The sequence below is a fragment of the Candidatus Bathyarchaeota archaeon genome (assembly GCA_029882535.1).
Classification (GTDB): domain Archaea; phylum Thermoproteota; class Bathyarchaeia; order Bathyarchaeales; family SOJC01; genus JAOUKM01.
This window is the reverse complement of the sequence record JAOUKM010000003.1, coordinates 1-57,671: the sequence shown is the minus strand read 5'-3', so window position 1 is coordinate 57,671 and position 57,671 is coordinate 1. Positions and strand designations below refer to the sequence as shown.

60 protein-coding genes and 5 tRNA genes are annotated in these 57,671 nt (G+C 42.0%); 35 read left to right on the top strand and 30 right to left on the bottom strand.

Annotated features, from left to right (window positions below; all coding sequences use genetic code 11):
* Positions 1-432: 432 nt before the first annotated feature.
* Complete coding sequence (locus OEX01_01910) at positions 433-1,041, bottom strand: DUF998 domain-containing protein (GenBank protein MDH5447745.1); 609 nt, start codon at positions 1,039-1,041, stop codon at positions 433-435.
* A 205-nt stretch (positions 1,042-1,246) separates the two neighbouring features.
* Between OEX01_01910 and OEX01_01905 the strand changes: the two genes are divergently transcribed.
* Positions 1,247-2,416, top strand: a complete 1,170-nt coding sequence (locus OEX01_01905; GenBank protein MDH5447744.1) for a GNAT family N-acetyltransferase — start codon at positions 1,247-1,249, stop codon at positions 2,414-2,416.
* A gap of 138 nt (positions 2,417-2,554) precedes the next feature.
* Positions 2,555-2,836, top strand: coding sequence for a hypothetical protein (locus OEX01_01900; protein ID MDH5447743.1), 282 nt, complete (start codon positions 2,555-2,557; stop codon positions 2,834-2,836).
* A gap of 331 nt (positions 2,837-3,167) precedes the next feature.
* Here OEX01_01900 and OEX01_01895 read toward each other — a convergent pair whose 3' ends face one another.
* Entirely contained in the window at positions 3,168-3,356 is a 189-nt protein-coding gene (locus OEX01_01895; protein MDH5447742.1) for a hypothetical protein, read from the bottom strand.
* A gap of 173 nt (positions 3,357-3,529) precedes the next feature.
* Between OEX01_01895 and OEX01_01890 the strand changes: the two genes are divergently transcribed.
* Complete coding sequence (locus OEX01_01890) at positions 3,530-3,805, top strand: hypothetical protein (protein ID MDH5447741.1); 276 nt, start codon at positions 3,530-3,532, stop codon at positions 3,803-3,805.
* 189 nt (positions 3,806-3,994) lie between these two features.
* Here the strand turns inward: OEX01_01890 and OEX01_01885 are convergent, their stop codons facing one another.
* Complete coding sequence (locus OEX01_01885; protein MDH5447740.1) at positions 3,995-5,374, bottom strand: MBL fold metallo-hydrolase; 1,380 nt, start codon at positions 5,372-5,374, stop codon at positions 3,995-3,997.
* Positions 5,375-5,729: 355 nt separating this feature from the next.
* Between OEX01_01885 and OEX01_01880 the strand changes: the two genes are divergently transcribed.
* From OEX01_01880 to OEX01_01850, 7 genes are all read left to right on the top strand, one after another.
* Positions 5,730-6,209, top strand: coding sequence for a PadR family transcriptional regulator (locus OEX01_01880; protein ID MDH5447739.1), 480 nt, complete (start codon positions 5,730-5,732; stop codon positions 6,207-6,209).
* 16 nt (positions 6,210-6,225) lie between these two features.
* The gene (locus tag OEX01_01875; GenBank protein ID MDH5447738.1) at positions 6,226-6,900 is read left to right on the top strand and encodes an ABC transporter ATP-binding protein; all 675 of its coding nucleotides are present in this window, start codon (positions 6,226-6,228) and stop codon (positions 6,898-6,900) included.
* A 1-nt stretch (position 6,901) separates the two neighbouring features.
* A complete protein-coding gene (locus tag OEX01_01870) occupies positions 6,902-8,185 on the top strand; it encodes an ABC transporter permease (protein ID MDH5447737.1) in 1,284 nt (427 codons plus the stop codon).
* Positions 8,186-8,357: 172 nt separating this feature from the next.
* Entirely contained in the window at positions 8,358-9,374 is a 1,017-nt protein-coding gene (locus OEX01_01865) for an ATP-binding cassette domain-containing protein (protein ID MDH5447736.1), read from the top strand.
* A 7-nt stretch (positions 9,375-9,381) separates the two neighbouring features.
* Positions 9,382-10,563 (top strand): ABC transporter permease, encoded by a 1,182-nt coding sequence (locus OEX01_01860; protein ID MDH5447735.1) that lies wholly within the window; start codon positions 9,382-9,384, stop codon positions 10,561-10,563.
* Positions 10,564-11,329: 766 nt separating this feature from the next.
* Positions 11,330-11,602 carry an OB-fold nucleic acid binding domain-containing protein gene (locus tag OEX01_01855; GenBank protein MDH5447734.1) on the top strand — a complete coding sequence of 91 codons (273 nt, stop codon included), beginning with the start codon at positions 11,330-11,332 and terminating at the stop codon, positions 11,600-11,602.
* 46 nt (positions 11,603-11,648) lie between these two features.
* Positions 11,649-11,975, top strand: coding sequence for a TRAM domain-containing protein (locus OEX01_01850; GenBank protein MDH5447733.1), 327 nt, complete (start codon positions 11,649-11,651; stop codon positions 11,973-11,975).
* Positions 11,976-12,223: 248 nt separating this feature from the next.
* Here the strand turns inward: OEX01_01850 and OEX01_01845 are convergent, their stop codons facing one another.
* Complete coding sequence (locus tag OEX01_01845; protein MDH5447732.1) at positions 12,224-12,526, bottom strand: hypothetical protein; 303 nt, start codon at positions 12,524-12,526, stop codon at positions 12,224-12,226.
* Positions 12,527-12,658: 132 nt separating this feature from the next.
* A complete protein-coding gene (gene fen / locus OEX01_01840; protein MDH5447731.1) occupies positions 12,659-13,696 on the bottom strand; it encodes a flap endonuclease-1 in 1,038 nt (345 codons plus the stop codon).
* A gap of 77 nt (positions 13,697-13,773) precedes the next feature.
* Between fen and OEX01_01835 the strand changes: the two genes are divergently transcribed.
* Positions 13,774-13,849, top strand: a tRNA-Gln gene (locus tag OEX01_01835).
* 91 nt (positions 13,850-13,940) lie between these two features.
* On the opposite strand, the gene OEX01_01830 is transcribed toward OEX01_01835, so the two are convergent.
* A complete protein-coding gene (locus tag OEX01_01830; GenBank protein MDH5447730.1) occupies positions 13,941-14,930 on the bottom strand; it encodes an NAD(P)-dependent oxidoreductase in 990 nt (329 codons plus the stop codon).
* 335 nt (positions 14,931-15,265) lie between these two features.
* Between OEX01_01830 and OEX01_01825 the strand changes: the two genes are divergently transcribed.
* The 3 genes from OEX01_01825 to OEX01_01815 all read left to right on the top strand — a co-directional run bounded on the left by OEX01_01825 (position 15,266) and on the right by OEX01_01815 (position 17,264).
* The gene (locus OEX01_01825; GenBank protein ID MDH5447729.1) at positions 15,266-15,553 is read left to right on the top strand and encodes a MoaD/ThiS family protein; all 288 of its coding nucleotides are present in this window, start codon (positions 15,266-15,268) and stop codon (positions 15,551-15,553) included.
* A gap of 66 nt (positions 15,554-15,619) precedes the next feature.
* On the top strand, positions 15,620-16,702 hold the full coding sequence (locus OEX01_01820) for a Xaa-Pro peptidase family protein (GenBank protein MDH5447728.1): 1,083 nt from the start codon (positions 15,620-15,622) through the stop codon (positions 16,700-16,702).
* 91 nt (positions 16,703-16,793) lie between these two features.
* A complete protein-coding gene (locus OEX01_01815; protein MDH5447727.1) occupies positions 16,794-17,264 on the top strand; it encodes an Lrp/AsnC family transcriptional regulator in 471 nt (156 codons plus the stop codon).
* A gap of 224 nt (positions 17,265-17,488) precedes the next feature.
* Here OEX01_01815 and OEX01_01810 read toward each other — a convergent pair whose 3' ends face one another.
* Positions 17,489-18,427, bottom strand: a complete 939-nt coding sequence (locus OEX01_01810; GenBank protein MDH5447726.1) for a pyridoxal-phosphate dependent enzyme — start codon at positions 18,425-18,427, stop codon at positions 17,489-17,491.
* 244 nt (positions 18,428-18,671) lie between these two features.
* On the opposite strand from OEX01_01810, the gene OEX01_01805 reads away from it, so the two are divergent.
* Genes OEX01_01805 through OEX01_01795 form a run of 3 tightly spaced genes read left to right on the top strand, consistent with a single transcriptional unit; the run spans position 18,672 to position 20,098 of the window.
* Positions 18,672-19,127, top strand: coding sequence for a hypothetical protein (locus tag OEX01_01805; protein ID MDH5447725.1), 456 nt, complete (start codon positions 18,672-18,674; stop codon positions 19,125-19,127).
* A 3-nt stretch (positions 19,128-19,130) separates the two neighbouring features.
* Positions 19,131-19,604 (top strand): hypothetical protein, encoded by a 474-nt coding sequence (locus OEX01_01800; protein ID MDH5447724.1) that lies wholly within the window; start codon positions 19,131-19,133, stop codon positions 19,602-19,604.
* A gap of 2 nt (positions 19,605-19,606) precedes the next feature.
* On the top strand, positions 19,607-20,098 hold the full coding sequence (locus tag OEX01_01795; GenBank protein ID MDH5447723.1) for a hypothetical protein: 492 nt from the start codon (positions 19,607-19,609) through the stop codon (positions 20,096-20,098).
* Between the two features lie 192 nt (positions 20,099-20,290).
* Here the strand turns inward: OEX01_01795 and OEX01_01790 are convergent, their stop codons facing one another.
* Both OEX01_01790 and OEX01_01785 read right to left on the bottom strand, forming a co-directional pair.
* Positions 20,291-20,602 carry a hypothetical protein gene (locus OEX01_01790; GenBank protein ID MDH5447722.1) on the bottom strand — a complete coding sequence of 104 codons (312 nt, stop codon included), beginning with the start codon at positions 20,600-20,602 and terminating at the stop codon, positions 20,291-20,293.
* Between the two features lie 124 nt (positions 20,603-20,726).
* Positions 20,727-21,983, bottom strand: coding sequence for an MFS transporter (locus OEX01_01785; protein ID MDH5447721.1), 1,257 nt, complete (start codon positions 21,981-21,983; stop codon positions 20,727-20,729).
* A gap of 242 nt (positions 21,984-22,225) precedes the next feature.
* Between OEX01_01785 and OEX01_01780 the strand changes: the two genes are divergently transcribed.
* Positions 22,226-23,017, top strand: coding sequence for a methyltransferase domain-containing protein (locus OEX01_01780; protein ID MDH5447720.1), 792 nt, complete (start codon positions 22,226-22,228; stop codon positions 23,015-23,017).
* An 18-nt stretch (positions 23,018-23,035) separates the two neighbouring features.
* Here the strand turns inward: OEX01_01780 and OEX01_01775 are convergent, their stop codons facing one another.
* Entirely contained in the window at positions 23,036-23,248 is a 213-nt protein-coding gene (locus OEX01_01775; GenBank protein MDH5447719.1) for a hypothetical protein, read from the bottom strand.
* A gap of 185 nt (positions 23,249-23,433) precedes the next feature.
* On the opposite strand from OEX01_01775, the gene OEX01_01770 reads away from it, so the two are divergent.
* A complete protein-coding gene (locus OEX01_01770) occupies positions 23,434-24,837 on the top strand; it encodes an MFS transporter (GenBank protein MDH5447718.1) in 1,404 nt (467 codons plus the stop codon).
* Positions 24,838-25,058: 221 nt separating this feature from the next.
* Positions 25,059-25,529: a hypothetical protein gene (locus OEX01_01765; protein MDH5447717.1), complete on the top strand. Its 471-nt coding sequence runs from the start codon at positions 25,059-25,061 to the stop codon at positions 25,527-25,529.
* A gap of 117 nt (positions 25,530-25,646) precedes the next feature.
* Here the strand turns inward: OEX01_01765 and OEX01_01760 are convergent.
* Positions 25,647-25,750 (bottom strand) — tRNA-Asn (locus OEX01_01760).
* Between the two features lie 75 nt (positions 25,751-25,825).
* Between OEX01_01760 and OEX01_01755 the strand changes: the two genes are divergently transcribed.
* The 3 genes from OEX01_01755 to OEX01_01745 all read left to right on the top strand — a co-directional run bounded on the left by OEX01_01755 (position 25,826) and on the right by OEX01_01745 (position 26,653).
* Positions 25,826-26,017 carry a hypothetical protein gene (locus tag OEX01_01755; protein ID MDH5447716.1) on the top strand — a complete coding sequence of 64 codons (192 nt, stop codon included), beginning with the start codon at positions 25,826-25,828 and terminating at the stop codon, positions 26,015-26,017.
* A 31-nt stretch (positions 26,018-26,048) separates the two neighbouring features.
* Positions 26,049-26,140 (top strand) — tRNA-Ile (locus tag OEX01_01750).
* Between the two features lie 69 nt (positions 26,141-26,209).
* Positions 26,210-26,653, top strand: coding sequence for an NUDIX hydrolase (locus OEX01_01745; GenBank protein MDH5447715.1), 444 nt, complete (start codon positions 26,210-26,212; stop codon positions 26,651-26,653).
* Positions 26,654-26,886: 233 nt separating this feature from the next.
* Here the strand turns inward: OEX01_01745 and OEX01_01740 are convergent, their stop codons facing one another.
* The 5 genes from OEX01_01740 to OEX01_01720 form a co-directional block, all read right to left on the bottom strand.
* Positions 26,887-29,250, bottom strand: coding sequence for a glycyl radical protein (locus tag OEX01_01740; GenBank protein ID MDH5447714.1), 2,364 nt, complete (start codon positions 29,248-29,250; stop codon positions 26,887-26,889).
* A gap of 7 nt (positions 29,251-29,257) precedes the next feature.
* A complete protein-coding gene (locus tag OEX01_01735; GenBank protein MDH5447713.1) occupies positions 29,258-30,154 on the bottom strand; it encodes a glycyl-radical enzyme activating protein in 897 nt (298 codons plus the stop codon).
* Positions 30,155-30,440: 286 nt separating this feature from the next.
* On the bottom strand, positions 30,441-30,749 hold the full coding sequence (locus OEX01_01730; protein ID MDH5447712.1) for a TIGR04076 family protein: 309 nt from the start codon (positions 30,747-30,749) through the stop codon (positions 30,441-30,443).
* Between the two features lie 121 nt (positions 30,750-30,870).
* The gene (locus tag OEX01_01725) at positions 30,871-31,500 is read right to left on the bottom strand and encodes a LysE family translocator (GenBank protein MDH5447711.1); all 630 of its coding nucleotides are present in this window, start codon (positions 31,498-31,500) and stop codon (positions 30,871-30,873) included.
* An 84-nt stretch (positions 31,501-31,584) separates the two neighbouring features.
* A complete protein-coding gene (locus OEX01_01720) occupies positions 31,585-31,902 on the bottom strand; it encodes a TIGR04076 family protein (GenBank protein ID MDH5447710.1) in 318 nt (105 codons plus the stop codon).
* A gap of 193 nt (positions 31,903-32,095) precedes the next feature.
* Here OEX01_01720 and OEX01_01715 point away from each other — a divergent pair, with 193 nt between their 5' ends.
* Both OEX01_01715 and OEX01_01710 read left to right on the top strand, forming a co-directional pair.
* Entirely contained in the window at positions 32,096-32,257 is a 162-nt protein-coding gene (locus OEX01_01715) for a hypothetical protein (GenBank protein ID MDH5447709.1), read from the top strand.
* A gap of 503 nt (positions 32,258-32,760) precedes the next feature.
* Positions 32,761-33,045 (top strand): hypothetical protein, encoded by a 285-nt coding sequence (locus OEX01_01710; protein MDH5447708.1) that lies wholly within the window; start codon positions 32,761-32,763, stop codon positions 33,043-33,045.
* A 109-nt stretch (positions 33,046-33,154) separates the two neighbouring features.
* Here OEX01_01710 and OEX01_01705 read toward each other — a convergent pair whose 3' ends face one another.
* Positions 33,155-33,586, bottom strand: a complete 432-nt coding sequence (locus OEX01_01705; protein ID MDH5447707.1) for an HIT family protein — start codon at positions 33,584-33,586, stop codon at positions 33,155-33,157.
* A gap of 214 nt (positions 33,587-33,800) precedes the next feature.
* Between OEX01_01705 and OEX01_01700 the strand changes: the two genes are divergently transcribed.
* Entirely contained in the window at positions 33,801-34,181 is a 381-nt protein-coding gene (locus tag OEX01_01700) for an MscL family protein (protein MDH5447706.1), read from the top strand.
* A 409-nt stretch (positions 34,182-34,590) separates the two neighbouring features.
* Here the strand turns inward: OEX01_01700 and OEX01_01695 are convergent, their stop codons facing one another.
* A complete protein-coding gene (locus tag OEX01_01695; GenBank protein ID MDH5447705.1) occupies positions 34,591-36,552 on the bottom strand; it encodes an acetoacetate--CoA ligase in 1,962 nt (653 codons plus the stop codon).
* Positions 36,553-36,901: 349 nt separating this feature from the next.
* Between OEX01_01695 and OEX01_01690 the strand changes: the two genes are divergently transcribed.
* On the top strand, positions 36,902-37,432 hold the full coding sequence (locus OEX01_01690) for a GrpB family protein (GenBank protein MDH5447704.1): 531 nt from the start codon (positions 36,902-36,904) through the stop codon (positions 37,430-37,432).
* A 38-nt stretch (positions 37,433-37,470) separates the two neighbouring features.
* Here the strand turns inward: OEX01_01690 and OEX01_01685 are convergent, their stop codons facing one another.
* Positions 37,471-38,271: a methyltransferase domain-containing protein gene (locus OEX01_01685; protein ID MDH5447703.1), complete on the bottom strand. Its 801-nt coding sequence runs from the start codon at positions 38,269-38,271 to the stop codon at positions 37,471-37,473.
* 121 nt (positions 38,272-38,392) lie between these two features.
* Positions 38,393-38,932, bottom strand: a complete 540-nt coding sequence (locus tag OEX01_01680; protein MDH5447702.1) for a class I SAM-dependent methyltransferase — start codon at positions 38,930-38,932, stop codon at positions 38,393-38,395.
* A gap of 123 nt (positions 38,933-39,055) precedes the next feature.
* Here OEX01_01680 and OEX01_01675 point away from each other — a divergent pair, with 123 nt between their 5' ends.
* Complete coding sequence (locus OEX01_01675) at positions 39,056-39,655, top strand: uracil-DNA glycosylase family protein (protein ID MDH5447701.1); 600 nt, start codon at positions 39,056-39,058, stop codon at positions 39,653-39,655.
* 158 nt (positions 39,656-39,813) lie between these two features.
* Positions 39,814-41,082 carry a pectinesterase family protein gene (locus OEX01_01670; protein ID MDH5447700.1) on the top strand — a complete coding sequence of 423 codons (1,269 nt, stop codon included), beginning with the start codon at positions 39,814-39,816 and terminating at the stop codon, positions 41,080-41,082.
* A gap of 232 nt (positions 41,083-41,314) precedes the next feature.
* Here the strand turns inward: OEX01_01670 and OEX01_01665 are convergent.
* Positions 41,315-41,390, bottom strand: a tRNA-Gln gene (locus tag OEX01_01665).
* Positions 41,391-41,728: 338 nt separating this feature from the next.
* Between OEX01_01665 and OEX01_01660 the strand changes: the two genes are divergently transcribed.
* Entirely contained in the window at positions 41,729-42,649 is a 921-nt protein-coding gene (locus OEX01_01660; protein ID MDH5447699.1) for a transcription initiation factor IIB, read from the top strand.
* Between the two features lie 188 nt (positions 42,650-42,837).
* On the opposite strand, the gene OEX01_01655 is transcribed toward OEX01_01660, so the two are convergent.
* The 6 genes from OEX01_01655 to OEX01_01630 form a co-directional block, all read right to left on the bottom strand.
* Positions 42,838-43,560 (bottom strand): ZIP family metal transporter, encoded by a 723-nt coding sequence (locus OEX01_01655; protein MDH5447698.1) that lies wholly within the window; start codon positions 43,558-43,560, stop codon positions 42,838-42,840.
* Between the two features lie 299 nt (positions 43,561-43,859).
* A complete protein-coding gene (gene dnaJ / locus OEX01_01650) occupies positions 43,860-44,981 on the bottom strand; it encodes a molecular chaperone DnaJ (GenBank protein ID MDH5447697.1) in 1,122 nt (373 codons plus the stop codon).
* Between the two features lie 35 nt (positions 44,982-45,016).
* Positions 45,017-46,894 carry a molecular chaperone DnaK gene (gene dnaK / locus OEX01_01645; GenBank protein MDH5447696.1) on the bottom strand — a complete coding sequence of 626 codons (1,878 nt, stop codon included), beginning with the start codon at positions 46,892-46,894 and terminating at the stop codon, positions 45,017-45,019.
* Positions 46,884-47,480, bottom strand: a complete 597-nt coding sequence (grpE, locus tag OEX01_01640) for a nucleotide exchange factor GrpE (GenBank protein MDH5447695.1) — start codon at positions 47,478-47,480, stop codon at positions 46,884-46,886. The genes dnaK and grpE overlap by 11 nt, the downstream gene beginning before the upstream one ends.
* A gap of 160 nt (positions 47,481-47,640) precedes the next feature.
* A tRNA-Arg gene (locus OEX01_01635) sits at positions 47,641-47,718 on the bottom strand.
* A 197-nt stretch (positions 47,719-47,915) separates the two neighbouring features.
* The gene (locus OEX01_01630) at positions 47,916-48,434 is read right to left on the bottom strand and encodes a hypothetical protein (protein ID MDH5447694.1); all 519 of its coding nucleotides are present in this window, start codon (positions 48,432-48,434) and stop codon (positions 47,916-47,918) included.
* A 206-nt stretch (positions 48,435-48,640) separates the two neighbouring features.
* On the opposite strand from OEX01_01630, the gene OEX01_01625 reads away from it, so the two are divergent.
* Together OEX01_01625 and OEX01_01620 are read left to right on the top strand one after the other, a co-directional pair.
* Entirely contained in the window at positions 48,641-49,666 is a 1,026-nt protein-coding gene (locus tag OEX01_01625) for an AAA family ATPase (protein ID MDH5447693.1), read from the top strand.
* Between the two features lie 32 nt (positions 49,667-49,698).
* Positions 49,699-51,411: a hypothetical protein gene (locus OEX01_01620; protein ID MDH5447692.1), complete on the top strand. Its 1,713-nt coding sequence runs from the start codon at positions 49,699-49,701 to the stop codon at positions 51,409-51,411.
* Between the two features lie 147 nt (positions 51,412-51,558).
* On the opposite strand, the gene OEX01_01615 is transcribed toward OEX01_01620, so the two are convergent.
* The 3 genes from OEX01_01615 to OEX01_01605 form a co-directional block, all read right to left on the bottom strand.
* A complete protein-coding gene (locus tag OEX01_01615; protein ID MDH5447691.1) occupies positions 51,559-52,200 on the bottom strand; it encodes a hypothetical protein in 642 nt (213 codons plus the stop codon).
* Between the two features lie 239 nt (positions 52,201-52,439).
* Complete coding sequence (locus OEX01_01610) at positions 52,440-52,982, bottom strand: hypothetical protein (protein ID MDH5447690.1); 543 nt, start codon at positions 52,980-52,982, stop codon at positions 52,440-52,442.
* A gap of 178 nt (positions 52,983-53,160) precedes the next feature.
* A complete protein-coding gene (locus tag OEX01_01605) occupies positions 53,161-55,380 on the bottom strand; it encodes an AAA family ATPase (protein MDH5447689.1) in 2,220 nt (739 codons plus the stop codon).
* Between the two features lie 225 nt (positions 55,381-55,605).
* Here OEX01_01605 and OEX01_01600 point away from each other — a divergent pair, with 225 nt between their 5' ends.
* The 3 genes from OEX01_01600 to OEX01_01590 form a co-directional block, all read left to right on the top strand.
* Positions 55,606-56,538, top strand: coding sequence for a helix-turn-helix domain-containing protein (locus OEX01_01600; GenBank protein ID MDH5447688.1), 933 nt, complete (start codon positions 55,606-55,608; stop codon positions 56,536-56,538).
* 136 nt (positions 56,539-56,674) lie between these two features.
* Positions 56,675-57,193 carry a hypothetical protein gene (locus tag OEX01_01595; GenBank protein ID MDH5447687.1) on the top strand — a complete coding sequence of 173 codons (519 nt, stop codon included), beginning with the start codon at positions 56,675-56,677 and terminating at the stop codon, positions 57,191-57,193.
* Between the two features lie 182 nt (positions 57,194-57,375).
* A partial coding sequence (locus tag OEX01_01590; protein MDH5447686.1) for a hypothetical protein occupies positions 57,376-57,671 on the top strand: 296 nt, incomplete at its 3' end.

The window sequence follows — 57,671 nt, the reverse complement described above, 5'->3', positions numbered from 1 at the left end:
TAAAGTTGTTTCCAGAGGGACGGATAATGAGGACGGAAAGGGACGGTAGTACTACTATATCTGGTCTAAAGGTACAATCTGGTAACGGTACTGATAATAAGAATAATAGAGAACTCCCTAAGATATACTAGAAGAATCTTCCATGTCTATTTATTAGCTAACTGCACTTATCATGTAGTGGAGATATCAGACATTATAAGTCCCACATCGGGAGATATCTCCTTTTGTCCGGGGTTCAAATCCGACCCCCCGCACTTCAACAAACCCGCGCGCGCATGAATATAAGACTTATTTATGTACTCCTGTGTACGATGAATACACTCAATCTGGGATTACGAACAAATGATGCTATCTTGTATGGAGAAAGCAAACTACACAGTTGACATGCGCGCGCGTAAAACTAAACGGTTATCATTTATTTTGATTGAATAATTAATTATTCAGAAAAACCATCAGACTAAGTACAAAGTAGTAGAGTTGATAGGGATAGACTCCTAATCTTTCAAGCAGACCCCTATATTTGCTTCTGATGAATATCCCTGAGATAATTACAAGAATTAGTGAAACTATCGCGGAAATGAGTGAATAGGTTGCAAAAGTATTCCATACTTCTACCAACTGTAATCGAAACCACAGTGCCACCATCCCACCAATTGTTAATAATCCCGACCCAACCACAAGAATTAGGTGCATCTTCCCTCTGAGAGTGATTATTTCACCCCCAGCATCAAGAGGGAAGAAGAGAGCAACGAGTATTCCCAAAACTGAACTAGTTAAAAATAAAACAGGTCCTACAATTGAACCTCCACCATTGTTTATCCCATCATGTACTCCAATGTAAAATACAAACAGCAAAACACTAGAAGCAATAATGAAAGACTGCATTAGTCCTTTGTTTGGAGCGCCAACTGCAAATAGTGAACTAATATCATCTTGAATATGACTATAGTCTGGCTGCAAAATGCCCCCAAGAATCCACATAACGGTATATACGATTGGACTAAGCATTCCACAAATTGCTAAAATCTGAAAGATGTTCATAATTTCCCCGTTTTGATGTTTAGATCACACCTTCACTTAAATCCTACGCGTGTATTAAACAAAAAAGGGGAGTTTGCGGGGGAAGGGATATTGGGAGATATCTCCACTGTGGGTGGGGTTCGAATCCCACCCTGCCCACTGCAAGCTTGAGCTTGGCAGTTAAGTTCATATAATTGGCTGTAGTCCCTTTGTGGGACAAAATAGGATGATACACGAGCTCAGAAAGAGGGACTACCAGAAGGTTCAACCACTATTCGAGGAATTAGAGTGGAACCTAATCACGAGTGCTGTCATCGAGGGAACCAGCCCCGGAAGAGTCTATGCAGATCGTGTCGAGGATCCGAGAACAGCATTCATGTGCACCGTTGAAGGATACTACCTGGCAGGATATGACAACAACGATGAGTTCAACACCTCTCTGAACAAACTCATATTTGCGAGGATTTTCGCCGGAGACACTGTCAGGAAGGATGAAACCGACGTTGCAATAGGCTTCCATCCAGATTCATGGAAGGAAAAGATGCCCATCATATTCCAAGGGAGGACTCCGCTGACAACGGCGCGCAGGCACTACGTCTGCACTGAGTTGAAAGTAGACCACTGGATGGATCATGTTCCAAAGGGATTTCAGATCCAACGCATAGATGAAAAACTCCTGCGAACGCCCCACTTGGAGATTCCAGAACACGTAACGGGTTGGATGAAGACAAACTGGGGCTCCATCTCCGACTTCATGAAGAAAGGCTTCGGCTTCTGCACATTACTTGACAAGCGGATTGTCAGTTGGAGCATTGCTGACTGCGTAAGCGGCAACGCCTGCGAAATCGGTATACACACGCGTGAAGACTACAGAAAACAGGGACTGGCCACTCTCACAGCTGCAGCAGCCGTCGACCACTCTCTGTCAAGCGGCTTCAGACAAGTCGGTTGGCACTGTGACGAATACAACCTAGGCTCGATCGGGGTCGCCGAGAAAGTAGGATTCAAACTGGAGAGAAAGTACATCCAATACTACGCATGCGCTAACGAGGCCCATCACCTTGAAGAAACAGCTCAAGCCCACTTCAGGGCAAAACGATACAAAGAAGCCATCGAAAGCTACGAGAAATTCTTTGCGACACCACCAGAAGAACTGCCGAAATGGCTCCGTGAAATACTGCCTCAAGAGCTCGGCACACACTACTTCCGCGTAGCCTATGCAAAAGCCGCAATTGGAGAAGACAATGGTGTCCTCAAATATCTTGAAAAAGCAGTAGACAACGGATGGCTCTACATAGACTTTTTGATGAGCTGTAAAGAATTCGAGAGCAAACATGGAACATCTGCTTGGAATAGCATTCTGAAAAAAATCCGGAAAAAACTGAATGCGCATTAAGACGCAAGTCTCTAATTTAAATGCGCGCGCAAATCAATGTCAGATTAAAACCTTTCAAACAATTCGAATCAGATAAGTCGAATAAAGGTATTTGCTAGACGCGATAAATTTTTATTTTCTATTAAGTTAGTAAGAACTATGAACAAGAAACATTTTTCAACTGAGGAAGCTAAGAAAATAGGTGAAGCACTTAATATAAACTGGAGCAAGTTTGATGTTGAACAATTTAGAATGGGGCTGGATGTAGAGCTCGAACATGGCAAGATAGATACCGACACTAATGTAACTAATGATGATCCGATAATGACCGGCAAAATTGCTCTGGCACACTTGAATGAATTTTCAGATTACTACACGAGACTCGATAAAATGGAAGAAGAAGCAAAGAAATTTCACAAAAAACAAAAAACATTGAAATAAAGAAAATCATTCCCAAAAGAACTCTATTCTTCTAAATTCTACAATCTGCCAAAATGCGCGCGAAATCTCGAATTTCGAGACTTCCAAACGAGACTTATCACACTATCCCGGCCCACTATATCATTTCTCCAGCTACACTGGAAAAAAATATTTAGTGGTCACTTGCGTTTGCGGAAAAACATGACTTCGTCGGGTGTGGTGCAGATGTATTCGAATTCAGCTTCAACAGTCCAAGTCTTATCCGAAAAATTCCCTTCTCCTCTGTTCAATTGTCTTTGCCCCAATTTTTTTTCTGGACAAGGACAATTGAGCTACCTTTACGCATGGTTAGTCACCTTTCGCTGCGCAATCCTACTGCGCCGCTGCCATGTTTATTCCTCCTGCCAAGCGAAGATGTGAACCATTGTATGCAAAGGATTATTTCTATCTCCTCAACGTTTAAGGTTTCAAACCCAAAAAAGGGGTCATTTAGCAACGCAGTATCTGCTTCAAAGGGAATCGAAAGTTTACGATTCCTCACCGTCATGTTTGGCTGGAAACATCTACGGTTCAAAAATCCCATTAAGAGAAAACTGAAAGAAATGTACTGTACTAAAAAAAATTTGGTACAAGTACATTTAGAGCGCGATTTCTAATGTCTCATTGGGGCAATGAAGAGGAGAAACAGCTTATTGAACAGCTACAAAGCAACGCATGAGCATTAAGGCTTTGGCTGGAAAATTTGACCGAAAGCCGAAAACGATTGAAAATAAGCTTCGCCATCTCGGGTTGAACGTTGCAGCCTCTAAGTTGGAACTCTCAGGTGAATTATATATTCCGCAAGAGCTTCACAGTTTGGAAGAAATTCTGAAGATTCTTGCCGGCGCAATTAAGAAGGCTTGCAAAGCGAGTTTAGGTCGAAATAAGCTTCAGCGACCACGTACCGCTTCTCGCCGATATCACAATCTAGCGCGTGCGAAATATGTATAGTAAGTGAAATTTGTAAAACACACGCACGTAGATCCTTGAAAAAATAGGGGATTGCAGAGGATACCTCCATGATGGCTGACAAAAATGCGGAATCATCAGGGACTATGTTCCACATGCGCCGAATCCTGGGAATCAGAAATAGATTAAGAAGATATGGAAGCAGAAGAAGCGTAACGTCTACTCATCCCATCATAATGTGTATTCTCTCCCATATTCTATCGTCTGAACGTTACTGCATTTTTTCTTGAATAAATGCTGGTTTTCCGTGTGTACTGGAAATATTCTCTTCGGCTTGATACAGTTGATTAGATCTGTCAATTGGTGTCTATTCATGTGCCCGGAAGCATGCAGCTGATGAAACTGCATTTCAAAATGGTTCAGCCAGTTATGCATTACCTGATCTTCAATATCTTCTTCACTGTAAGGTTCGCTCATGCTGTGGATGAAATGGCTGCCTGGACTCGGCTTAACGTCGATTAGTTCTGCAAACTGATAGAAATCCAAGTCCATAACCAGCTTACCCTGATTCTCGTGCACAGACTCATACGTAGCCATTTTATCCATGAAATCTCGCTCCCAAACATAATAGTCCTTCTCCTCGAACTTCCCAGACTTTTTCCGCTTATAGTAAACCAGAATATTCTCGTCCTTCAACGGGTCAGGAAGATCAAGGCGTCTGTCTTCCACAAGTCTGCTCAGCAAATGAGCCGTTTTTGGAGAAATAACAATCTTTCTACCTGTGTTCTTAGCCACGTTATAGAAACTTCTGAACCGGTCCATGTCCCTACTGTAACGAGTGACAAACACAATCTTACCGGTTGAAGCAACAACTTTGCCGCTTAGCGTTTCAACCTGCTGCTCAGAATAGTTCTTTCTCCGCTCCTCTTCAACCATTCTGGTGCCTTCGCATATCATGGCGGCAGGCTCAGATGTATGCGCCTTTTCAGCAAACTCTTCAGTCATATCCTTCTTGGGACCATGACTCCTAAGATCCCCGGTATACACAATCGTGCCTTCAGACGTGTGGACTAAGAAGCCGTAAGCAGCAGGAATCGAATGATCGACATGAACAGGCTCCACCACAAGGTCGCCAACCTTGATTCTGTCTCCAGTTCTAAACCTCTGAAACCGATGCTCCCCATAATCACAGAAGCTGCTGGTTTTCTCCATCGCTTCCAAAAACAGCTTAGTGCCCTCACCAAGATGCACCGGTATCTCTGGATCTAAAAACTGGACATGTTCTATGTGATCAAAGTGCGCGTGAGACAAAAACACAGCGTCAAACCTTGACTTCACATAAGGAACATCCGTGAACTGCAGCTGCTCCTCCGCATACAAACCCCTCAACTTCGGCAGCAAACCAAACTCAAAATAATCCCCTAATCCATTGATGCCTCTAGGAGAAAGCCAACCCGTAAAAAATCCACAACCCAAAGTGAAAGATTGACCGAAATCCAAGAAAACCCTGACATCGCCATCTTCCAACAAAACCTTGTTTCCACCAATCTCATCCACTCCACCGTAAAACGTTAAACTCACCATTTCAACCACGCCACCATTAACTCTCACTCAACCACATCTTTCACATAATCGGCAGAATAGCTTAACGGTTCTGAACCCAAAATCTCAATTCAAAAACAATCGACCTGCATGCATACGCATGTATGTCTTCTGCTTCAGTTTTTATGACTTTTAGAATAGACTTCGATTGCATGCGGGGGATATCTCCAGTTGGAGAGGCTTCAAATCTCTCCCAGCTACCCATTATTCTCCTCTTACAGTTACTGACTAAACGAAAAGGTTATATATCGCATGTGATATCTTTAGCAATATCTCTGGTGATATAGTGTTCGAGCATCCACCACACGAATTTGACCGCAGGATGAAGCGCACAGCAGGTGTACCAAGAGGTCTCCTTAGATTCTTGGTACTTAAGCTGCTGAAAGAAAAGCCGATGTCAGGAGCAGAGATCGTGGATGAAATTGAGAAAGAAACTGGCGGACGATGGAAGCCAAGTCCTGGATCAATCTATCCACTTCTAGCGCAGCTTCAAAACAAAGGCTACACAAAAGAGCTTCCAAAAGATGAAGTTGGAATGAAACATTACAAGCTTACAAAGGAAGGAGAAAAATTCTTTGAAGAACAAGCAAAGTTTGGAGAAAGACTTAGGAAAAAGTTGGAGTTTTTGGCACCTATATTAGTAGGAGGTTTCCAGATGGGCATCAATGGAGAGAAGCTGCGAGAGATCAGAGAACCTGCCAGACGACTTGTTACTGCACTCCTCGATCTGCGACTAACCCTAAAGGAAAATCTGACTACGCAAACTGCAAGAGAAGTAGCGCAAATTCTGAATGATAGCGCTGAAAAACTCGAGCAAATAATCGAGAGAATCAAGAAGGGATGACGGGTTGACAACACCAATCATTCAGACAGCTAATCTTCGAAAGACCTACATGCTTGGAAAGGTCCCGGTTGAAGCCCTAGTGGGTGTGGATTTGAGAATTGAAAAGGGTGATTTTCTCGCAATTCTCGGCCCTTCTGGAAGTGGAAAATCCACTTTGCTTAATATAATTGGTGCCTTGGACAAGTCAACAGACGGAAAAGTCTTCATAGAAGGCGTTGACATTTCCACATTGCATGACAACGGATTAGCTGATTTGCGGCGTAAAATAGGCTTCGTATTTCAATTCTTCAACCTAATTCCACGGCTAACTGCAAGAGGAAATGTTGAATTGACCATGGCAATACTCGGCTTGAGCAAGAAAGAGAGAAAGAAACGCGCCACAGAACTCCTCGAATCAGTGGGCTTGAAGGAAAGAATTAACCATAAACCGGCTGAACTCAGTGGTGGTGAACGTCAACGTGTGGCAATTGCCAGAGCCCTTGCAAACAATCCGAAATTTCTCCTAATGGATGAACCCACCGGAAACATAGATTCCAAAACTGCACACGAAATAATGGAGCTTGTTAATAGATTGAACAAAAAGAGAGGCATGACAACGGTAGTGATCACCCATGACAAGAACATAGCATCACAAGCTGGAAGAATAGTGCACATGGCTGACGGCTTGATAGTTCAGGAAGAGGTGAACTAGGATGAATATAAGTGATGTTTTCTCATACGCTTTCGGTGCAATAAAACTAAGGAAACTCCGTGCAGGCTTAACAACTCTGGGAGTAATCATTGGCATTGCAGCTATCGTTGCCTTGCTGTCAATTAGCCAAGGTCTCCAAATTACCATAACTGACCAACTTCAAACAGGATTCGCAACCGACACATTGATTGTTTCTACTGGGGGAGGCCTCGGTATGAATCCTGGCGCAATGACCGCAGTTGAATCAGATTTCGAATTGCTAGTTAATTATACAAAAATAATCGATGAAATAGAAAATGTTGAAATGTCAACGGCTGTAATTCAGAAGCTGTGTAACCTTAATTCTACAGAAGGAGAGCTCACGGTTACTATTGTAGGTGTAGATTTCGCCAAATATGCTAATATTTACAGTAGCACTTTTGTCGCTGAACGTGGTGAAACACCTTTAGATCCAGACAATGAAACAGTTGTAGTTGGGAAGTTGGTCAGTGACCCCGGGGATAATGGGACATTATTATTCGATGTAAATGATGCAATTGAGATCATTTGGACTCCCTCGCTGTACCAAGTTAAGACTTATACTGGCCATGTTACGGCTGTTCTTAAGGAGATTGGAGGCTTCGGCATTGGGCCTTCAGATTTTAGTGTTTACATTCCGATTTCGCAAGCTCAAAGTTTCTTTGGAACCGATGAATGTGATCAAATAATTGTGCAGTTGGAAAACGATGATAAAACAACGATTGAGAGTGTTTCTGAAGCCATAGATGAAGCCTTTAGCGATCAAGTCTCTGTCGTTTCTTCAATAGCTGTGCTTGATATTATGTCAAGTGTTTTCTCCACCGTAGAACTTTTCTTAGCTGGAATTGCTGCCATCTCACTTTTGGTGGCTGGCATAGGCATAATGAATATTATGATTGTTTCTTTGATGGAGCGTACAAGAGAGATAGGTATACTGAAGGCGTTAGGCATGAAAAGTCGAACGGTGCTTTCCATTTTCTTAAGCGAAGCAGTGATAGTTGGGTTGATGGGTGCAATATTTGGCATAGCTTCAGGTTGGGTTTTAGCAAACGTAGTTGCAAGAGTTTTTAGTGGAGGAGGCCCTTTCGGCATGTCAGGGGGAAATCAAGCAGCTACAGTCGGTGGAATGACGATAACCCCAGTTCTAACTCCAACAGTGCTTATAGGATCCCTTGCATTCGGCGTAGTAATTAGTGTAGTATTTGCAATCTATCCAGCTTGGCAAGCTTCAAGACGTAAACCAGTAGATGCTCTCAGATATGAGTGAGATGATGATGCATGCATTTAGAAAAAGAAGATGATGTAAGAGATATCTCCACTGTGGATGGGATTCGAATCCTACCAGCGGCGCCACTAAAGGTTATTGAACTACCCTGTCAAGAAAGATTATATCTTACTCTGAGATTCTTCCCACCACATAAACCCAGTTGGTGTCTAACTTGGTAAGTACCATGATGATCGAAACCAAAAACCTCACGAAGAAATTCAATGAACTCGCAGCAGTAGATCACATTTCATTTGACGTGAAAAGAGGCGAGGTTTTCGGTTTGCTTGGTCCTAATGGAGCTGGTAAAACCACGACAATAAGGATGCTCTCCACACTAACTAGGCCCACGGAGGGCACAGCCACAGTCGGCAACTACGACGTAGTAAAGGATGACCATGAGGTCAGGAAACTCATTGGCCTAGTTTCTGAAAAAATAATAATGTACGACCGCTTAACAGCCAAAGAAAATCTGTGGTTTTTCGGAAAACTCTACAATATCCCAAAAGAAATTCTCAACAAAAGGATAGACGAACTCCTAAAACTGGTTCAACTAAGTAATTGGAAAGATTCTCAGGTGGGCACCTTCTCATCAGGTATGAGGCAGAGGATGAATGTAATAAGGGCATTGCTTAACATGCCAGAAGTACTATTCCTAGATGAACCCACACTAGGTCTAGATCCTCAATCCTCAGTCGAAGTTAGAGAGTTCGTAAGGAAAATCAATAGAGAAAAGAAGACGACAATCATCATCACAACACACATGATGATTGAAGCTGACATGCTCTGCGACCGCATAGGCATCATAGACCATGGAAAAATCGTCGCCCTTGATACATCAACAAATCTGAAAAAGCTTGTTTCAGGAGCTGACGAAACTATCTTGGAACTAGAGATAGCAAATCTCACCACAAACATGGTCGCGTCGATACAGTCTCTAAAATGCGTCAACTCCGTCTCTCAGGACAACGCCACGCACATCAAGATTCATGCTAATGGTGACGAAACATTCGACGCTATTATCGATGCCATAAGAGCCGAGAAGGCCAAGATAACCTCAGTAAAAAACCTTGAACCCACACTTGAAGATGTGTTCCTACACGTCACTGGTCGCGAAGTTAGAGACAATGCAGATCGAAAAATACCATTGAGAGAGCACAGGCATTTTATGCCACGGCGGAGGGTGAGGTGAGGCCCGAATGAGCGTCAAAAGTATGATCTCCCACAGCCTCATGGTTGCTTGGAAGGACCTAATGGAGTTGTTTAGGAACAAATTAGGGCTGATTATGCTCGTGTTAATGCCAATATTCATGATGAGCATGGTTGGCTTCATATATCCCTCTGACACATCCATAAGCAAAATATCCATCGCCCTAGTGAACGAGGACAAGGGAGACGGCAGCGCAATGCTCATCATGGCCTTGGAGACGTTGAACAATAACACGAGTATGATGACCATTACTGATGCTTCAAGTTTCGATGAAGTAAGAGACATGATCCAGAGGGGAGACGTTGAAGGAGGCATAGTAATCGCCAGCAACTTCACTTCAAGCCTCATAAGTGGAAAACAGGGAACAATTACAATCGTAACCGACCAGTCTAATCCCCAAATGTCGACGCTGCTGCAGATCGCTTTGAAGGAAGTGTTTGAACAGATAGGCACATGGCTGGCACAACAAAAAGTTCAGGAGCTAAACTCAACGGTTAATGAAAGCAACTCACTTGCGATCGTGAAGCCCTACAGTGTCCAGACAGAAGGATCCATCCCAGGACACTTCAGTTATTTCGATTTCATAGCTCCTGGGATTATGGCCATGACGGTGATGATGAGCGTTATGACAGGGCTCCCTGCAGCTATCTCCCACGAGAAGGAGGTTGGCACGTTGGACGGAATGATGGTGGCTCCTATCAACAGGCTTGCTATAATACTTGGAAAAACCCTTGCCCAGACGGCTAGGGGTTTACTCCAAGGGACTCTCATACTGATATTGGCAGTGGCTCTGTTCGGCGTCACCATTCATGGGAGTATTCTGCTAGTCTTTGCATTGCTTTTGTTGGGGGTGTTCAGCTTCGTTGGCTTTGGCGTTGTGTTAACGTCCTTTGCGAAGGATCAAGAGACAGCCATGATGTTGATGATGACTTTAATATTTCCTATGATGTTCCTCAGTGGCGTGTTCTTCCCGATACAGCAGATGCCTTGGTACATGCAGGGAATCTCAAAATTCCTCCCACTGACATACGTAGCAACAGCTCTGAGGAAAGTTATGGTACTTGGAGCAGGGGTGTCCGTAATAACCACTGAGCTTGCAGTACTCATAGGATTTGGGATCATCATGACGATAATAGCAGTACCAGTGTTCAAGAGAGCCATGACCAAGTAGGGCTGAACCTCACGCACACATGTACCAACTCAACAAAGTTGATGTAAGATTCCTAGATATGAAAGGCAAACCATTAATAGAATGTAAACACAGCGATTTAACCATACCAAAAAAGAAGAGAAGCGACCATCTAAAAAGAACTCATAAGATATCAGTCAGTTTGAAGAGGTGGATAGGCAAGCCTTTTAGAGAACATATGTGGAAAAACGGCTGAAAAAACCACCAATAATAGAGCTTGAATAAAAAACCATTCGGTTACGGGAAAAGCATAACTTTCAAAGAACTTATAGCGCGTGCTTTGCAACGACATTAAAGGAAATATAAAAGAAATGGGGGATTTGCGGGAGATATCTCCATTCTAAGCTGTAATACGATTTTTGAAATAATATTCCCTAGGCAAGCCTTTCAACACCATACCAATGACCATAATAAAACTTATATTCAACGCAATCTTCCTTCAACACCACTGGCTTGCCAGAGCAGCACCATGTAAAAGTAGCCTCTCGCCACTTTTTACATGGGTTCCGTTTTGGTGACCAGCATCGCATTAAGGGACGAACAGCACATATGCCAAGACGGCTTCCAGAACAAACGAAACTGCAAGAAAAACAGTTGCAAAGGTTTCGCCAAAAAACATGGCCAAACCAATGGCATTTCAGCAAGAATGCCCAGTCAAAACAGTCAAAGTCAACAGAGAATTCGTCCTAGCGGAAAAAGTAAACAAAACGGGAGGAGAAAATTGAAAATAAAGGATTTAAGAAATGGAATGAAACAGGTAGACGTGGAGGCGAAGGTTCTAGAAAAGACAGCAGCCCGCGAAGTCATGTCTAGATACAAGAACGAAACATATCGCGTAGCAAACGCAATGATAAGCGACGACACTGGACAAATAAAACTAACCTTGTGGAACGACCAGATAGAACAAGTCAACGAAAACGACACAGTCAAGATCCAAAACGGCTACATAACATCGTTCCGCGGAGAAATCCAACTCAACATAGGCCGATACGGGCAGCTAACGGTAACGCAAACTTCCTAAATTCTAGGTCAGGCTACTTGTTAACGAACTACAAAGAGGTGAAAGAATGCATTATGAAAGGCGTGGAAGAAGAACCGACAGAGACTACGGTCCCAGACGTTTCCCCCCAAAACCAGTTGAAATAGGAAAAGAATATGATGTTGAAATTCTGGAAACCAGTCGTCGAGGCGAAGGAATAGCGCGAATCAAAGGCTTAGTATGCTTTATACCAAACACGAAACCAGGCGATCATGTGAAAATACGCATAACTAGAATAAGCAGAAGGTTTGCTGAGGCAGAAGCAGTCGGGGAAGCAGAAGAAAAGCCTGCAGAGGCGAAGGTAGAAGTAGTTACAGAGGAAAGCGAAACTACGGAAGGCGAAGAAACAGAATAAGAAAAACGCAACCGAACCTCATCCTTCTTTCAATTTCTGCAGCATCTTTAGGTTCTCATTTCTATGAGAATGCTCACCTCAGACTATAAACTGCTTTTATTTCTGATTTATGAAAACCTTTTTTGGCGAAAACCGAAATGTTGAATCGCAAAGAAGTGAAAACATCTTAGCGGGTTACAAGTCAATTTTCTCCAGTTTAAAGAATAGGCAACTAGAAATGGAAACTGATGAATAAGACTATAAGACAATTAAGTCTTCTTTTCTCGGCTTCTTGTAGTCTTTTTCTTTCGTGCCCTCTTTTTCGTTGCTTGTTTTTCCGGTTTTACTGTTTTTTCTGGCAATGATTCTGGTGGTGGTGCAGGTGGTGCTGTAGTCGCTGGTGAAAGCATCACCTTTTTCGGTCTCGCTATGTATCCAAGCCCCATGAAAATTATGCCGAGAACGACTATTGCATAGATATAGAGTGAGGTTTGTAGATTCATGGTGGTTGTGCAGATCGCTACTATGAAGCATATTATGGCTACGACGTATAAGGCGTAATCTGATCTCATTCTATCTGCCTCTCATGACGTCATAGGTTTTTCGTGGAAATGGCTTAAATAACTTTCTGACGTTTTTCTGTCTTTTTTAGAATATTTAAACCATTTTCAGCAAGACCCCAAATTTAGCGTAAAGCAAACCAGTTATATACACCTGCTAAACCATTTTTCAAGCCTTGCCTGCTTCTTTATCCCATAAACTTCTTTCATTCTCTGAATAACCGTTTCCACCCGTTTTCGAGCGAAATCCCTTTGGTCACAAAGGAAGTGGAAAAGCTCATCCTCACGTAAAGGACTATAGTTCAGATCGTATTCGGATGTGGTTTTTGGACTAAGGTAGATCTCTCTGACTTCCTTGTATTGGGGCGGAGTTTTTGACAAAAATTTGCTTGGCAGTTTTTCTATTCTTCCGTATTCTTTGATAAGTTTGAGTGCAGTCTTGGATCCTACGCCCTTTATGCCTTCATTGAAGTCTGTTCCAATCAAGATTGCCATGTCAACAAGTTGCAAACGCGTTATTTCATGATGTGAAAGAAGTTTGTGTAAAGTTATGAGTTCGGGCTTTAACGGTCTTGCTGTTCCTTTGCTTGGCAGGTATTCCTGTCCGTGAATTGTTAAGAACCGCACTAGTTTTGATGCTCCGAAGAGAACGGTGTCGTAGTCTTTGCTGCTTGCCGCCCAAACATCTCCCCGCATTGTCATGTAGGCTGTTTGAGCTTCTGCCTCGCTTGGGGCTTGCACGTATGGGATTCCAAGCAGTCTAAGCAGCTTTTTAGCGTCTTCTATCATGCTCCGTGTTAGCCGACTAGTCATAACCGCTTTTGAAAAGGCTTTAGCGTAGTCACCGGCTTTCAGTGCCTGTTGCCATTCTCGAAAGGATTTCTCTCGTTGTTCACGTCTCTTTCTAATTTCTTCTCCTTTAAGCGCTGGTGGTTGCCCATCAAATACAAAAACAAGATCTATGTTAAAATCGCGTATTAGACATGTGGAGCGGAACATTAAGCCGGCGATGTGGGATGTGATGTTTCCTTTTGAATCTTTTAGGGGATTTCCGTCTCTTGTTCGTATGATGGATAGAAATTGGTAGAGGTAGTTGTTGGCGTCTACTGCGAGGCTTTTTCCTCTTAAATCGTTTAAGGTAAGAATTTGCTTTACCATTATTGGAGTGAGGTTGACACCCAACGTTTTTCCCGTTCTTCATAGGTATGTGTAAGTGTGTGTTAAGGTTTTTACGATGGTTGCGTGTATAGGCATTGTGGAGCCCGGTGGTGTAGTGGACAAGCATAGAGGGCTTTGGACCCTCTGACGAGAGTTCGAATCTCTCCCGGGCTACCATAAGATTTTCTTAAGACTTTTGATGGAAAATTTCGCTGAATGAGACGTGTTTATGAAAAGCGCCGTATCAGCTGATTGCTAGTCTACTACATTACGCCTTGTAATATGATATGATCGACTTAACGGTTTCAGCTACTGCCTTTTTGAGGTCTTCTTTGGTTTTTTGAGGTTTCCAACCTAGGATTCTTTGTATCTTCTCTATGGATTCGGGCATGCAGCTTATACGCCGCCCACTTGGGATTACCTCGATTTTACTCTTTGAACCAGTCAACTGAATTATGAATTCGTAGAGTTCGCCATGAGTAATGTAGGTTGCGGGATTTGAAACATTGAAAACATGACCGTATGCCTTATTGTTTAAGGTGGCCAGTAAAAAAGCATCCACAACTTCGTCAACATGTATGCTTGCACACCCTTCATCGTCAAGCACTCCTATATTTTCATTTCTAATTATCTTGTCAATGTATTCTCTACTTAAAGCAGACAGCAGTGATTCATCGTCACTAAAAACAACTTCTATTCGAAAGGTGGTGACTGGTATTCCATAATGGTGGTAATACATAAGGCAGAGTTTCTCAGTGGTGAGCTTCATTATACCATATGCGGAGAGATGAGTTGGAGACAACTCAGGTTTGCACAATGTTTCCTCATCTATAGGAGAAGATTCGGGCTCTCCATAAACAGCGCAGCTGCTTGCAGATATAAAGTGTTTTACTCCATGGAATTTAGCTACTTCCAGAAGATTTAGGGTGCCTCTAACATTAACGTCAAATAAATCTGCGAGACGGAGAGCGCTTGGCTGGGCACCCCAATCCCAATTGATTGCTAAGTGATAAATTACGTCTACATTTTTAACAGCTTGTTCAACCAGACTTCTATCAGCCATGCCTCCACGCAGCCCATCGCTTCGTATACCTATCAGTTCTAGATTTGGGTCAGTTTCACCTTTAAGAAAGCCGGGCTGAACATCAAGAACGGTTACCGCAAATCCTGTCCGCAATAGTGTCTTGACAAGTCTTGAACCGATAAAACCTCCACCACCAGTGACCAATGCCTTCTTTTTAATATTTTTAATTCCCATGTTTTTCTATCCTCACTCATAAAAGAAAATAGGCAAACAAATATATGGATTCTGAAAGCAAATGATTTGATAGTCGTTTAAGCATTTTCATACACTAAAATCTTCTTTTAAGCTTATTTTAGTTGTATTTTTCCTAAAGGATAGAGAATTGTGCCTTAACGCCGATATTTTAAACCGATATTTGAACCTATCCGGGCTACCAAAAACTCCTGTTAGAGCATAGCTCGCCTTCTGAAAATGTGTGCATACAATTCGTTTTCGATTTGCAAACGTAGGAGTTTTAGAAGAGTTAAATAGGTACGCCGAAAATTATTCTTTTGAAGACGTGGCTTAACATGAAGGTAAAGGTGGAATATTTGGGCTTTATCAAGAACATGCTTAACAAACGAGTTGAAAAATTCGAGTTAAACAAGGAAACTTCACTTCAAGACCTGCTAGGCAAACTGTCAAACCTTTACGGAACGCCTTTTAAGAAAGAAGTTTTTGAGCCTGGTCAAAAAGACGTGAAAACGGGTTTTGTTGTTACCGTGAATGGAGTGTTGATGGGACAACTTGACGGGGTTGAAACGACGTTAAAGGATGGAGATCACGTCATTCTTATGTCGCTGATGAGTGGTGGATAGGCGGCAATCCATAAAAGTTATAGTCTATTTTAGTCAACTAACATTCTCTCAAAAGAGGGATATGTGTTGAGGAATAGAATAAAAGCCTTAAAGACAACCTTCAAAAAAGAATTCGACGGTTACATAATCGCTAACCCGATTAACCTGCTCTATTTCACTGAGTTACTGGGCGCTGCTGATTCATTAGGTGCTGTTATGATGCTAGTTCCAAGCGAAGGTGAAAGCACACTTTACGTTTATGGCGTAAACTATGAATGGATAAAGGCTGAAGCAAAAAACTGCAGGGTAGAACTGGTAAAACGTGGAGAAGACTTGGTTAAAAAAGTTGCAGAACAAGTTAGAAACCAAAAGCTGAAGAAACTAGGCTTCGACGCCATGAACGTTCTAACGTATCAAAAGTTCAGCAAAGCTCTGAAAAGCACTAAGCTTGAGGCTAAAAGCGAATACATCTGGAACCTTCGCAGAATAAAAGATGCGGGCGAGTTGAAAAAAATGCGAAAAGCCGCAGAACTAACGGTTGAAAGCATGCAAACAGCCTACGAAACGATTAAGGCTGGGATTCGAGAGTATGAAGTTGCCGCTGAAATCGAATATACAATGCGCATCCACGGATCCTACGGCGTAGCCTTCGACACTATAGTTGCCTCAGGTCCTCACTCAGCCTATCCTCACGGAGGATGTGGTGAACGGAAACTCAAAAACGGAGACCTTGTTGTCGTCGATATTGGAGCAATATGCAAGAACTACCGCGCAGACATGACTCGAACGTTCGTTGTTGGCAAGCCATCTGCAAAGCAGAAAAAAATCTACACAGTTGTGAAGATGGCCCAAGAGAAAGCTTTTCGGAAAATGCAGGATGGAGTGAAGGCTGCAGAAACGGACGCAGCTGCAAGGGGCATCATAGGCAAGGCAGGGTACGGTGAATATTTTGTCCACGGTTTGGGCCACGGTGTTGGATTAGAAGTACATGAGCAGCCAGTTTTGAATTCCACAAGCAAAGATGTACTGAAGGCGGGAAACGCAGTTACTGACGAGCCTGGTATATATATCGTTGGCTTTGGTGGTTTTAGAATCGAGGACACAGTGTTAGTGAAAAAAGGCAATGCAGAGAGATTGACTGGAAGATTATATGTTTTAAAAAAATCATAAAAAGTGTTAATTTATTGAGAAAAATAAAAAATTGCATATGCCTCAAAGTTAATCATAGGATTTATATACTACTTTGTACTTTATGCGAAGTATGCATCCTGATAAAATTCCGAAGCTTCTCTACGAATTAATTAAGAACTCTCGAAGAAGCGATAGAGACTTGGCGAAGGTCCTTGGGTTTTCGCAGCCTACCGTTACGAGGACTAGGAGAAAGCTTGAAGACGAGAAGTACGTTCTACAATATACCGCTCTGCCAGACTTTACCAAGCTTGGATTCGAGCTGGCAGCATTTACTTTCGTGCAATGGCTACCCGAAGAAAAAACAGAAACCACGTCACCTTACAAATGGCTTGACAAAGAACCTAGAGTGATCTTCGTTGCTGACGGCAACGGAATGGGAAAAAACTCTCTAATCGTGACTATGCACAAGAACTACACCGATTATTCAGATTTCATCGCAGACTTGCGACAAAAATCAAAAATTGCCAACTCGAATTCTTTCATAACAACATTGACTAACATAAAGAAACACATGGCTCTTGCTGGTCTCCAAAAGGTCTAACCAAAGCTGAGAAATTCGAGCTTCAACCTATCGTTTCCAAGGAAAAGTTCTAAAAACGTTACGTTAAATCAGTTACTCGGTGAATAGTTTCGTAGAAAAGCAACACAGCAAGAACTAATCTAAAGAGAGTCATAAATACGTGGATTGTCAGGTCTTTTAAAGAACTAGAAACCTCTTACGAAAACTACAGTCCACTTTATGAACTGTTCAACCGCTTATACTTGCTAAATTCTGTCGAAGAAACCAGTTAAGTCGATGTTTCCTCCACTAATTATTATTCCCACTTTTTTAGACTCTAATTCTATCTGTTTCGATAGTACCCCTGCCAGTGAAACTGCTCCAGAAGGTTCAACCACTAGCTTCATTCTTTCCCAGAGAAACTGCATTGCCTCTACAATTTCTTCTTCTGAAACGGTTATTATTTGGTCCACCTTTCCTCGTATTATTCTAAAAGTATTGCTTCCAAGAGAAGTTTTTAAACCGTCTGCTATCGTATTTGGATTCTCGACTGGAATAATTTTTCCTGCTTTGAATGATTGATAGGCATCGTCTGCGTTTTTGGGTTCAACACCAATAATCTTGGCTGATGGAAGCAAACCCTTTGTCGCTATTGCTGTTCCACTCAGTAATCCGCCACCGCCCACTGGACTGAAAACATAGTCGAGCTTGCTTACTTCTTTGATTAGTTCATAGGTAGCAGTTCCAGCACCAGCGATTATTGTGAGATCGTTAGATGGGTGTATGAGAGTATAACCGTGTCTTTCGATTAGGGGTATAACAGCTTTCTCTCGATCGGTTGGGTTAGAACCACAAGTGACTATTTCCGCTTCGTAACCTTTTGTTGCAGCCATTTTCACTAGAGAGGCATTTTCAGGCATAACTATCACCGCCTTGATTCCTAGAAGTTTAGCTGCTAAGGCTAGTGCCTGTGCATGGTTTCCAGAGGAGTGTGTTATTACTCCTTTTTTCTTCTGTTCCGGAGATAGTTGTGACAAGGCATTGAAAGCTCCTCTAAATTTGAAAGCTCCAGTTTTCTGAAAATTCTCACATTTCAAGAAACACTTGCTGCCAGTTATTTTGTTAAGGGTTGAGGAAGTCATTACGGGAGTTTTGTTAACGATTCCTTTTATTCGCTCATAAGCTTCTTCTACTTTTCTGAACATTTAAACCGAGAAAGGATTATCACAACGACTAAAAAAACTAATGCATGTCAATAAAGGTTTGCCACTTTTCAGCAAGCTCTCCTAATTCTGTTCGAAAGGTATAGTTTCAAGTAGTTTTTAAGTCTCGATGCAACTTAGCAGACGGATATTGTCTGAGAAGCAAATACGGAATTATGTCGTGAATAATGAAAGATTTTATAATATCCGTCTAGTATCACTTTACCATTGTGAGGTTCGATCAAGCATGCCATTTTCGTTACGTGTCAAAATGAACCAAAATGAAGTTGAAATTTCAGGTACACAAAAAGAAGTTTTGAAAACAATAAAAGACCTGCCAAAGCTTATTGAGAACATTTCCAAAGCGTTCGCTCACATGAACTCAAAAGTTGCTGCCACCAAAAAAACACCTGTAACAGTTCGGTTGACTTCTCCAACTGCCGTGCCATCCAAAATGTATCCTTCGATTAAGAAGGCAAAAAACTGCAGCCAAGCAGTGTTAAAGTTGCTTCAAACTGAGTGGGGGGCTTGGAGGCCTAGAAATATGTCTGAGATTGTTGAGGCTTTGAAGGCAAATGCTATTCACTATCCTTCAACAACTTTGTCAGGTGTATTGTCATGGCTTGTGAAGAAAGGGAAAGTGAGACGGTGGAAGACTGACGCTGGTTACGTGTATATATTGGCTGAGAAGGAGGAGGCTTAAGCTTTGCCAGGGCATTTGCGAGTTCGAGTGAAAGCGCCTTTTGGAGAAGTTGTTGTAGAAGGAGATAGTGCAAAAGAGATTTTGGATATGCTTAAGGACATGCCTCCAGAGTTTATGGAGAAAATTAACGGTTTGGTTTCGTCTAAATTGACGCCGCCTCTACATGCGCAGTTAGAAGGAATCGTGGAGTTCACAACTGAAGGCCCCGTGATTACGGCGAGACGTAAGCTTACACACTATGAAGCTATTGGATTAGTTTTGTACGCCTCTAACAAGAAGACGAGTACGGCGACGCAGATTGATCGTCTACTAAAGTCCAGTGGAGTAAATTCTATGGTGCCTGCAAGGTTAAATGAAATGACAAAACGAGGTTTGGTGTTCAAACCTGATCCTGGGCGGCCGGAGTTTAGGTTGACGACGAAAGGTGAGAAATGGGTTAAAGAGGGAGTTCTGGCGAAACTGAAGGAGACAGCGTAAGGTTGAGTATCACGGTGCACATCAAGTATAAGGACATTGAGGAAACTTTCACGGGAGATGTTAACAATGTTTGGACAAGCATCAACCGATTTTTTAGTCAGACAATCCCACTTTTTGACGCGGCCCGTAGTGCAGTTTTGACCGTGGACTTGAAGAAGGTTATAGTGGCTAGTAAGGGTTTTGTGGCTGTAGCCGAAGAGGGCCCTGTAGTTTTGATTTCTAAGCAGAAATTGACTGACACTGAAAGCTTGCTTTTGAAGTTGCTTGCAGCTTACGTTGGAGGACAGTTAGGTGTTTTGGACAAGATGTGGCTTTCTAGGGATGAATTGCAGGGATGGTTGGGGAAAAGTAGGAAGATTACGGGTACTCGGCTTGGCGAGCTGTGTCGTGAAGGCTTGGCGGTAAAGACAGAGGAAGGAGGTTATCGGCTTTCAGCTTTAGGGATTAACCGATTGGTGGATGAGGTGTTAGCGCAGATTAGGAGTAGAGTTTAAAGTTCTTTTTTTTGGTAGATTTTTGACTGCTTCTGTTATTTTTTTGGATGATTTATGGTTCTATAGGCTCCGTGGTTGTGTAGATTAGGTAACCTTGTTTGATGGGCTGACCGATTTTTTGTAGTTTTTATTTTATGGTTATGTGTTGGAAGCAACCGTGGTGTTAAGTGAGAGTTTTAAAGATGCTAATTGTCAGGACAGCGAAAGTGTCGGCGAGTTTTTGGCTGCTTCTCGCGGAAGTTGATAGAAAACCATGGCTTTCATGCAAAGCATGTTACGAATTTCGTCGATGGCCGTAGCGAAGTGTATATTTTCATCGGCTGCTAGAACGTAGTCGCAGAGGCGATTCATTTCAATTCTATCATTAAACGAGTTGGGAAAGGGGTATTTAAGAAAACACTCAAAAATCGAATAAGCAGAATAGAAGCGCAAGAGAGTTTGCTTGAGCCTGCTTGTAAGACTCGAAATGGCAATCAGTGTAGATGTCTTTTGCATTTTGCTCATTTTTCTTATGTGTGCGTAAAGACAAAGATCGCTTTGGTTTGTGCGAGAGATTAGGTCAATTGGTGGAACCTTTAGATAGAAAAATAGTAAGTGAATCCTGAGTTGATCATGTTTACGTCGTCATTTACTTTTTATTGCGTTGGGGTTGCTTAATGAATAGTGCTGTCAGAATGAAGCATAGTGTAATGCCAACTGATGCCATTATGAAGGACAATTCAGGGCTGACTTGCTCGTAAATGAACCCTCCTAGGAGGCTTGCTGGAACGCTGAAGGTCGACCATGCAACGCCGAAAGCTGCGAATACTCTTCCTCTTCTTTCTTTGGGGATCAGGTCTGCTTCCAAGGATGAGTATGTTGGTTCGTAGAAGGACCATATGAAGGAGCTTGCGGTCCAGAGAGCTAGAACTTGTATGAACATACCGCAGCGGATGAAGAGTAGATAGGTGAATATGTCTAAGGCTGTTGTTGCTAGTAGTATTTTTCTTCGGCTGAATTTGTCTAGTAGTTTGCCGACTATGAGTATCTTTGACGTAATGCTGATTGCGCTGCCTACGCCTATGATTATGCCCCATTGCGTAGATGTGAGGCCGATTATTTCTTCGGCGTAGACTATCCAGTAGGGTTCGACTAAGCCGTATTCAAATGCCCATAGGATGTAGATGGCTGTTAGGGCGAGTGTTGAGTGGGGCATCCACGACCATGTTTGCAGGTGTTCTTTGAAGGCGTCTTTTACGAGTTTGCCTAATTCTTTAACGCTATATTGTTCATCTGCTTGTTTGTTCTGAGGGGAAATGGTTTCTGTGAGCATGAACATTCGTATGATGCCTGCGGTTACACCTACTATTGCCAAGCCAACGTAAGCCCATCTCATCGGTGTTATTATGCCGTGGATGTCAATTAGGTAGCCTCCGATGGAGGGCATTATGGCCCATGGTAGGAAGCTTAGGCAGCTGTAGAATGCGAAGGCTGTTCCTCTTTTTTGTTCGTTTATCGAGTCTGCTAGTATTGCCCAGAATGCGGGTTCGAATATCCAGCACACGTTTGCTAGGATAATGGCTAGAGTCAGAAATTGCCAGTTGGGTGCGAAGGCTACTAGGAATTGGCTTAACCCGAGGGCGATAGTCATTAGGCTGATTAATGTCTTTCTGCCGTATAGGTCGGCTATGTGGCCGCCTATGATTGCGGATATGACAAAGGTGGTGCTTCCTAGGGCTGCGATGAGACCTATTGTTATTTCTGTTCCGCCTAGTCCGAAGACGTATAGGGAGAAGTAGGTGTTACAGATGCTTGTGGGGATTCCCCACAGGGTGGATGTGAGGGTTAGCACTAGGTAGTTGCGTGTCATGAAGCCGAAGTGTGGCTTGTTCTCTTTTTGGTTCATTTTTTTCACCCTCACAGGTTAGCTTACGTTGTGGTTTCCGATACATGTAAATCCTCTTCCACGATAGCAGTTCTTCCTTAAAAAACTAACGACCGACAAACAAAGTCTTATTGAAAAATCGAGTATGGTCGCTATTTTGTTTTAGTGGTTTTCCACTAGGACTCGCATCAGCAACCATTGGAGATATCACCCGCAAGACTCCACCTTTTTTATATATGAATGTATCTCCTTAATCTATGAAAATGGAAAATCTACCAAAAGGATTAGCGTCTTCTGGTGCAAAGAAGATAGAAAGAAGATTGGAATTAATTTCCGGTGGGAAAATATTAGATGTCGCTACAGGTGACGGGGGATTCATTCGCACCTTAATGAAAACCTTAAGAGATTATGATTTGTTTATAGGAATCGACAATTCTAAGAAAGAATTAGAATCTGCAAGGAAGCACTTTGAAGGGAAACCTGTAAATATAATGGAAATGAATGCGGAGGCTCTGGAATTTGAAAACGACTCTTTTGACACTGTGTGTGTGGCCAACTCGTTGCATCATCTTTACAGAATAGATAAAGTCTTGGCTGAAATGAAACGTGCATTGAAAACCTGTGGTTATTTTGTAATTCAAGAAATGTTTTGTGATGAAGAACAAGCCGAAGCACAAAGATCGGATATATTACAACATCACTGGGATGCAGAAATCGATTCTTTACTAGGTGTTACTCACAACAAAACACTCACAAAACAGAAGATCAAGGACATTGTGAGTAGTCTTGGACTAAAAGAGGTTGAAGTATTCGAATCCACACATTATGTCAAGTGTCTGTTCTGCGACGAGAAGTTTGAATGCGAAAACCCAAAAAACGAAAAAATAGTGAATCAAGCTATCAAAGAGATTGACGATAATCTTCGCCGCATAAAAGAATACCCCTATCTGAAAGCGCGAACTCGTTTAGAAAAGGAAGGAGAGAAATTAAAGGAAAGAATAAAGAAATTCGGTTCTGCTAATGCTTCATATTTGTTTATTGTTGGAAAGAAGTAGTACACCTTTGAATTTAGCTCATAATGTACTTGCGTTGGAGGTAGGATTTGAAACTCCCACAACTGTGGAGCGACCCCTGCAAGCCCCCATATTTTCTAATGCTTCTTGCCATTCGCCTTCTTGATGTTGGTTATATTTCCGTTTTTTATAGCGTCCTTTGAATTTTCTTTTAATTGAGAAGTAGTTGATTGAAACTCCTAGAGTACTCACCACATTTCTCAATGTTGACAATATGTTTCTTCTCTTCATCTTCCTTGAATCTTTCCTAAACATCAAATGATAAAATGAAGCACATATTATTGCTGCATGCGCAAACGCATAATTGAAACCTTTCCCAAGTGCGTGAATGACCTAAAGCGTTAAACCTGATGTTAAATATCGTTGGCTGACTAAAGGCACTAGAAAAGGTGATACAATTGGCAGAGGAATCTTCTACGAAGACACATGGTCGGCCGACTGGGATGAGAGCTTTCACTGTTGTCTGGGTTGGCCAGCTGGTTTCACTATTAGGCACCGCTATGACTGGTTTTGCGCTCGCTTATTGGGCATATCTGACTACCGGAATGGCTACAGCTTTGGCGTTAGTGGGTTTTTTCGCCTTTGCCCCGACTATACTGGTAAGCCCGGTCGCAGGAGCATTAGTGGACCGTTGGAACCGAAAGCTTATGATGATGCTTAGCGATTTGGCAGCAGTCCTGGCGACGGCTGTCATCCTTATGTTGTTCTCAGCCGGCAGTCTTCAGATTTGGCACTTGTACCTAACAGGAGCCTTTGCAAGTGCTTTTGGGGCTTTCCAGTTCCCAGCATATTCTGCAGCTGTGACCACTATGATATCGAAAGAACAGTATGGACGCGCTAGTGGTATGCTCTCTACGGCTCAATTCGCGTCTGGCATTTTTGCCCCGATCTTGGCAGCAGCCTTAATTGTTTCGCCTATTGGCATAGGTGGAATCTTGATGATTGACATCGTTACTTTCTTGTTCGCTATTGGCGCTTTGCTCGTAGTTCACATTCCGCAGCCTGTCGTGACTGAAGAGGGACTCAAAAGCAGAGGAAGCCTCTGGAAAGAGTCAGTCTACGGATTTCGTTACATCTTCAAACGACCCAGCTTGCTTGGTCTCCAACTAGTCTTCTTTAGCATAAATCTGGTTGCTGTCTTTGGAAATACTGTTTCAACACCGATGATCTTGGCCCGCACTGGAAACGACGCAACAGTGTTGGGAATTGTCCAGTCTACCATGGGAATCGGCGGAGTCGTGGGTAGTGTGGTGCTTAGCATTTGGGGCGGTCCAAAACGAAGGGTACACGGAGTACTGGCTGGAATGGCATTCGGCATGTTTGGTATGGTTTTGATGGGTCTTGGACGCGACCTTTATGTCTGGCCTTTGGCTGCATTCATCAGTTTACTCTTCATTCCGATCATCAATGGTTCCAATCAAGCGATCTGGCAGGCTAAGGTCGCCCCGGACGTACAGGGGCGTGTGTTTGCGACACGAGCATTGATTGCACAGATTAGCGTTCCAGTGGCCATGTTGCTGTCTGGCCCTCTGGCAGACAATTTCTTTGAGCCAGGAATGATGGCAGGAGGGGGCTTAGAACCTGTGTTCAACCAGTTAGTTGGCACAGGTCCAGGTGCAGGCATGGCGCTCATGTTTGTTATTGCTGGTTTGTGTGGAATACTCATAGGGTTCGGGGGCTACGCTTTCAAGGCTGTGAGAAATGTCGAAGACATTATTCCAGACCACCAAGCGAATGTTGCCACCAACCGAGGAGCAAATGTGTCGGAAGCAAATGCACGAGGCACGTCCGCATCAACATAGGTGCTTAAAATCCGAGCATATCTCATGGAATGTGTGGCGCATGCATGCATTCGAATATATCTGCAAACACAACGGAACAAAAATCTTCAAAAGAGCGAACCGCTAGTTCTGTTTTCTCTTCTCGTTTCTATTAATCAATTGATTAAAATTTTAAGAGCTAGAAAACCGAAGTTTGATTAATTAGTCAGAAGGGAAAGCTGAAAGGAGCTTGATGTATTTACTTGACAACTGTTATTTCAACCAATATTCCACCAAGGCAGGTGTATCGTCTTCTCATCGGGTTCTATTCCAGAAAACGGAGATGGCAGATTTCATCTTTTGCAGAACCATCACTTATTCTTTTGAAGATTGGTTCCTACTTCGTCGGTAGAAGTTTTAGACCAGTAGGCTATGCGAAAATTCTAATAGAACCAAGAGAGAAAGGTAGTCGTGTTCGCTTCTTATTTGACTTTAAGATATACTACATTATGACTTTGGCTTTTGAGATGTTGGCAACAACTTTACTTCTGACAATATTTCTTCCGAATTATCTAAAGGGACAATCATTGTATGAATTGGCACTACTAGTTATAATTGTACTTACTATCGTCCTTTTTCCTTACTTCAATCTCAGTGGTGTGAAAGAGAGCAAATCCAAATTTATTGCTGAAGCAGAAAAATTCATCAAGCAAAATGCCTCTTCTGAAGTCTAACGTTTTGACCAATTGGTCATGTCAGAGAAGGAAGAACGAAGTGTTGCTTCCCTAATCTTCAGAAAACAGAATGAACATATCGCCACGGACGCAGGTTTGCGAAAATAATGGTGTAAGCGCCGCCGGTAGGACTCGAACCTACGACCGACTGGTTAACAGCCTCAGCCCCTGATAAAACCACTACCAGAGACAGCTGCTCTACCGGACTGAGCTACGGCGGCAACACAACGTCTAACTTGACAAAACTAGGAATATTTAAATCTTCATACCCCAAAAAACAACAACCTGAACCAAAAATGCCCAAACTAACGCAGCTCCTTGCCTACATCTGCCTTTCCATAGGATTTCTAATACTCGCACACCAATACATTTTCTATGGCATCTGGTTCGAAATAGCAGACATCCACCACGAAACCTTCTCCATAGCCTTCTTCAGTTTCGGCTTAGGCATCTTGCTTGGTTCGACTAGAAAAACTGGAAAACCTTAATTTCACTGCTACTCTACAACATAGAGAAGGAGGGCCCGTAGCTCAGCACGGTCAGAGCGACAGGCTCATAATCGCCACGGACGAGAAACCTGTTGGTCGGGCGTTCAAATCGCCCCGGGCCCATCATACTTAAGTTTCCTGAAAAAATGTTGACAACAAAGACGGTGAAAAACTACCGGTAGGAGAGACCATTTGAAACGTGAATATCCAACCCAACCCACTGTAGGCGTAGGCGCAGTCATAATCTGCAACGGCAAAATTCTCTTAGCTAAACGAGGGTCTGAACCAGGAAAAAATAAATGGAGCATCCCAGGCGGTCTTGTTGAACTTGGCGAAACAGTGCGAAACACAGTAGTTCGGGAAGTAAAAGAAGAAAGCAACCTCGATGTAGAGGTTCACAGTTTAATCGATGTCGTAGATAACTTAGAGCCAGATGAAAAAGGTAAATTGCGCTACCACTTCGTCATTCTCGACTTCTTTGTTCGCTTAAAAGGAGGCAGTCCTCACGCAGGAAGTGATGCCTTAGAAGTACACTGGGTTTCTTTAAGTGAAGTAGAAAAATATGATTTGACAAGGGTTTTTAGAGAGTTCTTTGAAAGGAACAGAGAAAAGCTTCAACATTTTAATTCCTTTTAAAAAGGTTTCTAGGGTCTGTTGGTAGCCCGGGAGTTACCGTTCCAAAACTGTAATTTATACCGAAATCCCCATTTTTACTTGGATTGTTAAGCTAAAACTGTAACAGGCAGTAATTTTACCTACGTGCAGTGGAGATATCACCCGCAAATCCCCATTTTTCTGCACACATACATTGAAGTTATCAAAGAAGCGGGGAGAGATTTTCTATAATAAATCTTCTACAAAAAACTAAGTCAAAAACTCCGATGTTCCGTCCTTGCGATGATTTCATCCTGTAATTCTTTGCCTATATCAACAAAATAATCGCTATAGCCTGCCACGCGAACTATGAGGTTTCTATATTTCTCTGGATTTCTCTGCGCTTCTTCAAGAGTCTTCGCATCTACCACATTAAATTGGATATGGTGTCCCCCCAGCTTGAAGTAAGTCCGCACCAAATGCGCCAACTTATCTGTGCCTGCTTTATCAGCTAGCAATTGGGGCATAAATTTCTGATTGAGAAGAGTTCCACCAGTTTTGACATGATCTATCTTGGCAACCGATTTGATCACGGCAGTAGGACCATTTTTGTCTGCTCCCTGACTGGGTGAAATGCCATCGGAAAGCGGTTCTCCAGCCTTTCGTCCATCTGGCGTTGCACCTGTAACCCGCCCAAAATAAATATGGACCGTAGTAGGTAACAAGTTGACTCGATACTCTCCTCCTTTTGTATTCGGTCGCCCATCCAACACTTCAAAATACGCGTCAAAGACTGCTCGGGCGATGTTGTCTGCATAGTCGTTATCATTGCCATACTTTGGGGTTTTGTTCAGCAGCATCTGTCGGATTTTTTCGGATGCTTCAAAGTTATTTCTGAGCGAGCTGAGCAGTTGTTCCATCGTTAACTTCTTTGTGTCGAACACGTGATATTTCACTGCGGAAAGCGAGTCCGTCAAGGTTCCAATTCCGACACCTTGAATGTATGTCGAATTATATCGTGGCCCTCCGTCGTGGTAATCTTTTGCTTTTGCTATACAATCATCAAACAGTAGTGACATTAATGGAGTGGGCATATAATCAGCATATAGTCTTTCAATAATATTATTGCCTTTAATCTTGAGGTCTACGAAATATTTGAGTTGTTTTTTGTAAGCCTCCATTAGCTCGTCAAAGGAAGCAAAGTTGGAGGGGTCTCCCGTTTGCAGACCGATTTGCTTCCCAGTCTGTGGGTCAACCCCATTATTCAAGGTTAGCTCAAAAATCTTTGGCCAATTGCAATAACCGGTTAAGGTGCAACTTTCTTTTCCGAAGACACTGATTGTAACGCAGCCACTTGGGCCTCCGGCTCTTGCATCTTTCATTGATTTTCCAGCACGGAGAAATTCTTGAATGATCACGTCGGTATTGAAGATTGAGGGTTGCCCAAAACCAGCTTTGACAACTTCAATACCTTTCTTTAAAAATCGGTCTAAGTTCTTGCTGCTAAGTTGAATGCATCCACTCGGCTGAATTAACCGCATCTCTTCTAATACATCTAGTATGAGGTAGGAGAGCTCGTTGACAGCGTCTGTTCCGTCTTCCTTCAAGCCACCAACATTGATCAAGGCGAAATCCTGATAGGTGCTGCTCTGCTTCTCAGTTATATCCACTTTAGGGGGCGCTGGTTGATTGTTAAACTTGATCCAGAAACATTGCAGCAATTCTTTTGCGAACTCTTTTGAAAGCTTTCCTTCTTCCAGATCTTTTTTGTAAAAAGGATATAGGTGCTGGTCAAGGCGCCCTGGATTGAAGGAATCCCAGACATTAAGTTCGGTTATCACGCCCAGATGGACAAACCAGTAAATCTGTAAGGCTTCCCAAAAATCTCTGGGCAGATGAGCTGGAACATGCGAGCAAACGTCAGCGATTTTCTCAAGTTCCACTTTCCGCTGTGGATCTTTCTCCACTTCTGCAAGCTCTCTTGCTTTTTTAGAGTGGCGCTTTGCAAAGATGATTAACGCATCTGCAGCTATTTCCATCGCCTTAAGTTCCTGTTCTTTTGCGTAAGCATCAGGATCCCTAAAATAATCTAAATTATCTAATCTATTCTTTATTTCTTGTCTAAAATCAAGCAAGCCCTTATGATAGATTTTGTTGTCCAAAATAGCATGTCCAGGTGCTCTTTGCTCCATAAATTCTGTAAACACACCGGAATTAAATGCATACTTCCACTCCTTAGACATTGCTGAGAAAACTCGTTCACGCATGGTTTTGCCTTTCCAGAAGGGAATGATTTTTTCGCAGTAGATTCTTTTATCGTCTTCGCTTACGAGGAAAGGAGTCCTTTTTCTTGAGTTCAGCTTTTCCAGATCTTCAATTGTATGATTGCACAATTCCGGATAGGTAGGAGTGGCTTTTGGCGCGGGTCCGCGCTCTCCTATAATCAGCTCGCCTTCATTAATACATATCGTCTTGTTTTCCAGCAAATATTTGAAGACTAAGGCACGAGCTATAGGAGTGGAAACTCCGTCTGCAGCACCGCTTCGATAGAAGTCTGTAAGCAATTCGGCTCTTTCGGCGGAGATGTAGGGTTTTGTGTTAACGCTTTGCTCTCTCAGGCGTTTGACCCTTTTTGACATCATATTGTTATCCTCCTATCTGGATTTTCAACCCAAAAGTTCCCAATTTTTTCTTAATTTCAGCTAATGTTTCACTAGAAGGAGAATGGCTCATGAAGAATATATCTGTTGGTTTCATCAATCGCTTAGATTTTTCAATCCCAGCTTTGTGATAAGGGAGGATGCTTAAGTCTTTTACATTTTTAAGCGAAGAAACAAATGTACCAAGTTCTACTATGTCCTGTTCATCGTCATTTATGCTTGGAATGAGCGGAAAATGCACAATTATCTTCTGTCCATTATGTGAAAGTTTTTTCAGGTTTTCCAAGATAAGTTTGTTTGATACACCTGTAATTTTTTTGTGTTTTTTGTCATTGATTACTTTAAGGTCATATAAGAACAAATCCACATGTTTGCTGATCTTTAAAAGGGGATCTGAGTTTACATGTCCACAAGTATCCACGGCTGTATGGATTTCTAGTTTCTCGCAGGCTTTTAGAAGACTATGTAGAAAATTTGATTGCATTAGCGGTTCCCCTCCGGAAAAAGTTACTCCGCCTTCGGATTCATCGTAAAAAACCATGTCCTTTTCAATTTCTTTCATCACTTGAGTTACCGTCATTTTTCGCCCAACAAGTCTCAAAGCTTGCGAATAACAGGCTTCCACACAAGCTCCGCAAAGATTACATTTTCCTTGATCTAAAAGTAAGGAATTATTTGAAAAAGATATAGCGCTTTTAGTGCATTCGTTCTGACAATCTCTACAACCTATGCACTTTTCTTCCCACCACATAAATTCCTGTTCTCTCGCTTTCCCTTCAGGATTATGACACCATAGGCAGTTCAATGGGCAACCTTTAAAAAAAACTGTTGTACGAATGCCTGGACCGTCATGAATTGCATATCTCTTGATGTCAAAAATCATTCCCAGATTTTAACACCTGCATCTCTAGGGGTCTGAAGTTTTTCATATTTTTAAAGCTTGCTTCTTTGCCTTCAATAAGGCGTATGCGTGCATTTTCCAATGTTTATTTTTGGCGCGCGCCAGCCTTTCTGCATTTTTGAGGAATGACAGGATTTTGACAGCTTTTTGATAGGTTTTTCCATCATTTCAGAAACGCGCGTGCTCACGACCCCCTTTTTGTGGATAACGACATGCTTCTTTTATGAATGCTCACACAACGGAATCACTCTTCAAAAAGCACGAGTGACTAGACGCGTTCAAGTTTGAATATAACTGGTCTTAATCCGTCGGTGCAGCAATTAATGGCAACACCTTTCTCCTTGATCCATGGGAGATCTCCGCCAAAGCTCAAGAGCCGGATATTACCATACATAGAGATCCAAGCGGAAGTGCAGAAATCTTCAGGCATCCTCAGATTCTCAACAATGAATTCCTGACCATCCCTAAACAGTCCACAAGCCTCAAGAGCATGCGATGTCGCAGGAGGTTTCTCAAAAACTTCAGATGGATGAAAACGCCTCAAAACTGTAATCTTAACCTTATGTAGCTCAACCATTTCAACCACAACTGACTAGTATAGAAGAGCATCTAAATAAACTATCTAAATTTTTCGAGCACAGCTTTGAACCCTCTCCTAGGTGGAGAAAATCACCGCAACCTCCTTTTTTATGTGCACATCATATTTGAATCGAGCTGGCTAGAAAAACGAGCCCAAAGTATATTAGAACTGTGCCGAACAAGACTATTAAGACTCTATACCATTTGATCCCAACGACTTTCATCCCCCCCTTGGCAAGATGGGCAGTTGAGATAAGCCAGACATAGTCCATCCAAACATGGCAAATATACATCAGCAAAACGCCGGCAAGAGACGCAAACTCCAATGAAATAATAATAAGCTGGGCTCCAGCAGTAAGCCACCAAATGATAAAGAAAGGGTTCAAACCGGTGAAAGTCAGACCAATAACGAGTAGGTGTTGAAAACTTGTTTCACCAATTCTTTGAAGGCTTTTCGACTTAGGCTTGAGGGAACCATAGATTTGCATTACACCGAAAGCAACTAGCACAACACCTCCAGTAACTCCAACTACAATCTTGACCAACTCGCTCGTAATGATCAAAAGTCCAAATGCCAATAGCATAACAAGGGTGAACTCAATCAAAGTGTGCGCCACAGAGAACACAATGCCCCCTTTGGCTCCAAATTTGGAACCTTCTGTGAGGTTGGCAAAAAATAGAGGGCCAGGGGCTAAAGCACCGGACGCAGTTACGAGAATAACAGTAACCATGAAATCTAGTATTTCCATAAAGATGTAGAATTGTCAATTTGAATAATAACCTTTGGTGATTGCGCGCGCATCGTGCATATTTATACTTTTTTATGGATTTTGCTAAATGCGCTCGAGTTTGAATATGACTGGTCTTAACCCATCGGTGCAGCAGTGCACCGTGGGGGCTCCTTTTTCCTTTGTCCCCGGTTCCCAGTTTCCGTCGTATTTCAATGTAGTTACTACCTTGTACATGTCGTTCCAAGCCCAATGACAGAATCCTTTGGGCATCTCACCATCTTCACCGACGATAAACTCTTGACCTACCTCAAATACAGGACAAGCCTTTCGATTCTTTCCCAATGGAGGGTTGTCACCAAATATTTCTTTTGTATCTAGCTTTTTTAAAACCGTAATCCTAACTTTGCTCTTTCTTGCCATAGAATCACCACATTCCCACAACTCTACTTTCTTATAAATCTACCTTGATGAGGAACCTTGCATAGTAATTGTGGATAACTGCGAAGCATTTAGCGCACGCATTGCAGTTTTAACCTTTCTTAAGAAATGGACACCCTAAAGTGTCCATTGTTAACAATAGGTTTGGGTTTAGAGTTAAGATTTGTTTAAAAATGTGTGTGGCAGGGATGATAGCCCGGGAGAGATTCGAACGCTCGTCAGCGGGTCCAGAACCCAGAGCAGCCAAGGCAATTCTTTCATTATAGATGACATCGACAATACTGTTGCTGACTTTTGGGAGTACTCAAGGTTGAAGAAAGAGGCTGGAAGGAGGTAGACTTGCATTTATACACGTAAGGCTTCGGAACATAGGTAGCCATTAAACCAAATCTATTTTGCGCTTCGGACATTTCCAATCATTCTCTATCGCACAAATCATGCAGACTCGAAGTTTACAAGATGGACACACACAACTAATGACTACTTGTTATCTACATTGAGAACATTCTTTGAGGATAGTGTCGGCTTTAGAATTCATGTTGAAACCTCTTTGAATGGATTTGCTTGCGATTCACGCCGTGCATTTGTGAAGGGAAGGCCATATCTTTGGGCTCTATAATCACTTTCACTAAGAGAGCGATGAACCGCAAGCACAATGGCACTAATTGGATTTTCTATTTAATGACTGTGAGGCAACGTATTGCTAGAGAAATAGAGAGTAAGGTGAAAGTGTGTTTGCATAATAGTTCAGTATAAAATTGAATCTGAAATCCAGAATTCTTATCTGTTCAAGCCAGAAAATTCTTTATAGTTTGACTACAAAGTTGGGTTGCGATTAACATGGAAATGAAAGGTGGAGAATTACTGGGAAAGAGAATTGTTTGCGAAGACTTGGACGTGGGTAAAGTGAAAGAGTTCATATTCGACTCTGAGCAATGGAAGATTACTCATCTTGAGGTTGAATTGACAAAAGATGCGGCTGAATTAGTTTTAGGCGTGAGAAAAGGCGGAATACGAAACCTACTCGCTGTTTCCGCAATAGGTGAAGTTGACCAAACAATAAATTTGAAGGTTACAAAAGGACAACTCCGCATATATCTGATACCACCAAAACTTCAATCATAACGCATGTTATACTACTGATTGCGTACCCACTTTTTCTAATATCTATTTTCTAAGTAAAGGAAGGATCTTTAGAAATTCTAAGATTTTAACCATGTTAGAAAGTAGAAACTTAGAAACTTTTTATTGCCTTCCTGATTTTGTTAGCAATCTCATCTAATTCTTTTCTTTTTGGCTTAAAGCCGTAATTAAGACCTAATTTCAGTCCAAAACCATCTCCCTTGAATCTGGGAATCACATGCAAATGAACGTGAAATATGTCTTGGAATGCAGCTTCTCCGTCAGCTAAGAACAAGCTTACTCCTTCACATTTTACTCCTGATCGCCTGAGACCTTCTGCTACATGCATTGCAGCTTTGAACATATGTGCCCCTATCTCTGGATTTAGTTCAGATAGTTGTGCAGCATGAACTTTCGGGATCACCAACACGTGTCCTGGATTAACGGGTGTAATATCCATAAAGGCCACAACGTCTTCATCAGAATAGGCTACGCTTGCAGGTGCAACACCTTTCACTATGCGACAGAAAACACAATAATCCATCTTTTAAACCTCAAATATTATCAGTTTGCCAATATTCAAACAGTTGTATTTTAGAGTCTCCCTTCTGTCTCGCTTCTGCTTCTCCTCAGCCTCTCTGTTCTCTATAGTCTTCCTATAGTGATAGCCTGAGCAAACTAGGATGATGTATGGCACACGTTATAAGCCGAACAACTTATATGAAAAATCGTCGAAAAGTGGTCTTCTGGGGAAAAATTTGCCAAAAGAAGATGAGATGTTACAGGAACTCAAGAAGATACGTGAACTGTTGACGCCGGCACCGTCTCCACCAGCAAAGAAAGGCTTATGGAATGAGTTCATGAACTTCATATCGAAGTACAAGGTTATGGGTCTTGCCGTTGCTTTCATTATAGGCATTTATCTAGGTAACCTAGTTCAAGCACTCGTTTCGGACCTAATAATGCCAATAATAGGCCTTGCTATACCTGGACTAGATAACTTAGCAACTATCGAATTGCCAGTTGCCAGCCAAAGCTTCCTAGTGGGGCACTTCTTAGTAGCGTTGATAACCTTCATTATCGTAGCTTTCGTAATCTTCGTTATGGTCAAGATTACGAAACGATGGGGAATAGAATAAAGCGAAAAGCTAAATTCCCTTTTTTCTGTCATCCTTGAACTCTAAGGTATAATACGCGCTAATCAAACAAAAGAAGACGTGAAAGGAATTCTTGAATGCAAAGGCAGTTAGCTCAGCTCTGAGAGATTTTGTAGGAGTTTCAGATATTAAAAGTTTGGGACCTTATGTTAAAACCCAATGGAAAGACTATAAGGAGAAGTTGCAAGGGAAAACCTAAATCATTAAAACTTGGTATTGGAAAGAGCGTGTGCGCATGCATGCGCATATATGAAGGTGATCTCCTAAGAAGAAAATAGGTAGCTAAGATTCGTGCGCACAACTACTAATAAGTAGGCGCGCGTTTGCTCTCTGGTGGAGAAATCAACCCTTATTTTAATGCCTCAAGCTTGCACGCGAGGGGTTCTTTGAGTTATCCTTTTTGAAGCTCGGAAAGAATTCTTTCGTAAAAATCCAACGATTCCGGATTAACTAAAGCATCTCTATTTGTAACTGGTCTCCCATTCACTATATTCGACACCGCACTCTCAACCTTCTTCATGCTGAAAGTGTATGGAATATCTGGCGTTTCGATGATTAGAGCTGGGACGTGTCTAGGAGACGCCTCTTTGCGCAGCGTTTTTCTAATCTTATTTTTTAACTCGTCTGTTAATTGAAATCTTGAAGCCAGTTTAACAAAGAGAATAATGCGTTGATCCCCCTTCAAATCTTGCCCTACAACCATGCTGTCAGCAATTTCCTCAAATCTTTCCACCACATTATATATTTCCGACGGACCAATGCGCACTCCAGAGGGTTTCAAGGTAAAATCAGAACGCCCTAAGAAGGTTATTCCACCAGTGTCGCTGTGAATCAGTATCCAATCACCATGCCGCCAAACATTTGAATAAATGCTGAAGTAAGCATCTCTATATCTCTTGCTATCTAGGTCGTTCCAGAAATAAAGAGGCATCGAGGGAGCGGGAGCTTCACAGACTAGTTCTCCTTGTTGATCAACCACGCTATTACCCTTCTCGTCATATGCTTTCACATTCATTCCCAAAGCCGGACCCTGCAATTCACCAGCATATACAGGTTGAATAGGGGTTCCAGCAGCAAAACAACCATTGATATCTGTGCCTCCCGAAATAGAGTTGAAATGCAAATCTTCTTTAATTTTTCGGTAAATATATTCGAATCCTTCGGCTGAAAGAGGAGAACCAGTCTGAGAAATTTCTCGTAACGAAGACAAATCAAAATCCTTAGCTGGCTTAGCATCCACACTTTTGAGATAGTTGATGTAGCTTGCGCTGCAACCAAAGATGGTTATTTTTTCGTCCTGAACTAGTCGCCACATGGTGCTCCAATCTGGGTAATTGGGGTTGCCATCGTACAACACTAGGGTAGCGCCTACAGCTAAAGAGCCCAGTAGCCAATTCCACATCATCCAACTCGGAGTTGCTATGTAAAATATTCTGTCATCACGTTTTAGATCAGTATGAAGTATCAGCTCTTTTAGATGATTGATGAGAATACCCCCAGCTCCTTGAACCATACATTTTGGCTTACCAGTTGTGCCTGAGGAAAACATGATATATGCTGGATGATCAAAAGGCAGCTTTTCAAATGAAATCTCTCGCTGTTCTTCTTGAAATACAAAATCATCATAAAGCACCGAGTTAGGGATAGAAACAATATGGGGTTTTTCTTCAACATAAGGAAATACAATAGTTTTCTTTACTGAAGATATTCCTTTTGCCACTTCCTCAGCTCTTGACAAAACGCCAAACGTCTTCCCTTTGTAGTAGTATCCATCAACAGTGAACAAAACTTTAGGCTCAATTTGACCAAAACGATCAAGAACTGCCTTTGGACCCAGTTCAGTACCACAAGAAGACCATATAGCGCCAATACTTGTAGTTGCAAGCATAGCGTTGGCGGTTTCCACAAGGTTGGGCATATAGGCTGCCACGCGATCTCCAACGGCAACACCCATTTTGCGTAATGATCTAGCTAAACGTGCTACAGAATTGTACAGTTCCGTGTAGGTCATTCTGGAAGATTTTTTGGTTTCTCCTTTAAATATAAAGGCGGGATGGGCGTCTCTACATCTCAGAAGATTCTCTGCAAAGTTCAATCTTGCCCCAGCAAACCATTTTGCACCAGGGAACTTGCCTAAATCATCCACTACGGTCTCATATTTTTGGGAAGCTTTTATTCCCCCAAATTCCCACATAGCTGCCCAGAAATCTGATACGTTTTCTATAGACCATCTATGAAGTTTATCATAAGAGTCTATTTGAAGATTGTATTTTCCGTTGACAAGATTTATGAACCGTGTTATGTTCGCCTCTTTTATACGCTCTTCAGAAGGTACCCAAAGTGGTTTCCGCATTTTTCACTACCTTTTGATGTGCGGCCGCGCGCTATCTTTTTCAGGAATGTTTGTCATAACTCCACTGAATAATTAATCTTAGTGGTTCATTCTACATTATTTCACTATTGTAGAATAAATGTTGCTCGTTTTAAAGTCAGTTTGTCGTGTTCCCAATCTTCTCTCATGTTCTTCATTTCCTCGGTGTACGTAACCTACAGGACTGTTCAAAACGTGTATTTACACTTTAATTTTCTAATTTATAATTTCTAACTAAAGGAAAAACCTTAGAATTTTATATTTTCTATACTAGTTAGAAAGTATAAACTTAGAAACTTTTTATTGTCGTTTTTCTGTTGAGTTTAGAGAAATGAAAAGACCAGTCAAAATTGTGGACTATAATCCTCAATGGCTTACATTGTTTGATAATGAGAAGCGTCTAATCCTTAATGTCATAGGACACTTTGTTGTTGGAATCGAACATATAGGAAGCACTGCTGTCATTGGTTTAGGTGCCAAACCGATTATCGACATTACTGTTGCTATCAAAAATCTAGAAGACGTCCACAAGTGTATTGGACCTCTTGAAAGTATTGGCTACGAGTATGTTCCGGAATACGAAGAATCAATACCTGAAAGACGATATTTCCACAAGGGCAAACCACCAAAGGAACAACATTATCACCTGCATATGGTTGAACTATCAAGTAATTTTTGGAAAAGACATTTACTGTTCCGTGACTATCTTCGAACTCATCCAGAAGTCGCTCAAGACTATCACAAATTGAAGAAAAGACTGGCAAGAGAGTATGGTTCAGATCGTGAAAGCTACACTGAAGCAAAAACATCATTCATTGAATCCATAGTTGCCAAAGCAAGAGCTGAAACAGAAACACAGTGAATAAGACTTCTGTCTCCTCTGTGCCTCTCCTCTACAATTCAACTTTTCTTTGCTATCAACATGATGTGCCTGTCTGGAAGGTTCAAGGTCCATTCAACAGTTACGCCGTAGTGCTCTAAATTCCTGTCTATAGCAGTGATGCTAGTAACATGTACTACTTTAAACCCAGCTTCTTGCACAAAATCCACAAGTTCCTGACGAGTGAATGGTGTATGAGTTTCACTCATTTCCTCTTCTTCAAGTCCAGAATTCAAAGCCCAGATTTTAGTGATAAAATCATAGAAATCACGCATACTGCTTCTGACCCAACCTTTACCTAGATCATGATAATTTATCTTACGTGGCTTAAACTTCGATTGGAATTCACGTAATTTCTTTCTCAGTTCTTCAGAGAGTTTAAAGGAGATTGAGACATCACCTGGATTGAAATGGTCCAAGATAATTAGCTCACCGTCCTTCTTCAATAAATCAAAAATCCTCTGAAACGTCCTAGTGAGTGCATGAACTCCTTTAAAATGGAATATCTCATGAAGAACTTGGACAGCTACTACAAGATCAAAAGAACGGTTCTTAAAAGGTACAGCTGGTATATCTCCCAATATTGTCAAAACATTCTCCTTTTTTTGCAACCTACTAATAAGATACTTTGACCGATCAACACCAATTATCAGCGCAGAAGGAAACCTCTCAGCTAATCGAGTTGTCAAAGCACCAATTCCACAACCTAAGTCCAAAATCGCAGAAACATCAGGATTAATATAAGCTGTTACAGCTGAAAGTCTCTCCTCCCGATGGGTTTTTGCGAGGAGTTCAGCCATCTCCTTTTCTCTTACTGACATAGTTTTCTACCGATCACTAGATTACTGTCTCCTATGAATATACGTTATTGCGAGCGCGCAAGAAAAAATCGAAAGAAAAGGTCTAGTGTAGCATTTCGTAAGGTTAATGCTTGCCTCTTTCTTAGCTTGCTTCTCTATGGACTTTCTTCTTAACGAAGGCCATATCACAATCCGCTGAAGGATGGATTGTCTTCACTTGATATTCTTCTCGGGAAATGTTATCGACTATCTTTTTGACGCCTGAGAAATCATAGTTGTGAAAGAAGACTGCCGTTTCATCGTGTATAAGAGATCTTGAATTTTCCCAATCACTCTTCACTGTTTCATAAGAATGACCTCCATCAATGAAGATCAAATCCATTTTAGGCAAGGTTTTCAACACTCTAGTAAGAGTTTCAACAGAGTCCCCTTTGAAAAGCTTGAACTTACACCGTGTCTCCTTTAATTTCTGCCTAACTTGCTCCATTCTGTTGCTTTCATAAAGATCGAACCCGTAATACTCCACTTCTTCAGGCGAACAGTTTCGAGTAGCGACCTTAACCATTGTCATGGCATTCTCACCATCTGCAACTCCAATCTCCATGATCTTCTTACATTCATTCCTACTGATGTACTCGTTAAGAAAAGAATGTGACCCATATCCTAATCTGCTAGATTTCATGCCACTCTCTACTCTACAACTGGTTTTATATTTTATAATTTCTAAGTTAAAGAAAAATCTTAGAGTTTTATATTTCCTAGACTATGTTAGAAAGTAGAAAAGAGTGAGAATCTTATTATGACTATGTCTGATGAAATTCGGAAATGTAAGAGATGCATAGATCTGAAATTAGTTAGTTATGATAAATTCAATGCTGATCAGAAGCCCTACGTTCAATTTGATGTGGAGAGAAGTTGGAAACCTGGAAAAGTGGATGTTCTCTTCGTCGCTGAATCTCCGCCATGGAATGGCAAACAACGCTATTTCTATAATCCAGTTGCTGAGAAGCGGATTAATCTAAGAACGGAAGTCCTGTCAAGGCTGAACTTGGACAAGCTGGAGGTCTTCAAAGAGAGAAGCTATTTTCTTATTGACACAATCAAATGTAGGTTAAATAAATCAATAAAAAAGAAAGTATTGTATAGGATTGCCAAAACCTGTTCACAAAGATTCTTGTTGAAAGAAATCAGGCAACTGAAACCTAACACTGTTTTCATACTTGGAAATACAGCCAAATATGCGCTTGAGCAAACTGCTGATTTCGAAGAATTGGTCCAACACAGAATAACACAAGACTATGATACAAACTTATCAGGCTATCGTGTAATCGTATGTCCCTTTCCTGGAGGACTAACCAGAAAGTGGACCAGTGAGATAGATAGCGCTTTCATGAAAATTCGATGAATCTCTTCTGTCTCCTCAGTGCCTCTCCTCAGCCTCTCAGTTCTCACCAATCTCTCTAAAGTGATGGTTTAAACACATTGGATTGCTGTGTGATAGAACTTTTATCCACAAATGTTATCTTGAAAACGAAAATATATAAAAATGGGAGAGCATTAGTTTTGAGGAACGTAATTTCCGTAATAATAATATCAATACTGTTTCCCAGCATTTTAATTTTAGCAACAAATTTTCATGTAACTGAGGTAAAAGCACCTAATGGCTATCCAGTTCACAACCTTGACACTTGGTTAAACTATATAACTATTCAAGAAGCGATAAATGCTCCTGAAACTTCGAATGGACATACAATCTTTGTTGACGAAGGGATCTACTATGAGCATGTGACAGTTAATAAATCCCTGATGTTGCATGGAGAGAATAGAGGAACCACAATTATTGATGGTAACATGACGGGGGATGTTGTCACCATAACCCAAGACCACGTGAATGTTACAGGTTTCACAATACAGAGAAGTGGAGGGGAAGGCACTCTTATTAAGGCGGGAATCTACCTTAGCAGCACAAGCTACTGCAATATATTTGGAAATCGCCTTGTCGATAATTATGTTGGTATTTTTGGGTCTCCAAGAAACACGAGCATGTCAAATAACACCATAACAAACAACCACGTTGGTGTTGACATTCACCACCAAGCGACTTATAACATCATATCTGGAAATTGCCTTATGGCAAACACTGTGAGTATACATATATACAACGCAGACTCAAACAGCATCTTCGAGAACAACATGACGAACAACTGGCGAAGCATTACACTTGGGTATTCCAGGAACAACAGGTTCTATCATAACGTTTTTTTCAACAATACTGAGCAGGTACTTATCTTAGCTAGCGGGTACGCCAACTTCTGGGATGATGGTTACCCCTCTGGTGGAAACTTTTGGAGCGAATATACTGATGCTGACCTTAGCCATGATGGAATAGGTGATTCTACATTCATATTAGATGCAGATAACACTGACAACTTTCCTCTAGTGGGTGCATTTTCTGAATTCGATATCACTTCAGAATACAGCGCTCAAGTTATCTGCAATTCTTCAATTTCAGATTTCCAATTCAATAGCACTGCGATAAGTTTCAATGTTACTGGTGAGGATGGCACTACTGGCTTCTGCAGAATATGCATACCAACGGCCTTGATGAATGACTCCTTCAGAGTGTTTGTCAATGGCACAGAAATCTTACCGTCTCCAGAACCTTTACCATGTTCTAACAGCACACACAGCTATCTATACTTCAATTATAGTCATTCAACACAAGAAGTCATAATCATCCCAGAGTTTCCATCACTCATCATTCTACCAATATTCATGACAGCAACTCTGCTTGCAACAAAAATCTATAGAAAAAGCAAATCAAAACACTAAATTCAGCAGCACCAAATTTATAACATTGAACCTGCAATCCCACGCGCGCAAGGGGTTGCAAACAGAAAATGCCGCACAAGAGAAATGTTGTCCTTTATCTTGATGCTGAAATAGTTAAAAAAACGCGTGAAATAGGCTTCAACCTTTCTAAAACGTGTGAAAACCACTTGAAACACTTGATTAACCAATTTCAAAGCGTCTACTCAGGAAATAATTGTGGAAGCAGTGTGGTTGGTAGCCCGGGAGAGATTCGAACTCTCGTCAACGGGTCCAGAGCCCGTCATGCTTGACCGCTACACCACCGGGCTTCACAACAATCAAAAAATTAAGCATCACTAATAAACCTAATCAGGGTTAACTTATTTTTTCAGGTGATTTTTCCAACATTTATCGCTTTTATGGATTCTTTTTTCATTCAGTGTTGCTTGGAAATAGAGTTCTGATAGACAATATCTCTTACAATTTAGTTTTGTTAATCTGGAAAGAAAAATCGAAAGATTTATATATTAAAACATGTCCTTAAATTTTATTACGGCGGCCAAATGGACGATTTTTAATTCCGAAGTTTCTGATGAGGAACTTGATGGTTGTGACCGGTTTACGCCAGAGTAAGTCATAGAAGGGTAGTGCAATGAGCAAGAAGACTATGGCGCGTCAGCGTTTAACGGATAAGTGCCCAGAGTGCGGTAGCACTAATCTTATTCATGACTATGACAGTGGGGAAACTGTTTGTGGTAATTGCGGACTTGTCTTGCGTGAGCAGATGATGGATAAGGGACCTGAGTGGCGGGCTTTCACGCAGGAAGAGAAAGCTTCACGTAGTAGAGTTGGGGTGCCTACTTCGTATTCTGTTCATGATAAGGGATTGTCAACGGCTATTGGCAGAGTTGACAGGGATGCTTTTGGTCGTAAGTTGCCACTTTCTACTCGGTTGCAGATGTGGCGGTTGAGAAAGTGGCAGATTCGGTCGCGTGTTCATTCAAGTGTTGACCGGAATCTGGCGCAAGCTATGGCTGAGTTAGATAGGTTATCGGATAAAGTGTATGTCCCTTCTTCGGTTAAGGAGAAGGCGGCGGTGGTTTATCGTAAGGCGTTGGATAAGGGTTTAGTGCGTGGTAGGTCTATTGCGGCTATTGCAGCTGCTTCGTTGTATGCAGCTTGTCGGACGACAGGTACGCCGAGGACTTTGCGTGAGATTTCTGAGGCCAGTTTGGTGGATAAGAAGGATGTGGCGCGGTGTTACAGGTTGTTGTTGCGTGAGTTAGATGTTAAGATGCCTATTGCAGATCCGTTGACTTATGTTTCGAAAATTGCTGAGCGGACAGGGATTAGTGGGCAGACGCAGGGTATAGCGATTAAGATCTTGCGCGATGCGAAGCGTGAGCGGGCGGCGGCTGGGAAGGATCCGATGGGTTTGGCGGCTGCAGCTTTGTATATTGCTTGTTTGATGGGTGAGGAGAAGAAGACACAGAAGGATATTGCTGAAGCTGCAGGTGTTACTGAGGTTACGGTGAGGAACCGGTATAAGAGTTTGAAGAGGCAGCTTGGTTTGGAGTTGCCAGACTAGCGTGTGCGTGACTCTTCTAGACTTCTAGATTTTTAGGTCTCGGTTAAGGTGCTGAGTGGCAAGGCTTGCTGAAATAGGTTTTTCGTTCGCTGGAATAATGTTGCTACGTGGTTCAGCCTTTCTCAACTGACAAATCGAAGACGCTGAAAAACTTTGCTGCAAAGAAACTTCTGTTCTAGAAAGCCTCTTCAGACTTTTAGAAACTTCATCAAAATAACGCCCAACAGTAAAAACACAATTTCAACAATAGAATTTTTGATATTGGTTTCTTTGTGCAATTCAGGAATAAGATCCGTTGTTGCTATGTAAATGAAACCTCCCGCTGCAAAGCCAAGGATATAATTTGTGTTTGGGAGGTACGAAATAAAGAAATAGGTAAACAAAGCTCCAGCCATAGCCAATATTGCGCTTACAAAGTTAAAGAGCAAAGCTTTTGCCTTAGTGAACCCTCCGTAAATAAGCACCCCAAAGTCACCAAGCTCTTGTGGTATTTCATGCATCACAACCGCTACAGTAGTGATTAAACCCAAGGATTCAGCAGAGAGAAAACTTGCTGCAATGACTATGCCATCAATAAAATTGTGAATTCCATCACCCAAAAAGTTCAGATAAGCAAAAGGATGAACTGGGCATTCTCTCTCATGGCAATGACGCCACAGACATTTCTCAAGAAGAAAGAAAAGCATAATGCCAAAAACAACTGTAATAAAGACGCTTTCATCAAGCGTGGAAAAAGATTCAGGGATTAGATGAAAAAAGGCTCCTCCCAACAAACTTCCAGAAGCAAAACTAACCAACACAAGAACAAATTTTTTCAGAATGTTCTCTTTAACAGCTAAAAATAATATTCCAATCAGTGAAATGACGCTGACTAAAAACGTGGAGATGAGAATCCAAGCAAGAGTAAACATGGTATGTCTTCTATTAGCATTAATTTTTGAGCTAATAAAATATCTGTTTTACTACAAACTTCAAAAGCTAAACTTGCCAGCATATTTTTTATGTTCTTGAGTCCATACAAATCCAAGATATATACCGGGAACAATAAGATCGGCTGCAAAAAATGTTGAGCTTAGTTGATGTCCTTTTTATTTTTATGGATTCGTTAGGGATCTTCAAGGTGTTGAGAATCTGCATTTTCTTGTTAGAGATCGAGTGAATGACGATGTAGTGTTGCCCCGCGCGCGCGACACTCACGCATGTCTAGAACTTAAAAAAATCGACCCCCATTATCCACTTCTTGCTTGAACTCTTTGGCTAACTCCTTAATCAACATCTTCTCTCTCTTTGTCAATTTTTTCGGGACAGATACATCTACTCGCACCAAGAGGTCCCCTCTACCATGTCTATGTAGTCTAGGCATGCCCTTTCCCTTCAACACAACCACATCTCCAGGGCGTGTTCCACGATGAATCTTCACTTCACTGTTACCGTCTAGCGTTGGAACAGTGATGCGTGCCCCTAGGGCAACTTGAGGAAACCCGATTTTCAGATCATATAAAAGATTGTCTCCGACTCTTTCGAAATGTTTGTGAGGGGACACATATATATTAACGTAGAGGTCTCCTGGAATCCCTTCTTCTGGAGGAACATCGCCTTGGCCTTTTAGTCTTAGCTGGTATCCATTATCAATTCCTGAAGGGATCTTCACAGTTATTCTCTTCTTCCTTTTCTCGAGTCCGATGCCCTTGCATTTTTTGCAGGGTGAGTCAATAACCTCACCTTTTCCTCTGCATTTGGGGCAGGGAACAATACGTACGAACATGGAGAACCTGTTTCTCTGAACATCCTGAATTTGTCCTACACCATTACATTCTGGGCAACTTCTTGGGGAGGTCCCTGGATTGGCTCCAGTTCCTTTGCATGTCTCACATTTTTCGATTCGTCTAACCTGTATCCTCTTTTCTGCACCTTCCGCTGCTTCTTCAAGGGATATTTTAACATCGTGAACTATGTCGTGACCTTTGACGATTCTTCTTCTGAAGCCTCTTCGACCGAAAAAGGGGCTGAAGAAATCCTCGAAGTTAAAGCCAAAGCCAAAGCCAAAGTCTCTAAATATAGATTCGAAATCTACTCCTCGGAATATATCTTCTTCAGAATATCTTTGATCGAATCCTACATGGCCCAGCATATCGTATTGTCTACGCTTACTTGGATCTGATAAGACAGCGTAGGCTTCAGATATTTCCTTGAATTTGTCTTCAGCATCGGGTGATTTATTGCGATCAGGGTGGTACTTCAATGCCAGCTTTCGGTAGGCATCTTTGATCTCTGCATGAGAGGCTGACCTAGATAAGCCCAAGATTTCATAGTAATCACTTCCACTTGCCATTCTGCGCGCTGTAGCTCCTTAATAGTGTGAGTTAGCTAGTCTTCTTTAGATTCTTCAACTTTGTAATCTTCGGAATCTACAACCTTCTTTTCTTCTTTTTCTGCCTTCTGGTCATGTTTTGCAGCTGATTTCTTCGCCTGCTCTGCTGCGACTTGTTGATAAACTGTAGTTCCAACTTCCTGGAGGATTTTTGTGAGATTCTCCGATTTAGTTCTAATCATTTCCATGTCAGTACCCGCTAAGGCATCTTTCAACTCAGAGACAGCTTTGTCAATATTCTTTTCCTGATCTTTAGCCAGTTTTTCTCCCAAGTCTTTCTTTGTTTTCTCTGCAGTGTAAATTAGAGTATCAGCATTATTCCTTAGCTCTGCCTCTTCCCGCTTCTTTTTGTCTTGTTCTGCAAATCGCTCAGCCTCCTTTATCATCCGCTCCTTTTCTTCTTCAGATAGTTTAGTGGAGGCTGTAATGGTTATCTTGGCTTCTTTGTTAGTTCCCAGGTCTTTTGCTGATACATTCAAAATGCCATTTGCATCAATGTCAAACGTTACTTCTATCTGCGGTATCCCTCTTGGAGCTGGAGGAATTCCTGTTAAGTTGAATGTCCCAAGCGACACGTTATCTGGAGCCATAGACCGCTCCCCTTGTAGCACATTGATCGTTACTAATGTCTGGAAGTCTGCTGCTGTGGAAAATATCTGCATTCTCTTTGTAGGAATAGTTGTGTTTCGCTCAATTATTCTAGTATGAACCTGACCCAAGGTTTCAACACCAAGAGATAAGGGTGTAACATCAAGTAAGAGCAAGTCCTTGACTTCCCCTGTAAGTACACCCGCTTGTATGGCCGCCCCAGTTGCCACACATTCCATTGGATCCACTCCCCGCTCTGGAGATTTACCCAACATTTCTTCAACAAATTTCTGAACCAAAGGCATTCTGGTCATGCCGCCAATCAAGATTATTTTGTCTATATCCTTGGGAGTCAGCTTGGCGTCCTCTAAGGATTTCAGGATTGTCTTTCTCGTCTTCTTGACAATAGAATTTGCCAAAACCTCCAGCCTTGCTCGAGTGAGCGTAAGGTGCAGGTGTTTTGGTCCTGACTCATCTGAGTGTATGAAGGGCAGATCAATGTCAGTCGTCATCAATGTTGACAGTTCAATCTTGGCCTTTTCAGCCGCTTCTTTAAGTCTACCCAATGCTGCGTTGTCATTGCTGAGATCTACTCCGGTCTGCCGTTTGAATTCTTCGATTATATGATCCATGATAGCTTTGTCCACATCTGTTCCTCCAATATGTGTATCACCACTCGTCGATAGAACTTGAAATACGCCTTTGCCGAAGTCCATTGCCGTAACGTCATGAGTACCACCGCCAAAGCTGAAAACTAGGATCTTCATTTCTTTCTCTAATTTGTCAATTCCATATGCCAAGCAAGCTGCAGTTGGTTCATTCACAATGCGTTTAACCTCAAAACCAGCAATTTCTCCAGCATCTTTTGTAGCTTGTCGTTGGTTGTCATTGAAGTGAGCAGGTATTGTTATTACAGCTTTGTTTATTGGAGCACTTAGGAAATTCTCAGCATCTTTCTTGATTTTCTGAAGTATAAATGCTGAAATTTGTTGAGGGGTGTATTCTTTTCCTTGAGCTTTTACTTTATAATTTGTCCCCATTTTCCTTTTAATCTCAAAGATTGTGTTTTCAGGATTAGCTGCAGCCTGTCTCTTTGCAGGTTCCCCGATTAGAAGTTGACCATCCTTAGTGAAGGCCACAACAGATGGAAACATCTTGCCAGCTGCTGTTGGTCCCTCAGCACTTGGGATAATCGTGGTTCGACCTCCTTCGAAAATTGCTGCTGCCGAGTTTGTGGTTCCAAGATCTATCCCAAGTATTTTTTCGCTGGGTTTCCTATTGCTCACTTTGTTCCACTTCCTTAGTAGCTTTTAGGGATGATTTTGCTGCGATTTTCACAGCACTAGGTCTGATTACTTTTCCTTTCATAATATATCCTTTCCTTATTTCCTCGATGATTATTCCTTCCTCTTCACTCTCAATTTTTGCCACAACCTCATGTTTTGAGGGATCAAATGTTTGACCAATACAATCTATAGGAGAAACCTCTTCCAACTCTAAGACCTTCTTGAGCTTTTTCAGAGTCATTTCAACACCTTTAAGTAAGATCTCTACTGATTGAGCTTGCTTGGTTTCTTGGATTGCTACTTCAAGTTCATCTACAATTCCAAGCAACTCAAGGACCAAACGTTCGTTACTGTATTTTCTGATTTCTTTAATTTGATTGTCTAATCTTTTTTTCAAGTTCTCAAAGTCTGCCTGCATATACTTGAGCCGATTCAGGTAATCCTCTGAACGTTTCTTCTCCTCCTTCAAGGCGTTGGCTAATTCAAGTGTCCCATTTTCTTCAGCGATCTCTTTTGAGCGGGCATGTTGCTCTTCCCGTTTTTCATTCTTGTTTCTAGCTTGTTTTTTCTCCGCTTCTTTGCTCATCTAGGATTCGCCCCCCTTGGTTCTAAATTTTGGTTACACAAACAAAGATATATATGTCACGATTTTACGATTTGACAATGTAATCATCGCGCGTGGCATTTTCCTGCATAGTAGATAAATGACCCCTATAAGAAGTTTTTAATGGTATGGGGTGCGTCTGTGGCGGGCGGGGTGGGATTTGAACCCACGACCACAGGCTTAGGGGGCCTGCGCCCTATCCGTACTAGGCTACCCGCCCAACCATTCTCATAAGAGACGCCAAATTTTATAACAATAACGCTTAAACTCATCTAGTCAACACTAAAAACACCCGTCACCAAAGAAAACCTAGACAAAGAAGTGTTAAGTACACAGAAACAACACTATTCATAATTTGGAGCTTGCTTGGACTGTAACAAGGGGTTTAATCTAAGCGCCAAAACACACTTACACTAGTTAGGTTGCAGCAGTGGAAAGTGCCTTAGATATCTTCTGCAGTTCCTTAGTAACCGTTGATAAGAATTTAATTCTGTCTTCAATTTTTTGTCTATGAGCGCTAGTAAGCTGCTTGAATTTTGGCATTACATCTTTGATAACGCGGATCATGAGATCACGGTTTTTCTCTTCGCTTAAATTCTTCAACTCAGCTCGCCCATCCCGATATAAAATTATGAGGTGCCCTGTAGGATCTATGTTTGCCTGAATTACATTCCCCATTTCTTTTGGAAGCGTCGCTGGGGAAACTGGCATTGTTGTTGCGAGTGGCTGCATAAGTTTTAACAACGATTCGAAGAACGCGGTTACAAGTCCTTTCTCTTCAGAAGTTAACTCGCAGATTTGACCAATATCATCCTGCAAGCTTTTCAGCGAATCAATAAGTTCCTGCAGTGATGCCTGAGCCTGGGTATTTTTTTTTGGTTCTTCCTCAGCTGGTAGTTGCAACATTTCTTGGGGTGGACTAGTATCTTGGCTCATGTGGGGCATTCCCTTACTTAGTTTCTCATTGATAGATTACTAAAAGCCCTTGTATGTTGCGTGTCTTTACGCACACGGTTTATTTAAGCAGGCGCAGTTGTGTTGGTTTGGTGTCGGCTCTAGAGATAAGAATAGCGTATCGCAAGTAGTAGTACGCAATATTTATCTTATTCCCATTTCCTATATATTCTTGAGGCGACAGTATTTTGAGCTATGGACATCAAGGCATGAAAGAGGAAGAGGAAACTAGTCGAGTTCAAAAAGTCACCTCCGTCCGGCGGGACAACTACAAAATAACGGTGTCCATAGACAAAGAACGCCCTATGTCTCAGTCTCCTCTTTACCACAAATACGACATCCAAAAATACGACCTTCACCCAAACTACAGCTTCGCACATCTTGCCGACATGATTCCTACGAACACTCCCGAATACATCGACAGCGGACAACATTACGTGGAACGTATCATCCGTGCACTCTACTACTTCAAACAATGCTCCCTAATAGGACCATCAGGAACGGGCAAAACACACATAGTCTATCTTGTGGCAGAACTCTGTGGTTTGCCAGTGTGGGAAATCAACTGTGGCCTTCAAACATCTTCGTACGACATGATTGGACGTTTTATTGGCCTTGGAAGAGAAAACTGGATCGACGGAATGGTGACAAGATGGCTAAAAGCAGGTGGAATAATGTATCTTGACGAAGCTAACATGATGAAGCAAGACGTTGCTACAAGGCTTAATCCAGTTCTCGACACTCGGGGGCACCTTGTGTTGAACGAAAAGGACAACGAAGTCGTGGAGAGACACAAGTATGGATACTTGATAATCAGCATGAACCCCTATTCAGCAGAGTTTTCGGGAACCAAGCCATTGAACGCTGCTATGAGAAGGCGGATGGCTGTGTGGATAAACTTCGACTATACAAGTGTTGGCAACAAGATTTCACCTGTCGAAGTAAAAATGCTCATGAACCGATCTAAGGTCGACGAGAATATGGCTTATAAAATTGTCCAGGCTGGTGCAGAGTTGCGAAGACAATACAAATCAGGAGACGTTCCTTACGGTCCATCTCTAGGTGATCTAATAAACTGGGCTACCCTTGTTCACGACGGCAACACCCCTAACGTCGCCGCTGAAGAAACCATAATCGCATTAACCAGCGATAACACTGAAGTGCAAGATGATGTCAGAAGAATTATCGAGTCAGTTTTTCCTAAGCCCAAATGATCTGGATTACAGCGAAATAAGCGGTAATCTTCATGGGATTTCTTGACTACGCCTGGTCTCTCTCCTTCCAAGAAGACAAAGTGAAAACAAGAATCCGTGTAGACCCAAAACTTCGGCAACCAACTCTCACGCGGAATGAAGCCGGCTTCAACATAACGTTACCTATGCCTTCCATGTCAGAAGAAGAAACTATATCTTTCTTAGGATACGAATTTCCAGCAGACCATGGAAAAGCTAAAGCGGGAAGATTATTCAGAGCCTGCGTTTTCCATCTAACCACACACACATTGATACCAATTGACTATAAAAACACCGTTTCATCGTCATCAAAACGTACACTTGTTGAATCTTTCTCCGAGTCTCTGGTCAACGACACTTACGTCAACGCCTACATTTCACTAAAGCACCATGACAAACTAGCCGACTTGGCCTTTGCAAATTCGCTTGCCTTTGCAAAGATGAAACCTGCTGAAAGAATTTTCAATCCAGCCACTCGAATAATGGCGGCTTTATTGTCAAAGATTAACATAGGTATTGTAAAAGGAGCGCTTCGCCCAAAAGAAGAGAATGCAGTCAACCAGTTGGCTATAAAACTGAGTTCACTTAAACAAAAAATTATAACATCGCTGACTGGAAAGGAAACCGAACTCAGCGAGGTTTTTAACGAGACAAAAAACGACATAACCCAAATTCTCGAATCACACGGCCCTATATTAGAAGCTCCCTCTCTGCAACATACTGAACAAATTGGCCCATGTACAGTGTTCTCTCAATACGAGATACCATCTGAAATCGAAAAAATCTTCAAAAAATCTCTGGAAACTCTAAGCGGGATTAACCCGTCGAAAGAACCGATAGACTCATACTGGGGAAAAGAAGTAGACGCAGAGGCTTCACAAGCGTTCGACTCATGGACTCACCAGAGAGCTCGAGAAAAAAAAATATTGACAAGAATTGAGAAATATGTGGAAGGGACTAAGTTCAAATCTATTGAGTTTCCCGAGGAAGACTATACGCAGTATCAAAGAGCAAGGGCTTTGCTTAGAGGGGGAAGTCGGCGACTTCTTGACAGTCTTAGAGTGGCTCAGGACGCCTTAGACGAAGATCCTAGAAAAGAAATGGGACAACTAGACATGCCTGAAGTTATACAGAAGATTGCAAGTAGAAGTCCGAGAACAGATGTTTTCGTGCAGAATGAATATCTGAGCAGTAGCTTCGCTTGGGGAGTTCTCTTTGATGTAAGCGCAAGCATGAAGATTAAAGGTGAACTTAGCAGAACACTGGCAATTTGTGTTGCTGAAGCTACAAAGGAACTTTTGATGGATCCAGGTTCGTGGACATTCTTTGCTTTTAGCGATCGTTTCTACATATTAAAAGGCGCTTCAGAGGCGTATTCGCGAAGGGTTCGCGCGAGGATTGGAGGACTAAAATTCGATGGCTTAACGTATATGCCTGATGCCATTCGAGTTGCAGGCAAAATTCTTGCGCGGAGATTTGATGCGCAAAGGTTCTTGTTAGTTCTTTCTGATGGATGGCCATATGGTTATCCAAACATGTCCAGTGCATTGTCGGAAAGTATCAGTTCATTAGAAAAGAAGGGCGTAATAATAATTGGAGTAGGCTTGGAAAGCGAAAGAATGAAGAACTTCTTCAAAATAAGCAGCGCTGTCTACAGCCAAAAGGATCTCATAAAGAAATTCGCAAAAATCTATATACAAGCATCAGCAGCTGCACTCGAAAGGTAGAGATATCCAGCTTATTTCGCACCTTTGAATTATTTCACAGGCACGTCTTTTTTATTACAGGAAACCAAAAAAATCAATTCTACACATGGAATCTCCCTTTATTTGAATCAAATGGAGAAAGGTCTAGGCTTAACGCCTAAAACAAGTCTACGCTTCTGTAGAGACTTCTTCCTTTTCTGGCTGCACTACTTGAGTTTCTTGATTTTCTGCAGCAGCTTCAACCGTTCGCTCTTGTTCAGACGTTGCCGTTTCTTCCGGTGGAGCTGCACTTGGTATACTTTGCGGAGGGGCGCTTTCCTCTAAAGCTGTAGCGGGTTCAGCTGTCTGCGTAGTCTCCTCTCTTATAGTCGGAGAATTCTCATTCATTTGAACAATAGGCATTTGCTGTTGACTTGAGTAAAGGAGATTTGCTGGTGGATAAGGTGCATCAATTAGAGTAGCGAGTAAATACATAGACGTAAAAACGTGTTGATATACCCTCTGAAACACTAGTGGAATCTGTGTCTCAGGGTCTGCTTCTAACATTTTCTTAATTTCTTCATTTTTTCCCTCAAGTGTAGCTGTTCCCTCCACCTCGAACTTCACAACGTTCGGCTTGGTTCCGACACTTAGAGTGAAACCTACACTAACCCAGTCGCTCCGACGTTCTTTCTCCTCCATCCGCGCTCTGACATCAAAATTAATTAACTTTCCACTCTCAACTTCATCAACTAGCTTAACTGCTGACAAACCACGAATCTCGACCCTAACTGCAACACCTAACGAGCTAGTTGACGGGCAAATTTTCAATACCCCACTTTATCTTAGTAAATCCTTTAGCCACTTAATGTACGATGACCATTACCTTTGGGTTTTGTAGTTTTTCCTTTGTGTGTAAATCTTTGCTACATACACAGTAGAGACGCATGTATGTACCCCAAAGAGGCACTGTTTGCTTGGGTTCTCGCTTTAACTGCTTAGCAAATACGTCCACGACACTGGAAGAAAACGGCAATTCTTAATCCAGCAAAGTCCAACAAAATAGTCTTTTATGTTTCTTTTAGGATGGAAAAATCGGCTATGTACTGAAACTTCTTTGCGAATTCTTGGTCTTTCTTGTGACGAAGAACGATTTTCTCAGGTACTCCATCGCAAATATAAGTTATGTAAGTTATGTCTTTACCAAGACCTGACTTTTCCAACTGTGCTATAGAGTCTTTCGCCTTTTCTAACTGCTCTGTTTTTCTGTTGATTTCTTCTATGGCTTCAAAGAGAATTTCAGCTTCACCCTGCTCAGATGCATTGAGCATAACTTCCTTGAATTGAATCCAGTCAGCTGACGTTTGTGTTTCTTTGGTTTTGCCTTTCTTCTTTGCCTTCTTGGTTTTGCCTTTCGGTTTCTTTTTTTGGTGTGCCACCATTTTTTTGGCCCATTCTTCGTTTTCTTGAATGGCTTCTGAGTCTCTTAGAAAAGAACCAAGCCATTGGCTGTATTCGTCGGCTACTGATTTGTATTGCTCTATCTCTTCTTCTAGAGCTTCGTTTATCTCTTTGATTGAATAGAAACTACGTATCTCTGTGACTATGTTCACCAATTTCTACACCAAAGTACACGTTTCTACCATGTTTCCGTGAGATAAGAGAATTTGTATGTGACAAGCCTTTACACACCAAGAAAGCTTGCTGGCATTTTGCTAAAAAAGCGAAAAACCTCCTCTTTCTCCCTTCAGCTGGTTTCGCAGAAAAATAGGCAAAAATGGTAATTAAGTGTTAGTATTTGCCAAGATCGATTTTTTTGAAGTTGTTGAAAGGCTTTTGCTGGTCTACCAAACATTCCTTGAGGTAGTCCTTCAATGTCTCGCCAGCGACTACATCTATGTCATAGTCTCGAGGGTCTACGGAATGTTTATAATTTCTAGCTGGAATCACAACCTTCCTGAAACCCCACGCCTCAGCAGCCTTAATCTTCTCGTGAAGCCCACCAACAGCAGTTACAGGAACTTCGCCATCCACGCCGACGTTAATTTCACCAGTAACGGCAACGTCTTGACGGATTGGTTGTCCTTCTATCAAGGAGCATAGTAGAATTGTCATCGTAACGCCAGCGCTTGGTCCGTCTACGCCGTAAGCTTGGGCGAAATCTATGTGTGTAAAAAAGTCTTGAGCGATGTCTAATCCGTATTTTTGCAGGATAACGCTTCTAACTTTTGAAACACTGTCTGTGATAAACCGTTCTTTCCCACCTTTCGCAATTCCAGTCACTTTGTAATATCCTTTCAGGTGATTGTTGCTTCCATTGTCACGTTTCCCCAAGAATCCTTTAACGGCCAACACGTTGCCTGTCATTTCACCACTGTAGGGATCTGAAACAGCTGCTAGACCGTAAATTTGGCCAAGCCTTGCACCTTCAGGTTTAATGTCGAGAAGTTTGCCTCTCTCGCTTATTTGATGCTCAAGAAGCTGTTTCTGAATTGTTTTACAATGGTTTTCTATAGCTTCTCTCACATACCTTCTCTCAACTGTTCTGCAGCCTTCCTTGACAGCTAGGGTTGCAGCAGTTTTCACTATTGATATCATTGGTCGAAATCTAGTCGTTAATCCGTCTCTTTTGTTGCTTCGTCTCCGTCCTTCATCTATAATTTCTTCACATGCCTCTCTGCTGAAAGGTATCAGGTGGAAGCGTGAAACTTCTTGAGCGATAAACTGGACACATCTTCGACGGTTTTCCACGGTGTTGGACATGTCGTTGTTCATTCTAACTACCTTGCCATAACCGTAGATTCTGTCCATAAGAGCTGGATGCACCTGTCCAATACTGTCAAAGTTTCCAGCACCTACCAAGAAACACATGCACGGCACTGGCTCGGTAGCTACAGCCATCGCCGCAGTGTTGCCTTCGTCCCAGCGGCTTCTCAAAGTTACAGGCAACTGTCCATCCTCCAAAACAGTTAACAAGGTCACTGCCTCAGCTGGCTTCAAGTTCTTAATCTCATCAATGTAGAGAATACCCATGTGTGCGCGGTGGACGTCACCAGCAGATACTCTTTGATGCTCTGGTGTTCCTAAACCGCCAGTTTGCAGCGGATCCCAAGCGATGCTGCCGAATAATTGTGCAGAACCATGTCCTGTTGCGTCTATGAATGGTGCAGCTTTTTTGGAATTGTCTACTATAAGTTTTGGCACTGTTGTGGCTTTGGCACCTCCAACACCTTTTGCGCCTCCCATCATTCCAAAACGTCCTAGCACAACCACTAGTATTAGGAACATGAGCATCATGCCGGCAGGCAAGAATGTGGTGGTGCCTATTGTAACGAAGGAGTCCAATATGTATCTGGCGAAGTCGCCTCCGTATTGTTCTTGGACAAGGATGCCGAACGCTGTTGCCACATTGGCGTCCCATTGAAGCTTTTGTTGCCACAGATAGTAGAAACCTGCAAACATAAAGATAGAGGCTACTACAATCATCAGATAAGTTAGAGCCGTTATTCCGAGTTTTTGGAGAAACAGTTTTTTTGTTTCTTTCAATTTTTCTTTGAAAATTATTTTCTTCCCTTCGCCTGCAGGGTTAGAGGAGATTTTCGGTTCACTTGGAATTAAATCGTTTTTCCAACAGACAACGTCTTGGAGTTGAATTTTGTGTTTTTTGTAAAGCTCAGTTAGATGGGCAGCAAGTGCTCTGCCGATGAGAGATTTTCCAGTCCCAGGGTCGCCCATCAAAAGGAGGTAAGGGCCAGGAGGGGCAGTTTTTGTGGCGCTTGGTTTTTCTTTATCGGGGTCTTTCCACGCGTCATACCATTTTTCTTTTTCAAGATTTTTGAGTTTGTGAACCCATTCTTCGAGACATAGATAGCACTCGTTTAAAGCGCGTTCTTGTCCGATGACCCAGTCGAGAAGGTTGTCGGAGACAGGGAAGCCTTCGGTGGATTCGAAGGCTTTCCAGTTCCATTTTTTTCCACGGATGGTTTCTGTTTCCTCTCCGAAATAATCCACAATTCTCCCTTCTGTGCTCTTGTAGTGGTGTGAGATTGCCTCACTACGAAAAATATCTCTCGTCTTAATATACGGCTTATTTTACATCCATTCATATGTCCTTTTCGGGAATATGTCCGTAGAGCTTTTATGCACGTTGTTGATTTCTAATTCATATTTTGAGTTCAGAAGTGTAAAATAGAAGTTGAACTCAAACTCACTTCGGTTCAGATTCAGAGTTAATGTTTGGGATGGTCCATCGTGGAAACTATTGTTGAAGACTCTCAAAGGGTTGTTAAACTTTATGACGAAACCACTGGGGTATGGAAATTCGTCAGAAAGGACAAGGGCTCAATTAAATCCATAGAGCTTATTGAGAACATGTTTCAAAAGCTCGGTCTTTCTAAGAACGAGATTAGAATTTATGTTTATCTTGCTCGCTCTAGAGAGCGGAAGGCAAGTGAGATTTCTGAGGCGCTCAGTCTTCACAGAACAGAAACCTACAGAATACTGCGGGACTTGGAGAAAAGAGGCTTGGTGTCATCTGTTTTCGAAAAACCTCTGAAATTTATCGCTACGCCCTTTGAACGAGCGATAGAGGCACTCATTGAAGCAAAGAAGCTGAAAATACAGAAGTTAGAAAGAAAAAAGAAAAACTTGATCAACATTTGGCTGTCTCTTCCCCATCCTGAAGTGAAACATAAAAGAAAAGAGGTTTTTCAGATACTTGAAGGTGAGGAGCAGCTTGATTTCAAAGCAAACGAAATAATCCGAAATACGCAGAGGGAGATCAGCGTCTTTGCTTCTGAAGAAGACCTTGCAAGATTATACCACTCAGGCTTCATAGACAGACTTGAGAGGCTTTCCAAGAAAAACTTTGATGTTAAGCTTCTGACAAACGATTCTAGGAAAAGCCACTTTTTTGTTGAAAAAATAAGGCTTACGAATGCTAGGTATGCACTTTCAGACGTTAAAGATCTTCCCACGTTTATTTTGGTAGATCAAGAGCAGCTTCTCCTCACCGTCAGGAAAAACAACGAAAATTATGGTGAGAAAGCGAAGCGAGCAAAGATTGCTGCTTTGTGGACAAATTACGAAGCTTTCATTAAGGCTTTGGCGAAGTTATTCTCGGAATTGTGGAATGTTGAGGTACCTTTAAAAATCGTTTCTCCGTCTTAGAAAACCACATTCTGTCAACGTATTTGAAAGAATTAATGTCGATTTTTATCGTTGAGTTGCGTCTTGCTTCGTTACGCACAAATGAACATACTTTGCCGTGGCATATTTTTGGTTAATAATTGTTGGAGAAAAGATAATGAAGCATGTGTTAAAAAATAGGAAAGGGCTTAGCACGGTAGTCACCACCTTGATTATTCTTGTGGTTTCGGTGTTGCTTGCGACAGTGGTTACTTTCTATGCTATCAACGTGACCACAACGAGAGTACAAGAAGAGAACCTGAGGGTAACCAAGGGTCACATATGGGTTAACAGCACTGTAGCTCAAGCTGCGTTTGTCATTGCGAATATTGGCGGTAGGGACACTCTCATCGATAAGATTCAGGTACGAGGACAAGACTTGGGCTGGACAGATTATACTGTATACTATAACAGGACGACTATAGCGCCAACTGCTGATTTGGATTATCTAGGTGTCTTCACAGGTTGGGACAACGCCACAGACGATTTATCTTTGAAGTCTGGCGAATACCTAGTCATCTACATTCAAGACCCAGGCACCATATCCGTTGCGGACGTTGGAACTACGTGCAGCATCACTGTTTTCACTGCCAGCGCACAGTACAAGATAGAAGTCAACGTTGAATCCGCTAGTTAAAGCCAATATCCCATTTCCTTTTTCCTCTCAGGTCACATAATAAATGAAAGCTCTAAGCAGTTACGGGCTCATTTTTGCATGAAAAATTACATTAACGAACCCTTAGATTCGCGAGTGTAGAACACAAATACACACAAATTGTCTTATCCTCATCGAACTGAACTTTCTGTCGGAGAAAAAAAATGAAAAGTCTTCTAAAAAGCAAGAAAGGACTTAGCACAGTAGTAACAACGCTGATTATACTGGTGGTTTCAGTTCTACTGGCAACGGTCGTTACTTTCTACGCCATCAACGTGACCACAACGAGAGTACAAGAAGAGAACCTGAGGGTAACCAAGGGTCACATATGGGCAAACAGCACTGTAGCTCAAGCTGCGTTTGTCATTGCGAATATTGGCGGTAGGGACACTCTCATCGATAAGATTCAGGTACGAGGACAAGACTTGGGCTGGACAGATTATACTGTATACTATAACAG

What these genes read in the sequence shown, in the direction of transcription:
- OEX01_01735 (MDH5447713.1), bottom strand. Translation starts at nt 30,154, where the DNA reads ATGATTTTTGACATCAAGAGATATGCAATTCATGACGGTCCAGGCATT.
- OEX01_01755 (MDH5447716.1), top strand. Translation starts at nt 25,826, where the DNA reads ATGCCCAAACTAACGCAGCTCCTTGCCTACATCTGCCTTTCCATAGGA.
- OEX01_01710 (MDH5447708.1), top strand. Translation starts at nt 32,761, where the DNA reads ATGGAAATGAAAGGTGGAGAATTACTGGGAAAGAGAATTGTTTGCGAA.
- OEX01_01655 (MDH5447698.1), bottom strand. Translation starts at nt 43,560, where the DNA reads ATGTTTACTCTTGCTTGGATTCTCATCTCCACGTTTTTAGTCAGCGTC.
- OEX01_01685 (MDH5447703.1), bottom strand. Translation starts at nt 38,271, where the DNA reads ATGTCAGTAAGAGAAAAGGAGATGGCTGAACTCCTCGCAAAAACCCAT.
- OEX01_01720 (MDH5447710.1), bottom strand. Translation starts at nt 31,902, where the DNA reads ATGGCAAGAAAGAGCAAAGTTAGGATTACGGTTTTAAAAAAGCTAGAT.
- OEX01_01675 (MDH5447701.1), top strand. Translation starts at nt 39,056, where the DNA reads ATGTCTGATGAAATTCGGAAATGTAAGAGATGCATAGATCTGAAATTA.
- OEX01_01630 (MDH5447694.1), bottom strand. Translation starts at nt 48,434, where the DNA reads ATGAGCCAAGATACTAGTCCACCCCAAGAAATGTTGCAACTACCAGCT.
- OEX01_01890 (MDH5447741.1), top strand. Translation starts at nt 3,530, where the DNA reads ATGAGCATTAAGGCTTTGGCTGGAAAATTTGACCGAAAGCCGAAAACG.
- OEX01_01595 (MDH5447687.1), top strand. Translation starts at nt 56,675, where the DNA reads ATGAAGCATGTGTTAAAAAATAGGAAAGGGCTTAGCACGGTAGTCACC.
- OEX01_01785 (MDH5447721.1), bottom strand. Translation starts at nt 21,983, where the DNA reads ATGAACCAAAAAGAGAACAAGCCACACTTCGGCTTCATGACACGCAAC.
- OEX01_01705 (MDH5447707.1), bottom strand. Translation starts at nt 33,586, where the DNA reads ATGGATTATTGTGTTTTCTGTCGCATAGTGAAAGGTGTTGCACCTGCA.
- OEX01_01900 (MDH5447743.1), top strand. Translation starts at nt 2,555, where the DNA reads ATGAACAAGAAACATTTTTCAACTGAGGAAGCTAAGAAAATAGGTGAA.
- OEX01_01725 (MDH5447711.1), bottom strand. Translation starts at nt 31,500, where the DNA reads ATGGAAATACTAGATTTCATGGTTACTGTTATTCTCGTAACTGCGTCC.
- OEX01_01620 (MDH5447692.1), top strand. Translation starts at nt 49,699, where the DNA reads ATGGGATTTCTTGACTACGCCTGGTCTCTCTCCTTCCAAGAAGACAAA.
- grpE (MDH5447695.1), bottom strand. Translation starts at nt 47,480, where the DNA reads ATGAGCAAAGAAGCGGAGAAAAAACAAGCTAGAAACAAGAATGAAAAA.
- OEX01_01910 (MDH5447745.1), bottom strand. Translation starts at nt 1,041, where the DNA reads ATGAACATCTTTCAGATTTTAGCAATTTGTGGAATGCTTAGTCCAATC.
- OEX01_01780 (MDH5447720.1), top strand. Translation starts at nt 22,226, where the DNA reads ATGGAAAATCTACCAAAAGGATTAGCGTCTTCTGGTGCAAAGAAGATA.
- OEX01_01695 (MDH5447705.1), bottom strand. Translation starts at nt 36,552, where the DNA reads ATGCGGAAACCACTTTGGGTACCTTCTGAAGAGCGTATAAAAGAGGCG.
- OEX01_01825 (MDH5447729.1), top strand. Translation starts at nt 15,266, where the DNA reads ATGAAGGTAAAGGTGGAATATTTGGGCTTTATCAAGAACATGCTTAAC.
- OEX01_01690 (MDH5447704.1), top strand. Translation starts at nt 36,902, where the DNA reads ATGAAAAGACCAGTCAAAATTGTGGACTATAATCCTCAATGGCTTACA.
- OEX01_01730 (MDH5447712.1), bottom strand. Translation starts at nt 30,749, where the DNA reads ATGGTTGAGCTACATAAGGTTAAGATTACAGTTTTGAGGCGTTTTCAT.
- OEX01_01870 (MDH5447737.1), top strand. Translation starts at nt 6,902, where the DNA reads ATGAATATAAGTGATGTTTTCTCATACGCTTTCGGTGCAATAAAACTA.
- OEX01_01850 (MDH5447733.1), top strand. Translation starts at nt 11,649, where the DNA reads ATGCATTATGAAAGGCGTGGAAGAAGAACCGACAGAGACTACGGTCCC.
- OEX01_01680 (MDH5447702.1), bottom strand. Translation starts at nt 38,932, where the DNA reads ATGAAATCTAGCAGATTAGGATATGGGTCACATTCTTTTCTTAACGAG.
- OEX01_01740 (MDH5447714.1), bottom strand. Translation starts at nt 29,250, where the DNA reads ATGTCAAAAAGGGTCAAACGCCTGAGAGAGCAAAGCGTTAACACAAAA.
- OEX01_01860 (MDH5447735.1), top strand. Translation starts at nt 9,382, where the DNA reads ATGAGCGTCAAAAGTATGATCTCCCACAGCCTCATGGTTGCTTGGAAG.
- OEX01_01660 (MDH5447699.1), top strand. Translation starts at nt 41,729, where the DNA reads ATGGCGCGTCAGCGTTTAACGGATAAGTGCCCAGAGTGCGGTAGCACT.
- OEX01_01815 (MDH5447727.1), top strand. Translation starts at nt 16,794, where the DNA reads ATGCATCCTGATAAAATTCCGAAGCTTCTCTACGAATTAATTAAGAAC.
- OEX01_01905 (MDH5447744.1), top strand. Translation starts at nt 1,247, where the DNA reads ATGATACACGAGCTCAGAAAGAGGGACTACCAGAAGGTTCAACCACTA.
- OEX01_01810 (MDH5447726.1), bottom strand. Translation starts at nt 18,427, where the DNA reads ATGTTCAGAAAAGTAGAAGAAGCTTATGAGCGAATAAAAGGAATCGTT.
- OEX01_01845 (MDH5447732.1), bottom strand. Translation starts at nt 12,526, where the DNA reads ATGAGATCAGATTACGCCTTATACGTCGTAGCCATAATATGCTTCATA.
- dnaJ (MDH5447697.1), bottom strand. Translation starts at nt 44,981, where the DNA reads ATGGCAAGTGGAAGTGATTACTATGAAATCTTGGGCTTATCTAGGTCA.
- OEX01_01855 (MDH5447734.1), top strand. Translation starts at nt 11,330, where the DNA reads ATGAAACAGGTAGACGTGGAGGCGAAGGTTCTAGAAAAGACAGCAGCC.
- OEX01_01805 (MDH5447725.1), top strand. Translation starts at nt 18,672, where the DNA reads ATGCCATTTTCGTTACGTGTCAAAATGAACCAAAATGAAGTTGAAATT.
- OEX01_01790 (MDH5447722.1), bottom strand. Translation starts at nt 20,602, where the DNA reads ATGAGCAAAATGCAAAAGACATCTACACTGATTGCCATTTCGAGTCTT.
- OEX01_01830 (MDH5447730.1), bottom strand. Translation starts at nt 14,930, where the DNA reads ATGGGAATTAAAAATATTAAAAAGAAGGCATTGGTCACTGGTGGTGGA.